Source organism: Craterilacuibacter sp. RT1T (assembly GCF_023502145.1).
Taxonomy (GTDB): Bacteria; Pseudomonadota; Gammaproteobacteria; order Burkholderiales; family Chromobacteriaceae; genus Craterilacuibacter.
Genome location: NZ_JAMFLI010000014.1, coordinates 1 through 56,623 on the forward strand (window position 1 = coordinate 1; position 56,623 = coordinate 56,623).

The following is a 56,623-nucleotide window of genomic DNA, read 5'->3' on the forward strand; positions in this document are numbered from 1 at the left end:
CTTATAAGGAGCAGCATCATGGGCAAAATCAGGCAGAGTACCAAGGAAGCCAAAAAACCGGCGGCGATGACCGCCAAAGAAAAGAAAGCCGCCAAGGCGATCAAGAAGCATCCCTTGAGTATCGCGCCGATCATTCCGCGTTAAACCGCATACCGTCGCCACGAGCGGCTCTTGCCTGTTGAAGCCATGCCTGCCCGTAAACATACGGCTGCCGGCATGGCTTCTGTCTTTTATGCGGCTTTGTCAACGGTGCTTTATTGGCCGAATCTGCTTACACTCACGCCCTTATTATCTGGAGCGGGTGCATGGAAACCAAATGGCTGCAGGATTTTTTGGTACTGGCCGAGGTGCGGCATTTTTCGCGTGCGGCTGCCCTGCGCCATATTACCCAGCCGGCCTTTGGTCGCCATATCCAGGCGCTGGAGCAGGCCGTCGGGCAGCAGCTGGTGGATCGCAGCACGACGCCTATCAGCCTGACTGCTGCCGGCCGGCAGTTTCATAGTCTGGCGCGCTCGCTGGTGATGCAGCTGGAGCAGGGGCTGGATGCACTGAACGGGGCCGATCCTGCTCTGCTTCACCCCATCCGTATCGCCTCGCCGCATGCACTGGCTTCACCCCTGCTGCTGGATTTGATTTCCCCGCCGGATGCGGCACCGTCCGGTGACGGTTTTGCCGTCGATATCATGCGGGTCGATGAAGCCGAGGCTGCGCTGACCGAGGGGCGGTGTGATTTTGTACTGGCATTTGATGTGCTGGCATTGCTCAAGCCGCCTTATCGCAGCCTGTTGCTGGGCAGCGGCGAATTTCTGCTGGTGTCGGCACCCGGTGCCGATGGCCTGGCGGCTTTCAATCCCCGCGAACAACAGGTTCCCTATCTGCGCTACAGCGCCGATGCCTATAGCGCCCGCTTGTTGCACCGGCATAATGTCGATGCAGCGCTCAGCCTGCGGCCGGTATTTGAAACCTCGATGTGCCAGCTGCTGGCCGAGATGGCGCTGCGCGGCGAGGGGGTGGCCTGGTTGCCGGACGTGCTGATTCGGCCCCAGCTTGCTGCCGGCACGCTGTGTCCCGTCGTGCCGGAATACCTGCATGTGCCGTATCAGGTACGGCTGTATCGCCAGCAAGGTCGTCTGGCCGCTGCGGCCGAAACTTTCTGGCAGCATCTGGAAACCCGCCTGACCGGTGGCTGGCGTTTGCTGACGCCATGGCATGAGGGCTCAGGCGAGGGCATCTGACAGATAGTCGATAAAAACACGACATTTGGGTGGCAGCCGCCGGTTGGGTAAATTCATCAGCCAGACCGTGCCCTGATAGGGACCGATAAACGCCCATTGCGGCAATATGGTCTGCGCGGCGCCGGATTGTAGTGCTTTATGCGCAATAAAGGATGGCAGGCAGGTAATGCCCATCCCGTCCAGCATGGCCTCCAGCCTGACTTCGCTGTGATTGCAGGCATAAGGCCCTGTTATGGCCACGCTGACTTCCTCTTCGCCCTTGCGTAGCGTCCAGCTATTGTCGCCGGGCGTCTCGGCCAGCAGCAGGCAGGCGTGTTTGGCCAGTTCCCGTGGGTGTTTGGGGTGTCCATGCTCAGCCAGATACGCCGTCGAGGCACACAGTTGTTGCCTGACCTGCATCAAGGGCCGCGCGACCATCGCTTCGGGTGGCGTCTCACTGATCAGCAACATCAGATCAATTTCATCCTTGACCGGGTGCGGGCTGGCATCCTGCAGGAGTAGTTGCAGCCTGATCTGGGGGAAGCGCTGCAAAAATCCGGCCACCAGCGGGTGAAGTACCCGCCGGCCGAAGGCCTTGGGTGCGCTGACGCGCAGCGTGCCTACGGGCTGGGCTGCGGCTTGCTGTGCCAAGTCGACAGCGGCTTGGGCCGAGGCCAGCATTTCTTTGCACAGTATGTAGATTTCTTTGCCGTGTTCACTCAAGCGCAATTGGCGGGTGGTGCGTTCCAGCAGTCTCATCCCCAATGCCTGTTCCAGGCGGCTGATCATGCGGCTGACGGCCGATGGCGTCAGATTCAGTGTGCGTGCAGCGCCGGAAAAACTGGCGCAATCGACGACGCGCACGAAAACAGCCATGTCGGGCAGGGATTCATTCAGGTGATTGTTGTTCATGGGGCATCAATCCTGTTCCGGAACTGCTGATTATCATGCAAATGGTCGTGGCAGATAATCCCGTTTGAATTTAAATGGGAGGCGGGAATGGCTGAAATCTTGTTGCTGATGTTGGCGCTGGTCTGGGGGACGAGTTATGGCGTCACCAAACAGGCCTTGTTGTGGTTTCCGCTGCTGGGTTTTCTGACCCTCAGATTCGCGTTCACTTTCCTGCTGCTGACGCCTGCGCTTTGGTCTGCACTGAAAAACGACAGGCGTGCCTGTCTGCAGGTGGGCTTGCCACTGGGGGTATTGTTGTGGGCGATCTTTGTATGCGAGACCAAGGGCGTCGCGTTGACCAGTGCTGCCAATGCAGCCTTCCTGATCAGTCTGTGTATTGTGCTGACGCCTTGGCTTGAGTGGATTTTTACGCGGCGCAGGCCGGATGCCTCCATGCTGCTGGCGGCACTGGTTTGCTGCCTGGGCACATTTCTGCTGGTCGGTGGCGGGCTGGGGTTCGGCGCCGGGGATGCGTGGATGCTGGCAGCTGCCATCTTGCGTGCACTGATGGTCTGCCTCAGCCAGCGCCTGCTGTCTGGTAGTCGTTTGTCTTCGCTGGCGGCGACCGGTTTGCAGACCGGTGTCGCCGCCAGCTTGTGCGCCTTGCTGTGGTGGTGGCAGGGCCAGCCTTTGCCGGCCTTGCCGGTTAATCCTGGGTTCTGGCTGGCACTGGCTTATCTGGTCCTGTTTTGTACTTTGTTTGCCTTCTTTGTCCAGAATTGGGCTGCGCGCTGCTGTAGCCCATCCCGGGTGGTGGTGCTGACAGGAAGCGAGCCTTTGTTCGGTGCCTTGTTTGCCAGCGCCGTGCTGGGTGAAACCCTGTCGCTTCAGGGCGCTATCGGGGGCGGATTGATTTTTCTGGCTACGCTGTGGGTGTCACTGGCAGGCAAAGCAGGTGCCAAGCCAGACAGCCGCCCCAAGCCTGCTGTGGCTGAGGTTTAGCCATGCTTTCGCCTCAGGCTTGCGGTGCGGGTGTCGGGCCGGGCGGGGGTGATGCCGATCCGGCATGGCCATACCGTTTTTGGCACTTCACATCGCCTGCCTGATCCGGACAATTGCTTGGGTCGTCCATCCTCACCGCAGATCATGAATCCTTCCTTGCTGACGCTGGCCGATTTTTACCGGGCCTTTCCCAAAGTCGAACTGCACTACCATCTGCTAGGCGGTGTGCGTCTGGCGACCATGCTGGATCTGGCGCACAAATATGGTGTCGCCCTGAGCGAGCGCGAAGCCAAGTGTTATTACCGCGCCCATCAGGCCGAAACCGGCGAAAGCCGGGGCGGTATTGATGCGCTGACTCTGCTGTATCGCCTGATGCGCGAGCCTGCCGACTATGTGCGGGTATTGCGCGAGGTGGCCGCCGATGCCCATGCCTGCGGTGTGCGCTACCTGGAAACTTTCTGGAACCCGTCCGATACCGAGCTGGCTTACGAGGTGGTGACGGCGGCGTTGCTGTCGGCGATCGAGCAGGTTCGGGCTGAATTGGGGCTGGTGATCCGCCTGATTCCGTCCATCAACCGTGAAAAATCGCCGGAAGAAGCGGTGGCGATGGTCGAGGCCATGCTTGCCCATCCGCATCCGGGTGTGCCGGGTATCGGCATTGATTACCGGGAAGGCAATGCGCCGGTCGAGCAGTTCTGGAAAGCCTATCGTCTGGCGCGACAAGGCGGGCTGAAGCTGACCGCCCATTGTTCCGAATTCGGCCTGCACTGGCGCAATGTCGAAACCGGCGTCGAGTTGATCGGGCTGGACCGCATCGATCACGGCTACACCATTGTCGACAATCCCGCGCTGGCGGCGCGCTATGCCGCCTCGGGCATCCCCTTTACCGTGATTCCTTCCAATACCTTTTATTACCGCCAGTGGCCGGATGTGCGCCAGTGGCGCGAGCTGCATCCTATCCGCCAGATGGCCAGACTGGGCCTGTCGATTATTCCGGGTACCGACGACTGGCACATTCATGATACCGATGCCGCCAATTGCTACCGGGTGATGGTGGAGGAGTTCGGTTTCGATCTGGACAGCCTGCGCCATATGCTGGCGCTGGGCGTGCGTGCCAGCTGGATGAATGAGGCGGACAAGACCGCGTGCGCATCCGCGTGGCTGGCCGAGTTTGATGCGCTGCGTGCCCGCCTGCAGGCCGAGCCCGTCATTCCGGCCGAACAGCTGATCCGTTACCGCCCGCGGGCCACCTACCCAACACAAGGAGAGGGCGCATGAACGCCACCCGTCAACGCATCGCACGCTGGTTCGATTTTGCCGAAAACGCGACCGGCTTTCGTCAGGAAATCATCGCCGGGCTGACTACCTTTGCCACCATGGCGTATATGGTGGCGGTAGTGCCGGGTATGCTGGCCAAGGGCGGGCTGCCATTCGATGCGGCGCTGACCGTGACCATCCTGATGACGGTGATCACCACGCTGGCGATGGGCATCTATACCAACCGTCCCTTTGTGCTGGGGCCGGGTCTGGGCAGCGTGGCGATCTTCTCGTTTACCCTGCTGGGCAGCGGCGTGCCGCTGCCGGTCGCCAATGGCATCGTCCTGATCAGCGGCGTGCTGTTTATGCTGGTTTCCTTCCTTGGCGTACGTGACTTTGTGGTGCGGGTGATTCCGCACGGGGTTAAGGTCTCGGTCGGGGTCGGCATCGGCCTGTTTATTGCGCTGTTGGGTTTCAAACAGGCCGGCATTATCGTGGCCGATGCCAGAAAGAACGTGCTGGTGTTCGGCGACCTGCTGGCGCCGCCTACGCTATTGGCTATCGCCGGCTTTTTTCTGGTGCTGTGGCTGACTACGCGCAAAGTACGCGGCGGCATTATTCTCGCCATTGCGCTGATTACCGCGCTGGCCATCCCGCTGGGTCTGGCGCGCGTACCGGAGAGCCTGATTTCGCTGCCGGCTAACTTCAGCGCACTGGCTTTCGATATGGATGTGATGGCGGCGTTGAGTCCGGCCTATCTGCCCTTTTTGCTGGCCTTTTTCATTCCCGACTTTTTCTCGACCTTGGGCACCTTGCTCGGGGTGGGGGCGCAGGCGGGCTATCTGGACAAGAATGGCAACCTGCCGGGCATAGACCGCAACTTCCATGTCGACTCCTGTGCCACCACCCTGGGCGCATTTTTCTCCTGCCCGGTGCTGACCACCTATGTCGAGAGTTCGGCCGGGGTGCAGGCGGGCGGGCGTACCGGCTTTACCGCAGTGGTGACGGCGCTGTGCTTTGCGCTGACGCTGTTTGTCGCGCCGCTGGCCGGCATGATCCCGGCGGCGGCTACCGCGCCGGTGCTGATGTTCATCGGCATCAGCATGATGGGGTCGATTCGCAAGGTCGATTTCGATGATGTCACCGAATACCTGCCGGCCTTTGTCTGCGTCGCCATCAGCATCTTCAGCTTCAATGCCGGCAACGGTATCGCGGCGGCCATGTTGGTGTATGCCTTCCTGAAAGTGGCCGCCGGGCGCTGGCGCGAGGATCACTGGTCGGTGTATCTGATTGCGCTGTTGATGATTTACTACTTTTATATCGTGGCGCAGCATTAACTGCCGCTGGCCGGCAGCCGGTACCGGCTAGGCCGGCTGCTGCTGCCAGCGTGCGCGCAGGTTGTCGTACAGCCAGTTAAATGCCAGCGCATACACCAGAAAAAATAGCGCCGTGCCCGCGTCAAGCAAGAAGGCCTGCCACAGGCTGCACTTCATCAGCCAGGCCACCAGCGGCACCGAGACCAGCAGCAGGCCGGCTTCGAAGCTGATGCTGTGCACAATGCGTATAGGCAGCTTGCGCGTGATGCGATCGCCCGGCACCAGTCGGTCGAAGACATAGTTGAAGGCAATATTCCACGCCATCGCGGTGAGCGAGACCGAGATCATCACCACGCTCATCAGACTGTGGTTTTCGCCCATGATCCAGCTGGTCGCAGGGATCAGCATGGCCAGCGCAATGACTTCGAACAGGCAGGCATGCAGGCAGCGCTCCCAACTTTTCATGCTTTCAGTGCCTGTGCGTGAAAGGCCAGATGTTCATCGATAAAGCTGGCGATAAAGAAATAGCTATGGTCGTAGCCTGCTTGCCGGCGCAGCGTCAACGGGTAGTCGGCATGGCCGGCGGCCGTCAGCAGGGCATCCGGGTGGAGCTGGCTGTCGAGAAAGGCGTCGGCTTCTCCCTGGTCGATCAGTAGCGGCAGGCGCTCGCTTGCCTGTGCCATCAGTTCGCACCCATCCCATGCCCGCCAGTTGTCCTGATCGGTACCCAGATAGGCGCTAAAGGCCTTGATGCCCCACGGGCAGTCCATGGGGTGGCAGATGGGGGCGAAGGCCGATACCGAACGGTAGTGGCCGGGGTTGCGTAGCGCGCAAACCAGCGCGCCATGCCCGCCCATTGAGTGGCCGCTGATGGATTTCCTTTCACTTAGCTTGAAGTGGCTGGATATCAGTGCCGGCAACTCGTGCACCACATAGTCGTGCATGCGGTAGTGCGATTGCCAGGGCAGGGCGCTGGCATTGAGGTAAAAGCCGGCACCTTGCCCCAGATCCCAGGCGCCATCATCCGCCACCTGATCACCGCGCGGGCTGGTGTCGGGGCAGACGATAGCGAGGCCAAGTTGGGCGGCCATGCGCTGGGCGCCGGCCTTTTGCACGAAGTTTTCATCATTACAGGTCAGGCCGGACAGCCAGTACAGCACCGGCGTGTGGGGGCCGGCATCTGGCGGCAAATAGATGGAAAATGTCATCTCGCAGTCCAGCGTGCTTGACGGGTAACGCCAGCGTTGCTGGCTGCCGCCAAAGCAGCGTTGGTCGGCGAGTTTTTTTAGTTGGGTATTCATCTCTATCCTGGATGGCATCAGAAATGGATCACCGAGCGTATGCTCTTGCCCTCGTGCATCAGATCGAAGGCCGTATTGATATCTTCCAGACCCATGGTGTGGGTAATGAAGGTATCCAGCTCGAACTCGCCTTTCAAATAGCGCTCGACATAGTCGGGTAGCTCGCTGCGCCCGCGTACGCCGCCAAAGGCCGAACCGCGCCAGACGCGGCCGGTCACCAGCTGAAACGGGCGGGTGGCGATTTCCTCGCCGGCACCGGCAACCCCGATAATCACCGATTCGCCCCAGCCTTTATGGCAGCACTCCAGCGCCGAGCGCATCACCTTGACGTTGCCTATGCATTCGAACGAGTAGTCGACGCCGCCGTCGGTCAGCTCGACGATCACCTCCTGAATCGGGCGGTCAAAGTCCAGCGGATTGATGATGTCGGTCGCGCCCAGCTGTCTGGCGATCTCGAATTTGGCGGGGTTGACGTCGATGCCGATGATGCGGCTGGCGCCGGCCATGACCGCACCGATCACGGCCGACAGGCCGATGCCGCCCAGCCCGAAGATCGCCACGGTGGCGCCGGCTTCTACCTTGGCGGTATTGAGTACCGCACCCATGCCGGTGGTAACGCCGCAGCCCAGCAGACAGACTTTTTCCAGCGGCGCCGCCTTATTGATTTTGGCGACGGCGATTTCCGGCAAGACGGTGTATTCGGAGAAGGTGGAGGTGCCCATATAGTGGTAGATGGGGCGACCCTTGAACGAGAAGCGGCTGCTACCGTCCGGCATCAGGCCCTTGCCCTGGGTTGCGCGTATCGCCTGGCACAGATTGGTCTTGCCCGAGCGGCAGTATTTGCACTGGCCGCACTCGGGGGTATACAGCGGAATCACATGATCGCCGGGCTTGACCGAGGTGACGCCGGCGCCGATTTCTTCGACGATGGCGCCGCCTTCGTGACCGAGAATGGCCGGGAAAATACCTTCCGGATCCGCACCGGACAGGGTGTAGGCGTCGGTGTGGCATACGCCGCTGGCGACCATGCGCAGCAAGACTTCGCCGGCGCGCGGTCCTTCGACATCGATCAGTTCGATTTCCAGCGGGCGTTGTGCAGCCCAGGCGATGGCGGCGCGTGATTTGAGCATGTGACTTCCCCTGCGTGAAGGTTTAAGCGTCATCATCGTCCGAAAAGAGAGAGTACGCCAGCATTCATAGCTGGGTTTTTGCCGGATTTTTCGCGTTTGGCCGCATCAGGCGCTACACTTGCCAGCCTTGCGGTGCACTTGCCGCGCCAGACATTTGAAACCTGCCTTGAACGCTATGCCGACCCGTCCTTGCGTGCTGTCCATCATCCCGCCGATGACCCAGCTCAATACCCCATACCCGTCTACCGCCTATCTGACCGGCTTTTTGCGCGAGCAGGGTTTTGCCGCCAAACAAGAAGACTTGGCGCTGGCGCTGGTGCTGGCACTTTTTTCACGCCCCGGCCTCGCTGCTTTGCGCGATGCCGCGCAACAGTTGCCGGTCAAAAAACGCAGCGCACAGGTGCGGCATTTTCTTGAGCAGTATGATGCTTACGACGCAACGATTGCACCGGCGCTGGCTTTTTTGCAGGGGTCCGACCCGACCATCGCCCACCGTATTGCCAGCCGCGCTTTTTTGCCGGAGGGGCAGCGTTTTTCGGTGATCGATGCCTATTTCGATCCGGAGGAGCCGGACGCCGATCCGCTGGCCTGGGCCTTCGGTGCGCTCGGCAGCAGTGACCGTGCGCGCCATCTGGCGACGCTGTATCTGGATGATCTGGCCGATGTGTTGCGCGATGCGGCCGATGAACGCTTCGAGTTCGTGCGTTACGCCGAACGTCTGGCCATGAGTCAGCCCACTTTCGAGCCTTTGGCTGCCGCCCTTGCCGCCAAACCGACCCTGGTGGATGCTACCCTGACGTCCCTGGTGACAGAAGCGCTGGCGCGCCATCAGCCGGATGTGGTGCTGCTATCGGTGCCGTTTCCCGGTTCGGTGTATGCCGCATTCCGTATTGCGCAGACCATCAAAGCGGTCAATCCGGCGATTAAGACCGTGCTGGGCGGCGGTTTCGTGAATACCGAACTGCGCGAGCTGAAAGAAACGCGGGTCTTCGATTACTTCGATTTTGTCACGCTGGACGATGGCGAGCGCCCGCTGCTGGCGCTGCTGGACCATATCGCCGGCAAACGTTCGCGCGAGCGTCTGGTGCGCACGTTTGTGCGCGACGAGGGGCGCGTGCGTTATGTGAACTTCCCCGAGCCGGATGTGCCGTTTGCCGAGTCGGGCACGCCGACCTGGGATGGCCTGCCTATCCGCCAGTATCTGAGCCTGCTGGACATGCTCAACCCCATGCACCGGCTGTGGTCGGACGGGCGCTGGAACAAGCTGACGGTGGCGCATGGCTGCTACTGGAAAAAGTGCAGCTTCTGCGATGTCTCGCTCGACTATATCTCGCGCTACGAAACCGCATCGGCCGAGCTGCTGGTCGATCGCATCGAGGCCATCATTGCCGAGACCGGGCAGAGCGGCTTTCATTTTGTCGACGAAGCCGCGCCGCCTAAGATGCTCAAGGCGCTGGCGCTGGAATTGTTGAAACGCAAGGTGGCGATTACCTGGTGGGGCAATATCCGCTTTGAAAAATCGTTCAGCCCCGAGCTCTGCCAGCTGTTGGCGCAAAGCGGTTGCATCGCCGTGTCCGGCGGTCTGGAGGTCGCATCCGACCGCCTGCTCAAACTGATGAAAAAGGGCGTGTCGGTCGATCAGGTCGCGCGGGTGACGCGCGACTTTACCGAGGCCGGGGTGCTGGTGCACGCCTATCTGATGTACGGTTTTCCAACGCAAACGGTACAGGATACAGTCGATGCACTGGAGTATGTGCGCCAGCTATTCGAGGCAGGCTGCATCCAGTCCGGCTTTTTCCATCGCTTTGCCTGTACCGTGCATTCGCCGGTAGGCAAAAATCCGGAAGAATACGGCATCAAGCTGCTGCCGCTGCCTGAAGTCAGTTTTGCCAAGAACGATGTCGGCTTCACCGACCCGACCGGCACCGATCACGCATTAATGGGCGAGGCGCTGACCAAGGCGCTGTACAACTATATGCACGGCATCGGTCTGGATTGGGAAGTGCGGCGCTGGTTTAGCGTACGCGTACCCAAAACCCGCGTGCCGCGCCATTTTGTGGCGCGGGCACTGGGCTGATCTTTCAATCCAGACCCAGCGTGCGGTCCAGACTTAGCCGGCCGCCGCCGCGCCCCAGCAGGTACAGCAGGGCGGCCGCCCAGGTAAGATGGGTGAGCCAGGCATCCGGATAGACAAAAACCTGAATCACCACCGTCATCCCCAGTAAAGCCAAGGCCGACAGCCGGGTGAATAGCCCGAGCAGCAGCATAAGCGGGAACAGGTGCTCGGCATAGGTCGCCAGATGTGCCGCCAAGGGGTAGGGCAGCACAGGCAGTTGGTATTCGTCACGAAATAACAGCAAGGCGGAGTCGCTGACGCTCAGCCAGCCCTCGACCTTGGTGCGGCCGGACAAGAAAAAGGTAGCCGCGATGCCCACACGGGCGGCCAGCGCGATCAACGATGGCGTGATCAGGCGGCTGCTACCTTGGGCAAGATCGCGGTAGCGTGCCTGCCCGCGTTGAATCAGGGTGAGCGGGTTCATGCTGTGCCTTCTGGGTCAGGGTGTGCGCGCGTTCCCGCTCCTCCAGCAGACAGGCAAAAGCGCGCTCAAGTAAGGTGGGGCGCGGTTCGCTGCGCGCCAGTAGCCGTGCATACAAGTCCCATACGGCCTCGCTCACCGGTGTGTCATGCGAGTCTATCAAGAGTGCATCGCCCCACTGCGCATCGGTGCTGTGGCCGGCCAGATGGATTTCGGCAATTGCCGTCACCGGCAGCGCATCAATCCACTCGTCGGCGCTGTAAGCCAGGTTGCGGGCGCCGACATAGACATTATTGATATCGACCAGCAACTGGCAGCCACTACGGGCGCTCAGCATGCTCAGAAACTCGATCTCGCCGATTTCATGTTCCAGTTGCAGATAATGTGCCGGGTGTTCGATGGCGATGGTGCGCCCAAGCGCATCTTGCAGCCTGCCTATATTGGCGCTCAGGCGGGCCAATGAAGCACGGTTGCGTATGATGGGCAGCAGATCAGGCCAGCAATGGCCGCGCCAGGCCGACCATGCCAAGTGTTCGGAGATGAGTGCCGGTTGCACGCGCTCGGCCAGGCTTGCCAGTCGCTTGAGGTGGGCCGGGTCTGGCTCGCTTGCGGCGGCGAGTGACAGCCCGACACCATGCAGTGCAAGCGGGTGGCGCTCGCGTATGCGTTCTAGCCATGCCAGACGCGGGCCGCCATCGGTCATATGGGGCGGATGCTGCCCGCGCCGTATTTTGGGTCAAGCCGCTGTTTGCCTTGTCGTTATTGTTGCCTTCGCTGTTGCTGGCGGTTCGCTTGTCGCGCCCTGCCGCGCGTGTGGGTGGGCTGTTGCCGGTATTGCTGTTGTGGCTGTTTGCCGCTGGCAAAGCTGTGTGCCCAGTATTCTGCTGCTGTCGTTGCCGGCGGGCGGCGGGATGTTGCTGGTGATGCGGCAACTGGCGCCTACGCGCTTGCGTCTGGCTGGCGCGGCCGCTGGTCTGGTGGCCGGCAGTGGCGCGGCGTTGGTCTATACGCTGCATTGCCCTGAGCTGGCCTTGCCCTTTGTGGCGCTATGGTATCTGGGCGGCATGCTGCTGCCCGCCTTGTTGGGTGTCATCATCGGCCCACGCCTGCTGGTGTGGTAGCTTGGGTGTGGGTCGTACTGCAATTAAGGAAACGCTGATTTATCCTGTTGCCCGAAAGCATTAGGGTGGCGTAAGGCGAGAATAGAGCAAGAGCTTGAAGGTGGATGTTCTAGATGGCGAGGCACGCGAGTTTTTCTGAACGTGAGTATATGGCGCAGAGAAAGCAGACTCGACGGGATGGGCTTTTGGCTAAGATCGAAGTCGTGACGCCGTGGCTGAAGCTGGAGCAGACAGTCGCGCCATTTGACACGCGTGCTAGTGGTTGGCGCCTCTCTTTGTTTGGCTTCGCTAATCTGGCGCTGGCGCAACGCTGATTGCTTAATGTGCACATGCATGGCGGGGAAACGGAATATGAAGGAAATGCCTCAGCAATGCAGTGGCAGGCCACAAAATGAGTCTATTTTTTTACCTGTCTTTGCCAATTCACCCCACGGTTGCAGCGCGGGGTGAATTGTTCAGCATTTCCTTCGCCGTCATGCTCGGTAGGTCGTAAACACGTTCTTAAAGCGGATTCTCCGCGAAATAGTGCTCCAGCCGGTTGACGTCGCTGGCAGGACGTGGCTTACGCATATTCTCGTCAATGCCGTTGTAGAGCTGGTCACTCGGGGCCAGATGGAATTTATTGAGGTCAGGATCCATATACGGCAACTGCCCTTTGCGCTGGAAGTATTGGTGCAGCCACAAATTGGCCCGCTGCAAACCAAAACTCTCATTGGCCCAGGCGCTGTCATGGCCACCAAAGTGGTGGCCAAATTCATGGCCGATAATACCGATGTCGGCATTGAAGTAGTGGGAATAGAAAAACCAGGTATCAATACCAAGCACGTCACCGCCCCCCAGGCCGCCCCCCATCGCAGTCACGCCCAGCCGTATCCCGCCACGGTTCATGATTTCATTCCAGTATCGGGTATAGTCCTCGGCCTTGAAAATACCGCCCGGCGCGTCAATATTCCCGGTATTGCCATAAAAATCATGCCCCATGACCTGCTTGTGGTTGAACCAGATGTGCTCATATTCGGGGCTGTTCAGAATGTAGGCGAAATTAGTGATCATGATCACCCACTCGCGCGCATAGAGCGGGTTAATCTTCCGCCAGCTGCTGTCGCTGTCGTTGTACTTCCCGAAGCTGATGTCCCACTTCATTTTGAAGTTGCCCAGCTTTTGCACATGGCTGTCCGTATCGGAAGTCAGGCGTACCTCGAACGAGTCGGAGGGCAGTATTTGGCTGGCATTCAGGCCGCTGAAGCTGACATGGCCCTGTCCATCGGCACGCGGGTAGCGCACGGCGTCGCGCACACTACCATCCAGTTGCAGCTGACTAAATGCCGGTAAGCGATCCAGCCGCCCCAGTACAAACCAAGGCCCGCCATTTTTGAGGCGTGCCTGGATTTGCAAGTCGCTGACCGGCACGGCACTGTAGCTGGAAACATGGAGCGCCTGCTTGTCCGCACGGCCGCTCAGAATGCGGTCAATCCTGAAGCTGCGCAGATCGGGGTTGGTCAAGGTATCCCAGCTCTCGCCATCTTGCAGCATCAGCGTCCGTTTGTCCGCCGCTACCGTGGCTTCCTGATACTCGTTAGCGTTGACCATCTCGCTGCCGCTTTGCATGATGACCTGACGCAAAGGTGCAAGCAGGATATGGCGATCCGACTGGATCATCGCCAGGCGCTCGCCGTCGAAGGCAAGATCACGTGCTTTGCCAATATTTTGTTCGGCGGTAGTGCCCTGCAGATGAATTCGGCGGAACTGTTCATCGGGTGCGGGCAGGATCTGGCTGCCCGAGTCTGGTAGGCGGGCGGGGTTAACGCTGTCGATGCCTCCTCCGGGACGGGCCGCATACAACTTGCCATCCGCGCCATGGTGCAGTCTGTTGCTGATGCCGTTCTGGCTCATGACGGGCTGCACCAGCGTGGTCGATGCCGGCAGGTTAGCCACATCGTAAGCCAAGGTGTCGCCATTGCTGAAATTGGCGAACAGGCGGTCCCCCAGTGCCGTCAACTTGACATCGCAGTAGATACTGCCGCACCCGGGCAAGGACAGGTAGGCATGCTTGACGGCCTTCTTGTGGTTCGCCGGCGTCGCATCACTCTGCTTCCACACCGAAATCCGGCTATGAGTGTCTGCCGCGAAGACATATTGCTCGTTGGCTGCGACGGCAATGGGGTGGACCAGTACTTTGCTGGCATCGCCAGACCAGCTTCCCGTCCCCAGCGACATGACGATGCGGGGCTTGCTCTCATCCAGCTGGTAAATATCGACCCGATTGGAGGATAGCGAGGCCGTATACAGACGGTCCTTGTAGATGGACAAATCCTGCATCCGCTTGATTACTTCGGATGTGCCATCCATGTTAAAGCCGTCGATCCGCTCCAGTTTGCGCTGCTGTGCCAAGTCATAGCGCTCAATCGAAGCAGCCCCTAAATCATTGGCGACATACAGCGTATTGTCGCGCAAGGCGAGGGCCCGGGGCGTGAAGCTCTCCGCAGGCAGGTCGAATGAAGCGGCATCCAGCATTTTCGCCATATCAGGGAAACGAAGGGTGTCGATCTGTACCTGGCTGCCGTCACCACCGCCACCGCCGCCACCACCGCCACCACCGCCAGTCGGTGGCTGATTGACATTGCCGCTCCCCCCTCCACCGCAGGCAACAAGGGCCAGAGTCAACGCCAATAAACTGCACCTAATCATGATATTACGCTCTTAATTCCTGTCTAATTAATGCATTTTAAATAAATAGCGAGTAATTTGCAACGTTCGATTGCAAATTTTGATTATTATCAATATATTTTTATTTAAAATAATAATAAATGTATTGCAAACAATCGGAGCAAGCAGCCTGAATAGCGGCAAGTCCACCCTTGTCTGCACATCGCATCCGCCACTTTGTTGAAATCGACCTTTCCCGGGATGTCGCGCCGGATGCCACGAGGCTGTTGAAGTTTCGCCGGCAGCTGGATACGCATCAGCTGACCGAATTAATCTTCGTTAGCCTGTCTGGCCGAGGAGGGGCTGTTGCAGTGGGTGGGCACCATCGTTGATGCCTCACTGATTACCGTGCCGCTCTCGACTAAGAACCGAGGGGAAAGCGGGATGTGAAGATGCATCAGACAAGGAAATGCCTCACAAAACGCAGTGGCAGACCACAAAATCAGTCAATTTTTCACCAAATGTGGCAAAAAACCGTCGTTGCATTGCGGGGTGAATTGTTTAGCATTGCTTTACGTCTATAAATACCGTTCATGGCTTGGTGTCATCGTGCTTATCGGCGTATTCGTCAGAACGAATGCGTATGCTTTTTAGATTGAAAATGAGACGCACTAGGCTGTAAAGCATTAGAATATAGCGAAATTTAGATAATTGAGGTCGACCATGTCAGTCAATCAACTTCCGCGCTGGAGCTGGATTTTCCCGTCATTGGCCTGTGTGCTACTCGGGATGGCCTTCACCGGCATCAGTGCAAACTGGTTTTTACTTGCCGTGACCGCGTGCTTGGGAGGCGCCGTGTTTGCTGCGGTTCATCATGCCGAGGTGATTGCACACCGCATCGGCGAGCCTTTTGGCACGCTGGTGTTGGCGCTGGCGGTGACCATTATCGAAGTCGCGCTGATTCTGTCCATGATGTTGTCTGGCGCAGAAGGCAAGCTGGAGCTGGCGCGTGATACGGTTTTTTCAGCCATCATGATTATCTGCAACGGTATTGTCGGTTTATGTCTGCTACTGGGCGGTTTGCGCCATGGCGAGCAGGACTATCAACAACAGGGGGTGAGTGCCGCAATGGCGGTATTGACGTCAATGGCGGTGTTGACGCTGGTATTGCCCAACTACGGTCTGAGCGAGCCCGGTCATATGCTGTCATCCAAGCAGCTCGCCTTTACCGGCGTGGTTTCATTGGTGTTGTATGGCGCTTTTGTCTTTGTCCAGACGGTCAGGCATCGCGACTACTTTCTGGATGAAAGTAGCAGTGAGAGCGATCACGAGGCGGTCAGTAATAAGGTGGCCTGGTGCAGTGTCGGTTTGTTGTTGGTTTCTTTGGTCGCAGTGGTTGGCCTGGCGAAAGTACTGTCTCCATCTATCGAGCGTCTGGTGAGTGCGATGGGGGCGCCGCAAGCAGTGGTCGGCATCATTATCGCGGGGATGGTGTTGTTGCCTGAAGCCTTAGCGGCTACGCGTGCGGCACGAGCCAACCGTCTGCAGACCAGTTTGAACCTGGCGTTAGGCTCGGGGCTGGCTTCCATTGGACTGACCATTCCGGCCGTTGCGTTTATCTTTGTCGTGACAGGCCAGCCCTTGGTTCTGGGCTTGGAAATGAAGGAAACCGTGCTGTTGGGACTGACGTTGCTGGTGGGCTCCATGAGCCTGGCGACGGGTAAGACCACTATTTTGCAGGGCGTTGTGCATCTGGTGCTGTTTGCCACGTTTCTGTTTTTTGCCATTTCGCCGTAAGTGCAGGGCATCGGTGCTGTGCCGGTTTCAGCTTCAGTGGCTGCTAAGCTAGCTGTTGGTAAGGCATGGCTAGCCGCTGTTAGCCTTTGTTTGAATGATTGGGGATGATATGCAATTGCGTACGCTGTTATTGCTGGTGGTGGCGGGCTTGATCGCCGTTTTTGTGGCGCTGAACTGGGCGGTGGTGACCGCGCCCAGCACGCTGTCGCTGGGCTTTATGGATATTCAGGCTTCGCTGGGTGTGGTGATGCTGGGTCTGATGGTGTTGCTTGCCGTGCTGTTTCTGGTCTACATCGTTTATCTGCAAGGTACGGTATTGATCGATGGCCGCCGGCACGCACGCGAGTTGCAAGCCAATCGCGAGCTGGCCGACAAAGCCGAGGCCTCGCGTTTTAGCGAGCTGCGCAGCTATCTCGAAGCCGAGCTGGCCAAGCTGGCCGAGCAGAATACAGCGCTCAAGGCCGAGCTTGGCCAGCGCATCGAAGAATCAGGCAATGGCCTTTCTGCCTGTATCGGCGAGCTGGAAGACAGGCTGGAGCGCAAAACGCCGCCGGCCAGTCGTTAAACCGCTTCCAGCGGTACGGCGCAGCTGCCGCAAATCAGGACCACTTCCTTGGAAATCCACGCGCTGGCGCCGCATTGCGGACAGGCCAGACGCGAGCGATTGCTCGGGCGCGGTGGTGGCGGCGCTACAATGGGCAGGGGCTTGCCCTCTGCCTCGGCCGCTTCCATCGGCGCTTCGTTCAGCGCGGCGGCCGGCTCTGGGCGATAGGGCTCGATATCGTTCATGCCGTCCGGTGGCGGCGGTGCATTTTCGTTGAAACTCACCATGCTGCGTGCCAGTACCCGCTCGGGTGGTTCGGGCGCGTGCCTGTCGTATACCGGCAAGACAAAGCCTTCGTCCAGCAAGGCCTGACATGCCTTGGCAAACGGTCCGCCCTCGATAATGTAGTGGCTGACGCGCGAGCCGGATTCTTCGCCGCCGGGCGCACCGGTGGTGCTGGGCATCAGGCCGATTTCCTTCATCTTCTCGGCCCATTCGCGGTTGTGGTGGTTGGATGGTGTGACCGCACCGGCATTTTCCTGCCAGTGATGCACCATCTCGTGCGCGAGGGTAGAGAGTACGGTCTCAACCGGGCGCAGGGCGAAATAACCGGGATTAAGCGCCAACTCGTCCAGCGAAGCGCCATCGCGGCTGACAAAGCGCGCATGCTGGTGATGGCCGTAACGCGTGCGCTGTGCCCTGAGCGTGATCAGGCAGGGCGGCAGTGCGCCGGCAAACAGCGTGCGGTTGAAGTGGTCGAACGCGTCCTGTAGCGCGCCGTAAAGTTCAAGGCTGGGCGTGGTGGAGCTGGCCATGCGGGTTTTCCTTTCATCCATGGGCAAAGGGTCCCGCTGGTGTCGGGAGCAGGGGCGGTATTGTCGACGTAGCCATCGGCTTTGTCCATGCCGGCATCTGTCTGGCCCGCCTGTTTGCCGTCTACATGTTAATAAGTGTGAAGCTGGCGGCGTATACCAACATTCTGCAACAAAGCGCAGCCTATGCCATGGCAATTACCTGCGCCGGCATGATCTAATGAAAGCATCCAGTCTCAATGAAAGCCGATCATGCTCAAGCGCCCGCTGAGCTTTATCCTTCTCGTGTCCTTCGTGCTGTATGCCGCATGCAGCGTGTGGGCGCACGGCTGGCCTGCCGATTATTGGGCATGGCGTTCGCAATTGCGCCTGCAAAGTGGTGTGATGCTGCTGGCGGTCATGGCCGGCTCCATGCTGCTGGCCATGCGTCCGCTGTGGCTGGAGCGCGCGATGGGCGGGCTGGATAAGCTCTATGCCCAGCACAAGCGCTTCGGCATCGCCTCGGGCCTGCTACTGGGCGCGCACTGGCTGATCGAGCTGTCTCCCAAGCTGTTTGTGGCCATGCAATGGGCAGAGCCCAAAATCCGCCGTGCCGATGGCGGCGGGGCGCGTGACCCCTTGGTCAGTCTGGCCAAGGATATGGGGGAGTGGGCGGCTTGGCTGATGCTGGGCATGGTGCTGCTGGCGCTGTTGCAGGCCCTGCCTTATCGCATCTGGCACCCATCGCACAAGCTGTTTGCACCGATAGCCCTGGCGGGGGGGGGTCACGGCCTGATGCTGGCCGACAAGGCCTTGTGGCTGACCCCGGCAGGTGCTTTGCTGGCGCTGTTGCTGCTGTTTACCACGCTGAGCGCGCTGTGGTCGCTGTTTGGCCGCATCGGCCGTTCGCGCCGCCACAAGGGCCAGATCACGGCCGTACACGCCTTGCCCGGCCAGTCGCTGGAAGTGTTGTGCAGCGTTGCCGATTGGCCCGGGCACCGCGCCGGCCAGTTTGCACTGGTGAGTTTTGACGCAAGCGAAGGCGCGCACCCGTTCACTATTGCCAGCGCCGAACGCGATGGAGGCGAGTTGCGCTTCATCATCAAGGCGCTGGGGGATTACACCGCCACTCTGCCATCCATTCTGAAAGTTGGGGATGGCATCGAGGTGGAAGGGCCGTATGGCTGCTTTGATCACGCCGGCAGCACGCGTCAGGCCTGGGTCGCCGGCGGCATCGGCATCACCCCGTTTCTGGCATGGCTGGAGGCACGCTCCCAGACCGGCGACGAGGCGCAAGTCGATTTCTATTACTGCGTCAGAAATAGCGCCGAAGCTGCTGCGCTGGATGAGGTGCGCGCCGCCTGCCTGCGTTCAGGCGTGACCCTGCACCTGATCGAGAGCGATCAGGGGGCGCGGCTGGATGTGGCGATGCTGCCCGAGGTCGATGCGGTGTGGTTTTGCGGGCCGGCAGGCATGGGAGACGCCTTGGCGCGTGGTCTGGCGGCACGGCCGCATGCGCCGGCCTTCCATCGCGAAGCTTTCAGTATGCGTTGATTTTTTGGGGGGGGCAGGTAGGCGTTAAGGACTTCAGTGTGGAGTCCGCTGTGCGGACGTGTTTTTTACTTGCCGCTTGCGCTGACCGAGCGCGGCAAGCGTAGCGGCGCGAGGGAATACGAACGGGCAGGGGCTTGTGGCGACAAGCCCCTTGCATCCCAAACGCCCCCGAAGTCTCGCGAAACCCCGGCGCAAAAGGCGCTGGCCAACTCGCGATTTGCTACTGTCAAATCGCTCGAACAAAGGCCAGCTTAAGACCTCGCCAGCGCCTTTTTCACCGGCGCGAGCCTAACGGGGAAGGGTGGCTGGCGTATGAGCTGGCGGCATGGCCAATAGCAAATCATCAACCCAATTTGCATGTTATCATCCGCTGCGTCGCCTGCTGGTCTTACCTAGCGCCGGTCGCGCAGTGCCGCCAGTCAGTGTCGCGCCGGGGGCCCTGAAGCCAGCCCATTAACCAAACGTTAGGCGTCATATGAACCCACCGCAGCGCCTCTCAGCACTTGAAATTGCCGAGCACCAGCTACTCACCGCACTCCAAATGTGGTCAGTCGGCGACTACATCAGTTGCATCACGCTTGCGGGTGCTGCTGAAGAGATCTTGGGTAAGCGGATGCGCAAGCTCGGGTTCGAGCCATCGTTCGAAAATCTCAAGGAGGCAATCGTCAAGCTGGCAAAGCACTTTGGTGACACCTTGTCGAATACAGACAAGTTGGTTGGCGACCTGATGAACCGTACTCGCAATGAACTTAAGCATTATGCTGGCGACGAGGCTCTTGAGTTCGACCTGAAGTCGGACGCCGAAGAGATGTTGGAGCGCGCAATCTCCAACTACACAAGTCTCACTGGCAAGTTTCCTGATCAGATGCTGAAGTTTTGGTCTTCGACGCAGTGACGCTTAACTCATCGCTCAAACGGACCCGCAACGGCATGCCGTCGTGGGCCGGTTAGCTTCAACGTTAGAGCCCGAGGAAATGATGAGGGATATTCCAACGCCAGACTTCGATGACCCCAAGGAAGTCTATGCCTTCTTTGGTTTGGCTATGTACAACGCCAATCTTGTAGAGGCGAGCCTGATTAATCTGGCGGTGGCTCTCAACCTAGACAAATCCAAGGTCATTACGCAAGAGATTTTTGAGGCAGCGTTTGGGGAAATGGAGGCTAAGACGCTGGGACAATTGCTCAAGGCAACTCAGAAGTTGGCTGCTATCCCTCCGGGATTAGAACCGATTTTGAAGAGTGCTCTTGATAAGAGAAACTTCTTGGCTCATGGTTTCTTTCGAGCGAACGCCGAAGAATTAATTCATGAGGCCGGGAAGAGGGCAATGATTAAGGAGCTAAGCTCAATGATCGAGCTGTTCCTGCTGGCCGACGAGTTGCTTACACCCGTATATATGGCCCTTTGGGAAAAGTACGGAGTGACTGAAGAGTTCATTCAAAAAGAGTTAGAGCGTTCTTATGCGGAGGCAGAAAAGCGGGATGGTGGGCTCTAACAATTCGCAGCCGGCGTGACGGCCCTGACGGGCCGCGGCCTGAACTCAAACGTTAGAGAGTCCGTGCATGGCCACTCCTCTGTGCCCCCATACGCAATGGGGGCTTCGCCTTATGCCTACCTATGGCATCCATGTGCAACGTCAACACCCGCTAGAACGACGAGCCGGGCAGGGCGAGGAATGCGATCTCTTCTGCGCTTGATGTGCGTCCCAGTATCGCGTTGCGGTGCGGAAAGCGGCCGAAGCGGGTGATTACTGCCTGATGGCGTAGCGCGTAGTCGGCAAAGGGTTCGAATACGGCGTGCTGTGCAGTGGGCACCGTATCGGCCAGTGCGCGAAATAGCTGCACACTGTGCGCCTGATGTGCTGGATCTTCTGCATGTTCCAGCGGCAGGTAGAAGAAGACGCGCTCTATCGGCCGGAGCGCCCGGTCTTGCCCTGCGGCCAAGCCTTGCCGGCACAAGGCCAGTGCGATGTCGTCAAAAGCGAAGGCGTCGGCTGTGCCGCGATAGCTATTGCGCGGGATCTGGTCGGTGAGCAGGATCAGCGCCAGCATGCCTTTGGGCGTGGCGCGCCAACTGTCCAGTTCTCCCGCCCGTGCAGCCGGCAGCAGCGGTGCGAAGCGCTGGCGTATGGCCGCGTCGGTGTCCGGATTCTTGCCCCACCACAGCGCGGCGTGAGTGCTGGCGGTCTGGGCGTCGTCGTCTGATTTGCCAAACCAGAATGCGAGCAGGCTGTTTTGGGTTTCCATCATGACCTTTCGTGCGTGTGGGCGGGGAGTATGGCTTTCCTTGTCAGGATGGCAGGCCAGAAGCTGGATGGGCAAGCCGGGTTTCGCCCGCTTCGCGGGCTCCTACACGAAACATGCGGTTGACGGATGGGGCTGCCCTTACGGCTGCGTCTCTCTCCATGCCCATCACGCCCGCGCCGGTTTCAGGGCGTGGTCAGCCCCAGCCTTGCCATGCGCGAGATCAGCGTGGTGCGCGGCAGGCCCAGATCGCGGGCGGTGGCTGCGAGCTTGTTGTCGTTGGCGGCCAGCGCCTGGGTGATGATGTGGCACTCCTGTGCCGCCAGACGCGCCTTGAGCGGGCCGCTGCCTGCCGGCGCCGTATCCGGGGGCAGGGCGGGAACGGCGGCAGATGCGCTGTCTTGCATCAGCGCGATGGTGCTTAGCGTGCTGCCGCTTTTGTCCAGCAGCAGGCTGCGGCGGATCACGTTTTCCAGCTCGCGCACATTGCCAGGCCAAGCCTGGGCTTCCAGCGTGGCGATGGCCGCCTCCGACAAGGTGGTGATGGCCGGGTTGAGGCTGGCTGCGTGCTTGTCGACAAAGCGGCGGGCGAGCAGGGCGATGTCGCCACGGCGTTCGCGTAGCGGCGGGATGAAGATGTAGCCGACGTTGAGGCGGTAATACAGGTCTTCGCGCAGGCGGCCGGCGGCGATGGCATCCAGCGGGCGCTGGTTGAGCGCCGCGATCAGGCGCACATTGGCGCGCAGTGGTTGCTGGCTGCCCAGCGGCTGGAAGCTGCCGTCCTGTAGTACGCGCAGCAGCTTACTTTGCAGCGCGATCGGCATGGAGTTGATTTCATCCAGAAACAGCGTGCCGCCATCGGCCAGCGCAAACAGCCCCTTCTTGTTTTCAGCTCCGGTAAATGCGCCACGGGTGGTGCCGAACAGGGTACTTTCCAGCAGGTTTTCCGGTATAGCCGCACAGTTCAGGCACAGCATGGGCGCGCGTGCGCGCGGGCTTTTGGCATGGGCGCGGCGCGCGAACAGCTCCTTGCCTGTGCCGGTTTCACCGTAGATCAGTACCGGCAGTTCGCTGTGGCCATAGATGTCGATGGCGTCGATCTGCAGGCGCAACCGTGCGTCGTGGCCGACGATATCAGGCACCGGGCTGGGGTCGTTGTTGTCCGAGGGCTGGTTGTCTACGGTACGGCCTATCTCGATGGCACCGATCACGTCGCCGCTGCGGCCGAACAGCGGCATGGCCGAATGCAGGTAGTGCAACTGGCGCCCGTCGCTGCCGTGATAGGCCTGATAGTGGTCGACAAAGCGGCTGTGCTGCGACAGGCAGCGCAGCAAGGTGCTGTCTTCTGTTTTCAGCCACGGGCTGACATCGAGGATGTGGCGGCCGAGGATATTGGCCGGGTCCACGCCATCCATGCGCGCGCTGGCGCGGTTGTAATACACGAAGTGGCCACGGTGGTCGACCATGGTGACAGGCTGGTTCAGGGTGTCGAGCAGCTCTTTCATGCTCAGCACCAGCCACTGGATCTCTTCCATTGCGCTTCCTTGTCGGGTTTTCGACACATTGCGGCCAGACCTTGCCATTGCAGCTGCAGGCGTCTGTCCGTTTTTCGACGTCTGTCGATTTTACGACATATTCATCGCGTTGTGCTCTGGTTTATGGTTATGAGATGCCATTTTTGGGGTGGTTTCATGGCGTTTTGTCGCAGATTTGGGGTGAAAAATTGCAAATTGCCGGCAATGGTTGGCACGCTTCTCGCTAAAGCCTGGGTGTGAACGATTTTTAGCTAACACCTACTTTTATCTTGAGGACTCACACCATGTTCAAACACATCATCGCCCGCACCCCTTGCCGCGCCCTGGTTGACGGCCTGTCTGCTTCTGACCTTGGCAAGCCTATCTACGAGAAGGCGATCGAGCAGCACAACGCCTATATCCGCGCGCTGCAGACCTGCGGCGTCGATATCACCATCCTGCCGCCGGCTGAAGAGTTTCCGGACTCGGTGTTCGTTGAAGATCCGGCACTGTGCACCCCGCATTGCGGTATCGTGACCCGCCCGGGCGCCGACAGCCGCCGTGGTGAGGCCGAACTGATGGCACCTATCCTGGCCCGCTTCTACAAGAATGTGGAGCGCATCGTCGAGCCGGGCACGCTGGACGCCGGCGACGTGATGATGGTCGGCAACCACTACTACATCGGCAATTCGGCCCGCACCAACGAAGAGGGCGCGCGCCAGCTGATCGCCATTCTGGAAAAGTACGGCATGACCGGCTCCATCGTCACCATGGACGAGGTGCTGCACCTGAAGACCGGCCTCGCCTATCTGGAAAACAACAATCTGATGTGCGCCGGCGAGTTCCTGACCAAGCCTGAATTCCAGAAGTACAACATTATCGAGTTGCCGGAAGACGAGATCTACGCCGCTAACTGCATCTGGGTCAACGGCAAGGTGATCATGCCTTCCGGTTACCCTAAGACTGCCGCCAAGATCGCCGCGCTCGGTTACGAGGTGATCGAGGTGGATACCTCGGAATACCGCAAGGTGGATGGCGGGGTGAGCTGCATGTCGCTGCGCTTCTGAGTTCTGGCTATTGAGCTAGCAGGCAGCCGCCGCGCACTTGCGTCGCGGCTGTTTTTTCAGTGACCAAGAAAGAATCCCTATGTCTCAAACACAAGACAAGAAATTGGGCGTGGTGGCGATGACGGCGCTGGTGGTGGGTGCCATTGTCGGCAGCGGTATTTTCAGTTTGCCGCAAAATATGGCCGAAGGCGCGGGAGCCGGAGCCATTCTGATTGCCTGGGTGATCACCTTTATCGGCATGCTGGCGTTAACGCGCATTTTCCAGTGGTTGTCGACCAACCGCCCCGATATCGGGGATGGCGTATACGGCTATGCACGCACTGGCTTTGGCGACTATATGGGCTTTAATGCCGCCTGGGGCTACTGGATCTCGGTATGGGTGGGCAATGTCGGCTATCTGGTGGTGATGTTTAGTGCGCTGGGTTCTTTTCATGCGCTGGGTTTCTTTGGCGAGGGCAGTACGCTGCCGGCGCTCGCGTGCGGCCTGATCGTGCTGTGGACGCTGCATGTGTTCGTGCTGCGCGGCGTGCAGTCAGCCGCCTTTCTCAATATGGTGGTGACCATCGCCAAGATCGTGCCGCTCGGGCTCTTTATCCTGTGCGTGGCACTGGCGTTCAGGGTCGATGTGTTCCAGATCGACTTCTGGGGTAGCGCAGAGCTTGGCAGTGTGGCTGATCAGGTGAAAAACACCATGCTGTACACAGTGTGGGTGTTCCTCGGCATCGAGTGCGCCACCGTTTACGCCAGCCGCGCCAAGAATATGGCGGTCGTCAGCCGCGCCACCATTCTCGGTTTTCTGATCACTATCTTGCTCTTGATCTGTGTGTCGGTGTTGTCGTTGGGCGTCGTGTCGCAGCCTGAGCTTGCACAGATGAAGAACCCGTCGATGGCTGCGGTACTGGGGCATGTAGTCGGCCCGTGGGGCGGGATGCTGATCAATATCGGTCTGGTGATGTCGGTCGGCGGCGCACTCTTGGCCTGGACCATGATCTCCAGCGAAATGCTGTATCTGGCTGCACGCGGCGACAACAACACGGCACCCAAGGCGTTCGGCAGGCTCAACAAGAACGGCACGCCGGCCAATGCGCTGTGGCTGACCAATAGCCTGATTTCGCTGGTGCTGGTGATCAACCATCTGAACGATGCCGGTTACAACATCCTGATCCAGCTGGCCTCGTCCATGGCACTGATCCCCTACCTGCTGTGCGCGGCTTTCGGCCTGCGTCTGGCACTCAAGGCCGAGGTCAAGTCGGCTACGCTAGTCGGGCTGACTGCGCTGGGTACGGTGTACGGTATGTGGCTGATCTACGCCGGCGGCCTGAGCTTTTTGCTGCTGTCCATGATTCTGTATGCGCTGGGCCTGCCGTTTTACCTCAAGGCCAAGCATGAGCGAGGCGAGAAATTCTTCACGCATCCGCTGGAGGGCATGCTGGGCTTGCTGGTGCTGGCCTTGGCCATTGCCGCGCTGTATATGGTGTCGCAAGGGACGCTGAGCCTGTAACAACCGGTTCACGGGCACTCTTGCCAGGCGTAGACGTAAAAAAGCCAGCCCTTAATCCGGCTGGCTTTTTTGGGTCAAGCGTTGCTTGACACAGCGCTCAATCAGGCGCGCTTCTTGAACTCGTTGGTACGGGTGTCGATTTCGATCTTGTCGCCGGTGTTGACGAAAGCCGGAACCGGGATCTCGAAGGTGGTACCTGCCAGACGGGCTGGCTTCAGGACTTTACCCGAGGTATCGCCGCGTACGGCAGGCTCGGTGTATTCCACTTCGCGTACAACCGTCGTCGGCAGTTCAACCGAGATGGCTTTGCCGTCGTAGAAAGTGACCTGGCAAACGTCTTCCATGCCGTCAACGATGTAGTTCAGGGTGTCGCCCAGGTTGTCGGCTTCGACTTCGTACTGGTTGAATTCGGTGTCCATAAACACATACATCGGGTCAGCGAAGTAGGTGTAGGTGCAGTCCTTGCGGTCCAGAACCACCACGTCGAACTTGTCGTCGGCGCGGTAAACGGTTTCGCTACCTGCGCCGGTCAGCAGGTTCTTCATCTTCATCTTGACGACGGAGGCGTTACGGCCCGACTTGGTGTATTCGGCCTTTTGCACAACCATCGGCTCGCTGCCGACCATAAAGACGTTACCTGCGCGGAGTTCCTGTGCGGTTTTCATGACTAAACATTCCCAAAGCTTGAATTGATTTCGGGGAATGCTTTCCCCAAGAGGGCGCTATTGTAGCTGTTTTTCAATCATTTGCACCAGCCTAGCGGCAAGTGCACTGCGCCCCAGTGCCTGTTGTGGCCAGATGCGGGCATGCCTTGCCAGTTCAGGCAGATATTCCTGCAAAGCCGCCCACGCATTCGCCATGCCTATGCCGCGATTCCAGCTATGGGCGCTGTGGGTCAGTGCCTGCCTCGCCGCAGGGGACAGGCTGTGGCTGTAGCGTTGCAAAAAGGCATCGAGCTTGACGATATGGGCGTCTTCATCCTGCGGGTAGATATGCCACAAGAAGGGGCGTGCTGCCCATTGGGCGCGCATAAAGCTGTCTTCGCCGCGCACGATATTAAAGTCGCACGACCATAACAGCTGGTCGTATTCGCTTTGTTCGCTAAACGGCAGCACATGCACCGTAAGCGAGCCCAGGCTGAGCGTTTCGCCGGCCATGAGCGTGTCGCGCCCGAACAGGCGGGCGACATCGGCGATGACCCGCCCGTGCGGCACCATCACCCGCACCGCTTGTGTGCCATGGGCGCAGGCTTGCAGCCAGTCGCCGACGGCAGGGCTTTCATAGGTAAACAGACTGATGATCAATTCGTCTGGCTGGCGCGGTGCAAGACCCAGGCGGTGCCAGTAGGCTTGCTGTCCGGCAAGATCGGCCTGCCAGGCATCGCGCCTGGCAAACAGGCCGGCCTCGCAGATCAGGCCGCCGCTTTGTTCGCTAAAGCCGGGAAAGAAAAACCACTTGGTCAGCGCCAGACGCGGATGGGGCGAGGGCAGGGCGTGGCAGCCTTCAATCCAGTCTTCGGCCGACAGATACTCGAGATTGACCCAGACCGGCTTGCGGCTGCGTGCCGCCATCGCGGTGATATAGGGCTCGGGCAGGGTGCAGCCAAAGGCTTCGATCACAATATCGGCAGCCTGGACCTGATGGGGAAAAGCGCGCGGCCAGTGGCGGATTTCGACGCCTTCCAGCATCTGCTGCGCTAGGGTCGCATCCAGCATGGGTTCGATACGGGCGAAGCTTTGCATATCGTCGACCCATAGCCGCACCGTCTGCTCGTACTCATGTGCAATCTGGTGCGCCAGACGCCAGGCGATGCCGATATCGCCGTAGTTGTCGATCACATTGCAGAACACGTCCCACTGCTGGCGCTTCATCTGCCGCCCTCCTGCAAAAGGCCGCCATGGTAGCGCCAGCGGGTGCAAGGGGAAAGAGGAACCTGCGCAATATCCTGTGCCCGGTTCTTATTGCATGTGATGGCCGATGGGGGGCGTTTGCAATTTGCAGGCTCAAAGATAATTCTTATGGCATTATTGGCATCAGGGTTGTTGAGTGCCCGCCAGGTCTGCAAGGGAGAAAAATAATGCAAAACGTATTGGATCTATATCGGCAAAAGCAGCTTGGTGCAGCGGATGCACTGGGTTGGGTGAAGGATGGCGACAGTATTGTCGTGCCGACGGCAGCGAGTGAGCCGCCTGAGTTATTGACTGCTCTTGGTGAGGCGCGGCGCAAGTTCAGGGGGGTGAAGGTCTACCAGTTGCTGGGCTTGGGCGATTATGGCTACTTCGACCCGGAAACTACCGACCATGTGCGCCATGTGGCCTACTTTTTGAGTGGAACCACCCGCAAGCCTTGCCAAGAGGGGTGGGCGGATCTGGTGCCCAACCATTTTTCCGAAATTCCGCGCATGATCAAGCGAGGCGAATTGCCGGCCGATGTGCTGTTCGCGCTGGCGTCGCCTATGGATGAGCATGGCTATTTCTCCCTGAGTCTGGGAGCGGATTATGCGATGGCCGCTGCCCTTAGCGCCCGCGCCATCGTGTTGGAAGTCAACCCGAATGTCCCTTTTGCCTATGGCGAGTGTCATGTACACATCTCGCAGGTGGCCGCGGTGGTGGAGAGCAATCTGCCGCTGCGCGAAGTGAAAATGGCGGAAATCGGCGAGGTACAAAAGGCCATTGGTGCGCATGTGGCCGGACTGATCAACGATGGTGATACGCTGCAGATTGGCTTTGGCGGCATTCCCGATGCGGTGGTGACCCAGCTGACGCATAAGCGTGATCTGGGTATACACACCGAGATGATAGGCGACGGCATTATTTCCCTGTGGGAGAGCGGTGCCATTACCTGTCGCAAGAAAAACTTTATGCCGGGCAAGATGATTGCGACGTTCGCGCTGGGTAGCCAGCGTCTGTACCGGGCGATGCACCACAATCTGATGCTGGAGATGCGGCCGTCCGACTTCGTCAACGACCCGGCTATCGCCGGCATGAATGATAATCTGGTGGCGATTAACGGCACCTTACAGCTGGATTTTGCCGGCCAGTGCGGCTCGGAAAGTCTGGGTTACAAGCCGTTTTCCAGTACCGGCGGCCAGACCGATTTTATCCGTGCCGCCAACCGCTCTAAAGGAGGGCGCGGCATTATCGTGACGCCGTCTACTGCCAAGAACGACACGATTTCGCGCATCGTACCGACGCTGGCCGAGGGGACTTTTGTTTCGTGCAGCAAGAATGATGTGAACTATGTGGTGACCGAGTACGGTGTTGCGCAGTTGCGCGGTAAAAACCTCAGGCAGCGCGCGCAGGAACTGATCGCGATCGCCCACCCCAATTTCCGCGCCGAGCTGACCGAGGAAGCCAGAAAGATGAAGCTGCTGTAAGTGCTTCAGCCAGCGGCTGAGTTCTATACAAGGGCTGGCATGCGCCAGCCCTTGTTTTTACTTTTACACGTGCAGCAAGAGGAAGCGGCGCTCCCACGGGCTGATTACATCAAAATACTCGCGGTATTCGGCCTCTTTAATCGCGCAATAGGTATCGATAAAGTGGCGGCCAAACACTTCGGCCAAAGGTTCGCAGGCGCGCAGCAGATCGGCCGCATCGTCCAGATGGCGCGGCAGCTGATGCGGCTGCTCGTAAGCGCTGCCGGTCAGCGGCTCGGACGGCTTGAGCTTCTCTTGCATGCCCAGATAACCGCAGGCCAGGCTGGCGGCGATCGCGAGGTAAGGGTTGACGTCGACACCGGCCAGACGGTTCTCCACGCGCCGCGCCTCGGGACTGGAGTGCGGAACGCGCAGGCCGCAGGTGCGGTTGTCAAAGCCCCAGCTCAGGTTGATCGGTGCCGAGGTATAGCGCGACAGGCGGCGATAGGAGTTTACATACGGGGCGAAAAACGGCATCGCCGGTGGCAGATAGGTCTGCAGGCCGCCGATAAAGTGGTAGAACGCCTCCGATGGCGTGCCATCGCTATTGGAAAAAATATTCTGTCCGGTCTTGATGTCGACCACGCTCTGGTGGATGTGCATCGCGCTGCCGGGCTGGCCCTGCATCGGCTTGGCCATAAAGGTGGCGTACATATTGTGGCGGATGGCCACCTCGCGCACGGTGCGCTTGAATAAAAAGGCCTGGTCAGCCAGCGCCAGCGGGTCGCCATGGTCGAGGTTGATCTCCATCTGGGCGGTGCCCATCTCGTGGATCAGCGTATCGAGCTGAATGCCCTGAGCTTCGCACCAGTCATACATCACATCGAAGATGTCTTCATATTCGTTGACCGCATCAATCGAAAAGCTCTGGCGCCCGGCTTCGGTGCGGCGGGTGCGGCCGACCGGCGCGGTAAGCGGGATGTCTTCATCCGGTTGGATTTCAACCAGATAAAACTCCATTTCCGGCGCGACCACGGCCTTGAGGCCGGCGTCTTCATAGAGCTTGAGGATGCGTTTTAATACATTGCGCGGCGCCAGTTCGGCCGGCGTGCCGTCAAAATTCAGGCAGTCATGAATGATCTGCGCGGTTGGCTCTTTTTCCCACGGTACCGGACGCACACTGCTGGCATCGGCCAGCAGACGCATATCGGGGTCGGATACGGCGGTAAAGTCTTGCTCGGGGTAGTCGCCGGTGACGGTCATCGACAGCACGGCTTCAGGCAGGCGCAAGCCTTCGGCGGGGTTGTACTTGTGGCGCGGCACGATCTTGCCGCGGGCCAACCCGGTCATGTCCGGGATCAGGCATTCGATTTCGGTGATGTGATTGTCGTCCAACCACTGGTTGATTTGTTCGGCGTGATGCATGGCAAGTCCTTGGGTGTATTAAGGGTGAGCGCCGGAGCTGGTGGCGCGGCGGGCAAAATTGACCAGTGCGCCTTTGCGCTGGGCCAGAATCAGAAAAGCGCGCCTATCGTTTAAATCGTCGATACTGGCGAGGGCAAGGTTGGCCTTGGGGTCAGGCCATGGGACATGGGGCATAAGCGGCTCCGTTTGGGCTGTGCGGTGCACAGCTGTTTAAAATGCTCAACACGCATCCTATGACTAATGCGTGAATTTGGCAGGAAAAACTGCAGCGCAGGCCAAGAGTGTGGCATCTGTGCCATCATTGACAACACGACACGATAACGAATCCAAGAACTTCATGAATCAAGCTGCTCCCGAACAGATAGCCAAGCCGGCCAGACGCTGGCGTGGTCTGCGATTACTGGCCATTACCTTGCTGGCGTTGATGGCGCTGCTGTGGGGGGGCTTGTACGCGCTGGCGCCACGCCTGTTGCAAAAAGGCGCGGCCGATTGGGCGCAGGGGATAGGTTACAAGCTGCAGCTGGGTCAGGTGGATATTGCCCCGTGGGCCATGCGGGCCGAACTGGGGGACATCGCGCTAAGCGACAGTCAGGGCGCACCGCTGTTTGCGGCCAAGCGCCTGCTGATTAATGCCGAACTCTGGGCACTTTTGGCCGGACGCTGGCAAGTGTCCGAGCTGAGCCTGGAGGCGCCCAAGTTGACCTTGGCGCGCGATGCAGCCGGGGTGTGGAACTGGGCGCGTCTGGTCGATGCGGCGGCTAGCCAGGATGCGCAGGCCAAGCGTAGCGACGACAGTCTGCCTGCTGTTCTGATCGAGGCGCTGCGCATCAAGCAAGGGGTGGTTGTGCTGAACGATGCGGGCACGCCGGGCGGCAGGGCGGCGCTGACTCCGTTTGATCTGGCGCTGCATGATTTATCCACCCTGAGCGGGCGCGATGGGCAATTGCAGCTGAATGCCCGCCTGAACGACGGGGCGCGCCTTAGCTGGCAAGGCCGGGTGGGGCTGTCTCCTCTGGCGTCACAGGGCGAGCTTGCGCTGCACGGCTTGCAACTGGCCAGCGTTTGGCCGTGGCTTGCGCCGCATCTGCATTTGGCCGCTGCGCAAGGCAGCCTCTCGCTGAATACGCGCTACCGTTTTGCCATGCCGGGCAGTCAGCCTGAGCTGGTGTTGCCGCATCTTGCGCTGCAAGGCCGCGATCTGGCTTTTAAGGCACCGGGCAGCGGCAACCCGCTTTTGCTCAAGACGCTGGACGTGGCGGGTGCCAGCTTTGTGCTGGAGGGCATGCGCGCCCGTGTGCAGGGCGTGACACTGGATGGCCTGAACTTTCATGGCCTGCGCAATGCGCAAGGCGTGCTTGACTGGCAGGCGGCCTTGCCGGCGCCGGATTCGGGCGGGGTCAAGCCCGCCGCAGCGGCTCCCGGTTTAAGCCTGTCACTGGATAAATTACGGCTTAAAAATGCACAGTTCCAGCTGGATGACGCAGGCTTTACCCAGCCTTTGCGGGTATCGGGGCAGTTGCCCGAGGCGTCGGCACGGATGCGGCTGGATAGCGCCGGTGCGCTGCGCGTCGATCAGGTGCAGGGGCAGTTGGCGGCTTTGGCACTGCAAAGCGGGGAAGCACGCTGGTTGCAGCTCTCTGCGCTTGCCCTGCAGGGGCTGAATGTGGACACCGCGGCGCGCAAGCTGGACGCCGGCACGCTAAGTTTGGCCGGCTTGCAGCTGGACGTCGTACAGCGGCGCGACGGGCAGATCAATATTGCGCATTATTTGCAGCAGCGTCCGGGTTTGCCCAAACCCAAGGCGGCGCCTGCCAGCGGCCATGCCTGGCAGACGCATTTGCCGCAGCTGACGCTGGCCGACAGCAGTGTGCGCTGGCGCGACGAGGCCATGGCGACGCCGCTGACACTGGCGCTCACCGGTCTTGCCGGCACGGTTACGCCGGAAGAGGAGGCGCTGGCCGTCGCGCTGAATGGCCGCGTGCAAGGCGGGCAGCTTGATTTGAATGGACGCGCCAGCTTAGAGAATGACAGCGGTCAGGCCAGACTGGCGCTTAAGGGGCTGCCGTTACAAGCGCTTGCGCCTTATGCCTTGGCCGGCACGCCGCTACGCCTGCGCTCGGGCACGCTGTCGGCGGCGCTGGATGCACGCTGGCAAGGGGCAAACTGGTCGGTGCGCGGCCAGGGCGATATTGCACGGCTAGCGGTCATGGAGCCGGGCCAGACCCGGCCTTTACTCGCCTGGCAGCGTCTGCAAATACAGGGCTTGCAGGCGGATGCCAAGCGTGTGCGCATTGCCGAAATCCGCCTGAACAAGCCGGTGGCACGCTTCTTACTGGATGAAAAGCGCAGCAGCAATATAGAAAAACTGTTTGCCGGCAAGACGGCGACGGCCAAGCCTGCCGCCGCCAAACAAGGTCCGGGCTATGCCGTGGATATCGCCAGCGTGCGCGTGATTCAGGGGGAGCTTGATTTTGCCGATCAGGGCATGCAGCCTGCTTTTGCCACGCGCATGCATGACTTGAACGGTTCGGTACTGGGGCTCTCCAGTCGCGCCGGCCGCCGTGCCGCACTGTCTTTTAATGGCGAAGTCGACCGCTACGGCGATGTGCGCATCAAGGGCTCGTTGGCGCCGCAGGCGGTGACCGATGACCTCGATATTGCGCTGGCGTTTCGCAATATTCCGATACACAGCCTGAACCCGTACTCGATGAGTTTTGCCGGCTGGCAGGTAGACGATGGCCGCTTGAGTCTGGATGTGAATTACCGCCTCGATCAGCGCGCACTGAAAGCCGACAACCGCGTGGTCATAGACAGCCTCAAGCTGGGGCAGGAGTTGCCCGGCTATAAAGGCACGCGTTTGCCGCTGCGTTTGGCGGTCGCGTTGCTGGAGGATGGCGATGGGCGTATCGATCTGAATCTGCCTATCAGTGGCAGTCTGGATGACCCCGAGTTCAGTGTCGGCCATTTGGTTTGGCAGGCCGTGAAAAATGTGATTACCAAGGTTGCCACCGCGCCGTTTCGCGCGTTGGGTGCCTTGCTGGGCGGCGAGGGCTTTGACGCGGTGTATGCCGTGCCGGGCGAAGCGGCGGTGTCTCCCCCCGAGCGTGAAAAGCTGGATCAGCTGGCGGTGCTGCTGCAAAAGCGTCCGCAGCTGAAGCTGGAAATCGCCGGGCGCTATGCCGAGGCTGACCGCCAGGCGCTGGCGCGCTCCAAGATAGACCGCGCCATTTTGGCCGCGGCCCGCTTCCAGCTCTTGCCGGGCGAGCCCTTGCCGTTGCCGGACATGGGTGACCCTGCGATGCAGGATGCGGTGAAGTCGGTGTACGTCGACAAGATAGGGCGCATCAAGCTGATACAGCGCCTGTTGGCACTGCCGGACAATGATGCGCGCTACCGTGCTTTGCGCGAAGAAATGATTGCGGCAACGCCGGTAAGCGATGCCGAACTGATTGCGCTGGCGCAGGCGCGCGCGGCAGCGGCGCGCGCCATTATGCTGGACGTGGATGCCGCACTTGCCGGGCGTATGACTTTGGGTGCACCGGACAAGGCCGGTTCAGACGCCAATGGTGTCGAGCTGGGTATCAAGCTGGATACGGCGGGGGCGTAAAGCCTGGGCAGCCATCAATTGGGGCATCGCCCAAATAACACGATTTCCGGTGCATGCCGGGCAAGGAGGCCGTATGGCTGTCGAGATAGAACGCAAATTTCTGGTAACGGGCGATTTTCGCACTGCAGCCCATGCGCAGCAGCGCATTACCCAAGGCTATTTGTCATCGGTGCCCGAGCGCACCGTACGCGTACGCATAAAGGGCGAGCAGGGTTTTATTACCGTCAAAGGCATAGGCAATGCCTCCGGTGCCAGCCGTTACGAATGGGAGCGGGAAATTCCGCGTGCCGAAGCCGAGGCTTTGCTGGCCTTGTGCGAGCCGGGCGTGATCGACAAAACGCGCCATCTGGTCACGGCTGGCGTCCATACTTTTGAAGTTGACGAATTCTTCGGCGACAACCAGGGGCTGATTGTCGCCGAGATCGAACTGGATCATGAAGACGAAGCCTTCCTGCGTCCTGCATGGCTGGGCGCGGAAGTCACGGGCGAGGCGCGCTATTACAATTCGGCGCTGATGCAGCACCCGTTCAAAAGCTGGTAAGACCTCAGATCGTGAACCGGTTCTCAGGCTTTCAAGCCTTGCGCCCATACGCGGTAAGCGTGTTCGGCCAGACGGTTGGAGGCCAGCACCCTTTGTGTGGCATTGCCCTTGAGTTCGAGTGCTTCTTGCACCCCGGGCTTGCCCAAGTGCGGTGTCAGCTCATCCTCGCATTCACTCCAGTGTTCCAGCATATGGCTGGTCATCTCGATATGGAACTGCATGCCCAGATGGATGCCGTGGCTGAAAGCCTGGTGCGGGCAGTGGGCGCTGGACATCAATAGCTGTGCACCGCTAGGCAGGGTGAAGTTTTCGCTATGCCAGTGGAACACTTCGACGCCGTCGGCTGCGCCAAACCAATGTGCGCCGGCGGGTTCATGGCTGGACAGCGGATGCCAGCCGATTTCGCTGCCGCCGGGGTTGTCGGTGATTTCACCGCCCAGCACTTCAGCCAGCAGTTGTCCGCCCAGACAGTGGCCGATCACCGGTATCTCCAGTTTGACCGCCTCGGCAATCAGCCTTTTTTCCGCCTCGACAAAGGGCAGGCGGTCACGCACGCTCATCGGCCCGCCCATGACCACCAAGCCTGCATAGTCGCGGCAGCTTTCCGGCAGCGCCTGACCTTCATAACCCTGGAACAGGCGGGTTTTCAGGTGGACGCGTTCGGCGAATTCGGCAAAATAACCGGGACCTTCACCCGGGTAGTGCTGGAAAATGGCGACCGGTTTCATGTTTTCCCCTTGGTGAAACAAGCAAAAAATAGGCGATGCCCAGCTAGGCGCGGGTGTTTATCGCATGCGATGGCACGCTATTCATGCATCAGCACCCATCCTGGCCAGGCTCGCCGGCCCTTGCGGCAAGTGGCAAGTGGCAAGTGGCAAGTGGCAAGTCAGAAGCGTCGGCACAGCGGACTTAGCACCCTGCGCTCATTTGCAACCACTCGCCACCGAAGATGCGCCAAAAAAATGCCGCCCCGAAGGGCGGCAATGGTGTTATTCGATTTTCAGCGGAATGAACAGCGTGTTGTCCATGCGCCGTACCAGTAGCGCAATATTGCCGCGCGCGGCATTCAGTTCGCGCTCGAAGCCTTTGACCGTGCCGACCTCGTTCTGGTTGATGCCGATGATCACATCACCCGACATCAGGCCGGAGCGCGCCGCGATGCCTTTTACTTTTTGCACCAGCAAGCCGCCTTTGACGCCCAGCTCTTTTTTCTGCTCGGGCGTAAGCTCGGTCACGATCAGCCCTATCTTGTCGAAGTTGAACGGCTGAACTTCGCCTGACGGAGCCGAGGCCGCCTCATTCGGCTCGGGGCTGAGCTCGGCCAGTTTAGCGGTGACGACCTGCTCCTTGCCCTTGCGCCATAGCGTGAGTTTCACCTCGGTGCCCGGCTGCATGGCGCCAACCAGAATAGGCAGGTCGCGCGAGCTGTCCACCACCTTGTCGTTGAGCTTGATAATGATGTCGCCCAGCTGCACACCAGCTTTGGCTGCGGCACCATCGGGTTCGACCCGCACCACCAGCGCGCCATGCGGCCGATCCAGGCCGAAGGATTGCGCCAACTCCTGCGTCAACTCCTGGATATGGATGCCCAGCTGACCGCGGCTGACCTTGCCCTTGGTCTTGAGCTGCTCGACCACATCCATCGCGATATCGATCGGAATGGCGAAGGAGATGCCCATAAAGCCGCCGGAACGGCTATAGATCTGCGAGTTGATGCCGACCACTTCGCCCTTCAGGTTGAACAGCGGGCCGCCGGAGTTGCCCGGGTTGATGGCGACATCAGTCTGGATAAACGGCACATAGCTCTCATCCGGCAGGCTGCGGCCCTTGGCCGAGACGATGCCGGCGGTCACGGTGTTTTCAAAACCGAATGGTGCGCCGATGGCGGCCACCCATTCGCCGACCTTGAGCTCGGCCGGGTTGCCTATCTTGACCGCCGACAGACCCGTTACGTCTATCTTGAGTACGGCCACGTCGGTGCGCTTGTCCAGACCCACCAGCTTGGCCTTGACCTCGCGCCGGTCGGTCAGCATGACCTTGATCTGGCTGCCGCCGGACACCACATGGGCATTGGTCAGGATGTAGCCATCGTCGCTGATGATAAAGCCGGAGCCAAAGGACACGCCTTCATCTGGCGGATTGTCCTGCTGGTCGGGCGGCACAAAGCGTTTGAAGAATTCGTAGAACGGATCGTCTTCCGGAATGCCGCCGGGCAACTGGCTCTGGCGCGGGCTGGCCAGATTGTCGCTGCCACGGGTGGCCTGAATATTGACTACCGACGGGCCATCGCGCTCGACCAGCAAGGTGAAGTCGGGCAGCAGCATCTGCACACGGCCGTCTTGTGCCGGCACCGCGACTTTGGAAATAGGCTGCTCGCCCTTGATCAGCTGGCTGATCTTGTCGCAGCCGGTGAGGGTGGACAGTGCAAACAGGGTGATGGCGAAGGCGCGTAGGCTGATATTCACAACAAATCCTTTACAGTGGCAGCGGTAGATGCCGCCAGCCCCATTTACATGCAGCGCGGGGCCATGATTTCAAGTGCTGCATTGCTTAATCATAACGGTTTTGCCCGGTATTCGCAGAGCTCGCGAATAATGCAGCGTCCACATTCGGGTTTTCTCGCCTTGCAGGTGTAGCGTCCGAGCAGGATTAGCCAGTGATGGGCATCCTGACGGAACTCGGGTGGCGTGAAGCGCAAGAGCTTGTCTTCCACCTCGCGTACATCCTTGCCCGGCGCGAGGCCGGTGCGGTTGGCGACGCGAAAAATATGGGTGTCGACGGCAATGGTCGGCACGCCAAAGGCGGTGTTGAGCACCACATTGGCCGTTTTGCGTCCGACACCGGGCAGGCTTTCCAGTGCTTCGCGCGTCGTTGGCACTTCGCCACCGTATTTTTCCAGCAGCAAGCGGCAGGTGGCGATGGTATTGCGCGCCTTGGTGCGGTACAGCCCTATGGTCTGGATCGCCTCGGCCAGACGCGCTTCGCCCAACGTGAGCATGGCTTGCGGTGTCGGTGCGATCGGGAACAGGCGTCGTGTCGCCTTGTTGACGCCCACATCGGTCGCCTGTGCCGACAGCAGCACGGCGATCAAGAGCTGGAACGGGCTGCCGTACTCAAGCTCGGTGGTCGGGTGCGGGTTATCGTGCTGCAGGGTCTGGTAAATGGCGCGGCGTTTGGCAGGATTCATCAGGCATTGACCGTTTCATTGTCTGTCGCCGCCGGGCGGCTGCTGCGTTGGCGCGCACGGGCGTCCAGATAGTTTTTACCGGCAATCAGCAAGGCCAGGCCGAAAAAAGCGCCCGGTGGCAGCAGCGCCAGTAAAAACTGGTAATTGAAAGTCGGCGGCACCACATGCAGCACCAGCGCGTGGCCGATATCGCCCAGCACCAGTTCGGCACCAGAAAACAGGGTGCCGCGTCCGATCAGCTCGCGCATGCCGCCCAGAATGCCCAGTACGCCAGTCAGCCCCAGCCCCATCATCAGCCCGTCCAGTGCGGCCTCGGGCACCGTATTGCGCGAGGCATAGGCCTCGGCGCGCGCCATCACAATGCAGTTGGTGGTAATGAGCGGAATGAAAATCCCCAGCACCAGGTACAGGCTGTGCATCCAGGCATTCATCGCCAGATCGACGCAGGTGACCAGCGCCGCGATCAGCATGATGAATACCGGATTGCGGATTTCATTGGGTATGGTATGGCGAAAGGTGGCCACTGCCGCGCCGGACACCGTGGTGACCAGGGTCGTGGCCAGCCCCAGCGAAACACCATTGACCACGCTGGTGCTGACCGCCAGCACCGGGCATAGGCCCAATAGCTGCACGACACCGGCGTTCTGTTTCCACAGTCCGTTATGGATAATGTCACGCCAAGGCCTGGCATCCGTGTTTGCTTGCATTGCGCTTTCCTTTACGGTTGGGCCAGAAATTGGCGGCGGTTGGCGTCAAACAGTGTGACCACACGCCCGACGGCGGCGCTGACGGCGCGTGCCGAGATGGTGGCACCACTCATATAGTCGAAGTCGCCACCGTCCTTGCTGACTTTCCAGCGCGCTTCTATGCCCTTGCCGCTGAACTGTTCGCTCCAGCGGCTTTTGGCGTGGTCGATATAGTCGCCCAGCCCCGGGGTTTCCTTGTGCGCGATCACGCGCACGCCGCTGACTTGACCGTTCGCCAGAATGCCGACCAAAAGGCGGATCTTGCCGCCATAACCATTGGGCGCCACGCTTTCAAATACCAGACCCACCGGCTTGCCATCCTGGCGTGCGATAAAGGCCGTGGCGTTGTCAGGCAGGCCCAGCGTCTGGCGCTGGGCCGGATTCAGCGCCACCGGGTCGGCAATCAGGTCGTTGTTAAAACTGCCCTCGGGCAGGGTTTGTGCCATCAGGCGGGTGCGCGCCGCATCTTCATTGGCACGCACCGTGTCATGGGTGAGCGCATAGGTCAGTGCCAGTATGGCGGTGGTGACCAAGGCAAAGACCAGCAGGGTCAGGGCGCTGCGTCTGGCTTGGCGGGCGGCGTTAAGCATGCTGGTCTGCCTTTTTTGCGCGCTTGCGTTTGCCAAAGGCCGGCGGGCGGGTGAGCTGGTCGATCAGGGGGACGGCGATATTCATTAGCAGCACGGCAAAGGCCGCCGCATCAGGGTAGCCGCCGAACACGCGGATCACATAGATCAGCAGGCCGACACCAAAGCCGAAGATCAGCTGGCCACGGGCGCTGGTCGGGCCGGAGACCGGATCGGTCACGATGAAAAAGGCGGCCAGCAAGGTCGCGCCGGCCACCAGATGGAACAGCGGGTCGACATAATGCGCCGGCTGCCATAGCCACAAGGGCACGGCCAGTGTGGTGAGACCCGCGAGCATCGCCAGCGGCGCCTGATAACGGATGACGCGCTGCTGCAGCAAAAACAGGCCGCCAGCCAGATAGGCCAGCGCCACCCATTCACTGCCGACGCCGGCAATATGGCCGAACATGGGCGCCTCTTTCAGGCTGGCGATATCGCTGCCACCCAGCAATAGCTGGGTTTTTAAATAGTCCAGCGGGGTGGCCATGGAAATGGCGTCCAGACTCAGCCCGGCAGGCAGCTCGCGGCTGAAAATCCACGCCAGTTGTGCGCTGCTGTCCAGCGGGCCATGCGGCATGCCCCAGTGCGCCATCTGCGCCGGAAACGACACCATGGCCACGGCAAAGCCGACCATGGCCGGGTTGAACGGGTTATTGCCCAGCCCGCCATAGAGTTGCTTGCCCACCACGATGGCAAACAGCGTGGCCACCACGATCAGCCACCATGCGCCCAGCGCCGGCATGGACAGCGCCAATAGCCAGGCCGTGAGCAGGGCGCTGCCATCCTTGAGAAAGGGGGCAATGGCTAGGCCGCGCAGACGCAGCATGGCCGCTTCGGCCAGCAAGGCGGTGGCGCTGGCCAAGGTCAGCTGCACCAGCAGCGCGATGCCGTAAAACCAGACGCTGACGGCAATGGCCGGCAGCAAGGCCAGTAGCACCTTGAGCATGATGACGGACACGGTGGTCGGCCGTGCGATATAGGGAGCGTGCATCTTAGTGGTCGCCTTTCTGTGCCGCATCGCGCTCGGCTTTTTTAGCCGCTGCGCGCGCCATGGCCGCTTCAATCGCAGCGCGTTTTTCTGCATCCATGACGGGTTTGGGCGCGGGAGCGGAGCTTGCGCCTGCGGCGCTATCGCTGCTGCCTTTCGCATCCGCTGCTGCGCTTTGGGCGGCTTTTTTAGCCGCTGCGCGCGCCATGGCCGCTTCAATTGCGGCGCGTTTGTCCGCATCCATGACGGGTTTGGGCGCAGGTGCCGGGCTCACGCCTGCGGCGCTATCGCTGCTGCCTTTCGCATCCGCTTCTGCGCTTTGGGCCGCTTTGCGCGCGGCGGCGCGTGCCATCGCCGCTTCAATGGCCGCGCGTTTGGCTTCATCGCCCGGCGCCGCTGCATGACTGACGGCAGACTCGCGTGCCGCCTTGTTGGCGGCGGCGCGTGCCATGGCCGCTTCAATGGCTGCGCGTTTGGCGTCGTCGCTTAATGGCGTTTTGGCCGGTGTGCTCCCCCCTTCGGCTTTTTTCTCGGCGGCGCGCGCCATGGCCGCGCGGATGGCGGCCGCCTTGTCCGGGTCGGGTGCGGCGCTGCGCTCGGGAGCGGGCGTGGCGCGTGCGGCCAGACGCTGTGCTTTTTCCGCCTTGTCGCGTTCCAGACGCAACTGGCGGAAGTCGTGGCGCATGCGGGCGCGGTCGGCTGCCTTCTTTTCGCGTTCGGCCGCCCAGATCTCATCCTTGGCGAATTTGTAAAAATCCACCAGCGGCAACTGACTGGGGCAGACATAGCTGCAGGCACCGCATTCTATGCAGTCGAACAGGTCGGCTTCCTGAGCGCGGCCCATATCCTTGGCCTTGGCGAACCAGTAAAGATCCATAGGCTGCAACTCGGCCGGGCAGACCTTGGCGCATTCGCCGCAGCGTATGCAGGGCATCGCCTGCGGGCGCGGCGGAAACAGCGCGCGGCTCTTGGCAATCAGGCAATTGCTGGCCTTGCTGACACCGGCGTTTAGGCCGGGCAGATCAAAGCCCATCATCGGCCCGCCCATGATCACGCCTTCATTGTCTGCTTGCATGCCGGCCCAGTTAAGCAGATGGGCAAACGGCGTGCCGATGCGTGCCTCGATATTGCCGGGGCGTGCCAGATTGCCGGTCAGGGTGAGGATGCGGCTGACGACCGGTTCGCCATCCACGATGGCGCGTTTGAGCGAATACAAGGTGCCGACGTTGAAACACTGCACGCCCATATCGGTCGCGCGCACGCCATGCGGTACTTTCTTGCCGGTTAGCAGACGTATCAGTTGCTTGGCGCCGCCGGACGGGTACAGGGTGGGAATGGCGAGCACTTCAAAACCGCTGCCGGCGCAGGCTGCGCGCATGGCGGCGATGGCTTCGGGCTTGTTGTCCTCGATGCCGATCAGCACCGCGCGCGGGCGCATCAAGTGTGCGGCGATGCGGATGCCGTCGACGATCTCGGCGGCGCGTTCGCGCATCAGCCTGTCGTCACAACTGATAAACGGCTCGCACTCGGCACCGTTGACGATGAGTTGCTCCAGCGTCGTCACGCCCAGCTTGAGGCTGGTGGGGAACACGGCACCGCCCTGGCCGACCACGCCCATATCGCGCAAAAAGGTGCGGATTTCGTCGTTGCCGGCTTCTTGCCAGTTTGGCAGCGGGCTAGGCGCGCTCCAATGATCCAGCCCGTCGCTGTCGATGACGATGCAGTCCTGCAACAGGCCGGAGGGGTGGGCCACGGCGTGCGGGCCGATGGCGCGGATCAGGCCGGAAGTGGGCGCATGTACCGCAGCCGAGATGCGTCCGTCGGCTTCGCCTATGCGCTGACCGGCCAGTACCCGCTCGCCGATGCTGACGCAGGCCTTGGCCGGGTTGCCCAAGTGCTGGGACAGCGGCACGACCAGCTGCGCCGGCAAAGGCGGGGTCGCGATCGGCGTGCCATTGGACAGCGTCTTGAATTCGGGCGGATGGATGCCGCCGTGAAAGCGGGAGAGCGTGCTCATGCCTTTACCACCTTGATCGGAATCACTGGATACGACCATTTCCAGTTGGCCACCGTGGTGCCAACCGGCACCATCTGTATGCAGTCGACCGGGCAGGGCGGCAGGCACAGCTCGCAGCCGGTGCATTCGCTGGCAATAATGGTGTGCATCTGCTTGGCCGCGCCGACGATGGCGTCGACCGGGCAGGCCTGTATGCACAAGGTGCAGCCTATGCAGGTGGTTTCGTCTATCAGTGCCACCGATTTGGGTTTGACTTCAATCGCGCCCTCGTCAAACGGTTTGAAGTCCACGCCCAGTAGCTCGGCCAGCTTGCGGATGCCGTCTTCGCCGCCGGGCGGGCACTGGTTGATATCGGCTTCGCCGCCGGCAATGGCTTCGGCGTAGGGGCGGCAGCCGGGGAAGCTGCACTGGCCGCATTGTGTCTGCGGCAGGATGGCGTCGATCTTGTCGACCAGCGGGTCGGCCTCGACGCGAAAACGCACCGAGGCAAAACCGAGAATCGCGCCAAGCAAGATGGCGAGGGCCGCCATGATTGCCAGCGCAGTCAGAAAACCGCTCATGCTTTACTTTCTTATTTGACCAGGCCGGAAAAGCCCATAAAAGCCAGGCTCATCAGCCCCGCCGAGATAAAGGCAATGGCCGAACCCTTGAAGGGCGCCGGCACATCCGCGCCTTCCAGCCGCTCGCGCATGGCGCCGAACAGAATCAGGATCAGGGAAAAACCGACCGCGCTGCCAAAGCCGAAAACCAGCGACTCGGCAAAGTTGTGGTGTTCTTGCGCATTCAAGAGCGGCACACCCAGCACCGCGCAGTTGGTGGTAATCAGCGGCAGATAGATGCCCAGCACCTGATACAGCATGGGGCTGGTCTTGTGGATCACCATCTCGGTGAACTGCACGATGGCGGCGATGACCACGATAAAGGACAGGGTGCGCAGATATTCTAGCCCCAGAGCGATGAGCAATTCGTTGATCAGATGGCTGGTGCCGGAGGCTAGCGTCAGCACAAAAGCCGTGGCTGCGCCCATGCCGATGGCGGCATCCAGCTTTTTGGAGACGCCCATAAACGGGCACAGGCCCAGTACGCGCACCAACACCACATTGTTCACCAGTACGGTGGCGACGAGGATGAGCAGATAGTGTCCGAAGTCCATGGCAAGGTTCGCGCTCGGGCAAAGGACGAAATTATCCGGTTTTCGCGCGTGAGTCACAAGTTTCATGGACTGATCGCATACGAGCACGGGAGTGGAAGTGGAAGTGGAAGTGGAAGTGGAAGTGGAAGTGGAAGGATGGTCCGGTTCTATGTCTTATTCATTATTAATGATAAAATATTATGAAATTAATAAATTTGATTTGATTGTGTTTTTAAATTGGAGTCATTTTTTTCAAAGATGAGTAAGCGTAAGGTTTGGCCGCAGTTGGGTCTGCTCGGCATGCTGGCGTGTACGCCCCTGACGGCAAGCTACGCGGCAGATAGTCATGATCAGGGCAATTTGCTGGCCGGTTCACTTGAAGACCTGCTCGCCACCGAGGTGGTCGGCGCGAGCAAGAGCCGGCAGCTGATCGCCGAGGCGCCGGCCAATGTCACCATTATTACGGCCGAGGACATCCGCCGTTACGGCTACCGCACGCTGGCGCAGGCCTTGTCGCGCGTGGCCGGGCTGCAGGTTTCGGTCGGCTATCAGACGGCGAGCGTCGCCTCGCGCGGCAGCAGCGCCAACCAATTCTACGACTGGAACAGTCGGCTGTTGCTGATGATTGATGGCCACCGCATGAATGACGGGCTGTTTGATCAGGCGCTACTCTCCTACGACAGCATCGTCGACCTGCAGACGGTCGAACGCATCGAATTCATCAAGGGGCCAGGGGCGGCTATGTACGGCGGTAACGCCTTGTTCGGCGTGGTCAACGTGATCACCAAGCGCGGCAAGGCGGTCGACGGGGCCGAGCTGTGGGCGCGCGGCTCTCGCGGCGAAGGTTCGGCCGGCGGGCTTGCCGGCGGGGTGCTGCCCGGCGGCCAACAGTGGCTGTTTTCGGCTTCGCGCGAACAGCAGCCTCGGCTATCCACCCAGGTACTAGGTAATGTGCAGCCTGGTCTCGGCCTGTTTGACAACCATTATTCGGCTGGGCAAAGCAAGGACAGTTTGTTTGCCAAGCTCGACGGCGCCAACTACTCGCTGGTCGCGGCGGCGTCGCGATGGCAGCTGGACGTGGCTCGCTTGCAGAGGCCGCACTTTGCCATGCCTGAACATGCCCTTAATGCCACCCAAGAGGGCGAGCAGTACCTGCTCGGCGGGCAGGGCAGGTGGGCGCTGGGCGAGCAGACCGAGCTGACCGCGCTGTTCAACGTGGCCCGCCACCGCATCCGCATGGATCAGAGGGGTGGTTTTCTACATCCCGCCGCCCCGCAGATGCGTGCATCCATGCGTGACGGCAACACCTGGAACGGTGCCGAGCTGAGGCTGACAAGTGAGGCCTTCGCCGGCCAGCGCTGGGTGGGCGGGCTCGAGTGGCGCAAGGATCATCCACGCGCGCGGCACGAACAATGGGTGGTTTCCGACGGCTTTCAGCTTGAAACCTCAGGGCAGGGCGGGCGCAGCAGTATCGGCGTATACGTGCAGGACGAGCTCACCTTGGCCGACAACTGGTTGCTGACGCTCGGCGGCCGCGTCGACAAGGTCAGCCACTACGGCGCGCAAGCGTCACCACGGGCAGCGCTGATCTACACCCCGTCCGCGTCGACCACCGTCAAGCTGATGCATGGCGAGGCATTTCGCTCGCCTAACCAGTACGAGTATGACGACACCTTCCTGGTCAACGGGAACCCGGGGCCTTACGCCGGCCAGCGCCCCGGATTGGAGAAAGCGAGCAACGACGAACTGCTGATCGAATACCGCAGCGGTTTTTTCAGCGGCACGGCATCGGTTTACCACAGCCGCATCCGCGACATGATCACCTTCTTGCCCCTATGGGAAGACCCTAGCCAGTGGCACACCGAGAACCTGGGCCCAGTAACCACCCGCGGCGTGGAGCTGTCTGCCACCTGGCGCGATCCGCAAGGCGCGGGCGCTTACGCCAGCGTCAGTCAGCAACGCAGCCGCGACCAAGCGGGCCGGTGGCCGGGCAACACGGCCGAGTGGACTGCGAGTGCCGGCGTCGACGCGCGCTGGTTCGGCAAGCGGCTGGAGGCAGCGCTGGAGTGGCAGGCGATGTCGGCGCGCCGCACGATGGACCAGACAGCACCGCGCCTGCCCGGTTACTGCGTAGCTAACCTGAATGTGCTGGCTCGACCGTGGAGCAAGCAGATCGAGTTGAACTTGCAGGTGCTCAACCTGTTCGACCGCGACTTCCTTTTGCCAGCCATGGGCAGCGCGCTGGGTGCGCGCGGGCGTGAAGCCTGGCTGGGGCTGCGCTACACGCTGTGAGAAGGATCCGATCCAACCGTCTGCCCATCGGAAGGGCTGCAAGTATTGAGGTTTTGCCGTGTACCTGAAACCCCACCTGAGTGCAATGTTGTCCATGTTGCTGGTGCCTGTGGCTGGCGCTACCGACCTGGCCGGACAGTCGCTCGAAGACCTGCTCGCGACCGAGGTGGTCGGCGCAAGCAAGAGCCGGCAGCTGATCGCCGAGGCGCCGGCCAACGTTACCGTGATTACCGCCGAGGAGATCCGCCGCTATGGTTACCGGACGATTGCGGACGCGCTGGTGCGGGTGCCGGGCGTGTTCGTCGGGCATGTGTCGAGCGGTTCGACGTTGGCCCTGCGTGGCAGCAGCGCCAACCAGCGGCTCGACTGGGGCGCTCGCATCCTGCTGATGGTTGATGGACACCGCGTCAATGACGGCATGTACGACCAGGCCCTGCTGGGTTACGACAGCTTGGTCGATATCGAGGCGGTCGAGCGCATCGAATTCATCAAGGGGCCGGGCTCGACGCTGTACGGCGGCAATGCTTTGTACGGCGTGGTCAACGTGATCACCCGCCGCGGGCGGGCGACCGAAGGCGGGACGGTATGGTCGCAGGCGACGCCGGGCGCAGTTTCCTTGGGTGCTACGCTGGGTTGGAGCTCGCCGGGAGGTGCCGAATGGCGATTGTCGGGCGCTCGTCGGGGTAACCCAGCGCGGGACAGCCGGATCGACGGTCAATGGTGGGACGGGGTTGGGCGCGCCAGCAACCTCGAGGACTTTTCCGAATATAACGAGCAAGTGTCGTTGACGATGGATGCCGGTCAATACCGGCTGGTGGCGCTGGCGTCGCGCAGGCACCGGGATTCGCATGGCACCTTGCTGGCCGAGTCGGATGGCGATAGTTATCCCTATTCAACCACCGGCTCCAGCCGGCAATACTTGCTGGGTGGCTCGGGGCGCTGGGCGCTGGGTGAGCAGAGTGAGTTGGCCGCGCTGTTTAGTGTCGGCGAGGGATCCCGTGCGTATGTAGAAAAAAGTGAAACGTTGCCATGGCAACCGGATGAAGGTGAACTCCTGCCGGGCCACCAGCCTATTTTGATGCCATGGCGGGTATCGTCACGCTGGAGCGGCGGTGAGCTCCGCTTGACCAGCGAAGCATTCGATCGGCAGCGCCTAAGTGTAGGAGTAGAGTGGCGGCGCGATTTCTGGCGCGATTACAGTGACCGCTACTGGGAAAACGGGGTGGAGTTTTATCCCAGGGCATCTAGTTCGGCGCGCGACAGCGTCGGGGTATATCTGCAGGATGAGGTCGCACTGGCCGAAAGCTGGGCGCTGACGGTAGGGGGGCGTCTGGACAAGGTGACAGGCTATGCACGCGAATTATCGCCCAGGCTTGCGCTGGTCTGGGCGCCAAGTGCTTCTAGCACGGTCAAGCTGATCCACGCCGAGGCTTTCCGTCCGCCGAACGCCTATGAATACGACTCGACCCTGAGCGAGGGCGGCCAAGCGTTGCCTATGCCGAAGCCTGGGCTGGAGCGGGTCAAGAGCAATGAGTTGTTGTTCGAGTACCGGCAAGGCATGTTTTCCGGCAGTGCTGCACTGTTTGCAAACCGCAACGAAGGCATGATCACCGCGTTAGATGGCTTGTCTTCGTTCAACCAGGCGCCGGTGAAAACGCGCGGTATCGAACTTGCCGCCAGCTGGCGGTCCGCGTCGGGGGTGGGCGGCTACGCCAACCTTGCTAGGCAGAAGAGCCGGGACGCGGCGGGTAGCCAGCCCTCCACCACGCCCGAGTGGGTGGCCAGCGCAGGGCTTGACGCGCAGACGGAGGATGGGCGCTATCAGGGCGCGATCGAGTGGCAGGCGGTTTCGGCCAGGCACTCCGTTGTCACGGTCGAACGCGCGGGGGGCTTTGGCGTCGCCAATATGTATTTGACTGCCCGGCCATGGCTCAAGGGCCCTGAATTTAGCCTGCAAGTATTGAACCTGACCGGACGGGATTACCAGCGCTTGTCGCAAGATACGCTGGAGGATGCATCTGGCCGTACCGTTTGGTTGGGGGTCCGCTATACGCCATGACAAGGATAGGTTTAGCGCTGGTCACGTGCTGTGTACTGGCGGGTCCGGCTTGGGCCGGGGATGCCGGGCACAAGGCCGTGTTCGTGCAGAAACTGCTCGACTTCGTGCAGTGGCCTGAGGATGCCGGCACGTCCCGGCGGCTGTGCGCGGCAGTGCCTGACGAGGACTGGCCGGCATTTCGCGCGCTGGACGGGCAGGGTGGGCTCAAGGTGGTGCGTCTTGCGCGCGACGGTGCACTCGGCGGCTGCCAGGTGGTGTACCTGGGTCAGATGCCGGTAGCCGAGTTTACCCAGTGGGTGCGGCGCATCGAGCGCGAGCCGGTATTGAGCGTGTGCGAGAACTGGCGCTGCGCGCGTGACGGAGCCATGGTCGGGTTGGGAATGGAAAACAGCCGGCTATATTTCGAAGCCAACAGCGGGGCGATCAGTCGCGCCGGTCTGCGTGTCGGTGCCCGCCTGCTCAGGCTGGCGCGCACCGTGTATTGAGGAGGGCTTGTGCGTCAGCTCCGTGTTTACCGGCATCTGAGCGTCAGTGGCAAGCTGCAGCTGATTGGCCTGGTGTCGCTGGTGTTTAGTATTGTCTTGTCGACGGCGTGGTTGCTAGTCAATGACTACCGGATGTCGAACGCGCTGGTGCGCCAAGCGATCGAGACCGAGGCGCGCATTGTCGCCGACAACGTTGCCGTGCCCTTGCACTTTGACGACCAAGAGGCTGCGGCAGAAACGCTCGCGGCGCTGCGTGCATCGCCAGCCGTAACTCGGGCGCAACTGCTGTTGCCTGGGGGGCGCTTGTTTGCCGAGTATCACTCGGAGACTCATGCTGCCACCTCCGATAGTCATTCGCGGATCGATGCCCCCGTTCGACTGAAGGCGCGCGCGCTGGGTGTACTTCGCATCGACTACGACGTTTCCAGCTTTGCGGCGCAATGGCTGCAGAAAGCGGCGGTCGCCGTCGCGGTCGCGCTGCTGGCCATACTGGGTGCATTTTTCATGATGCGCCGTCTGCTATGCGACATCGTCGCGCCGATTTCCCAACTCAGCTCGCTGATGGAAAAGGTGGCGCTCAGCCAGGACTATTCGCTACGCGCTCAGGTGCTGTGCGACGATGAACTCGGGCAATTGGCCCGCCGTCTCGACGAAATGCTAACGACCATCGGTGCCTACCGCGAAGCGGAGTTGCGCCGCGCCGAACAACAGCTCAGTCAGAGCGAGGAGCGCTACAACAAGTTGGTCGAGAGCGTGCCGGTGGGGGTCGTGCAATTCGATGAGACCGGCCGACTGGTGTTTGCCAACCGCATGTTCAGGCAGATGGTGGGCGAGGCCGAACACGGAACGCTCGATTTCGTTCATCCGCATAGCCGGCGCGAAGCCGGACGCATGCTTGAGGCCGTGCTGGACGGCTGCCACGAGCACGCGCTCGAGGTTCGCCTTAATGACCGGGACGATGCCGAGGTGTGGGTGTCGGTCGAGGCGAGCCCCCTGTATGTGTCCGATGGCCGGGCCGGTGGTGCCGTGGCGACCCTGCTCGACGTGACCGAGCGCCGACAAAGGGACGCCGATTTGAGGTTGGCGGCCAGCGTGTTCGAGGCCTCGCACGAGGCGATTGTGATTACCGATGCGCAAGGGCTGATTATTTCGACCAACCGCGCCTTTAGCCGGATCACCGAGTACAGCGCTAACGAGGTGCTGGGACGTAAACCATCGCTGTTGAGCGCCGGTTCTACCCCGCCCGAGGTTTATATCGAGATGTGGCAACAGTTGTGTCAGGCCGGCGTCTGGAATGGCGAGTTGCTTAACCGGCGAAAGAGCGGGGCGACTTACCCGTCCTGGGTGTCTATTGCGACCGTTAGTGATACGGCTGGTCAAACCTGTAACTACATCAGCTTGTCGCGCGATATCACCGGCATCAAAGAAGAAAACCAGCGCATTCAGCATCTGGCGCATTACGATGGCCTGACCGGTCTGCCCAATCGCACCTTGTTCTATGACCGTGCGCGGGTTGCGCTTGCGCGTGCCCAGCGCGACGGCTTGGGTTTTGCCGTGCTGTTTGTCGATCTGGATCGCTTTAAGTGGGTGAATGATACCTTGGGGCACGCCGTTGGTGATGCCTTGCTGCGGGAAGTGGCCCGCAGGCTGGAGGCCGGAGTGCGCGCCAGTGATACGGTATCGCGTTTTGGTGGCGACGAGTTTGTGTTGCTGCTCTCTGCCGTGCAGGCCGAAGAAGCTGCCGCAATAGCCAACAAACTCTTGACCGAAGTGGGCGGGGAAGCCCTATGCGGCGGGCACGTTTTGCATATTACGCCGAGTATCGGCCTGTCTTTGTGGTCGTTGCAGACGCAGGACCTGGATAGCCTGATCCGCGAGGCGGATGAGGCGATGTATCTGGCCAAACGCGGTGGCCGCAATCAGGTTTGCATCTACAGGGATGGTGTGCAGGCTTAGGCTCGCCGCCAGCCTCTCCAGCCAGGATAGCGGCGGCAACGGGGTATGCCCGCCTGCGCCGCCCGGATAAGCATCAGCGCGCGGGCGACAGACCCTGCTGTGAGTGCTTGATGACGGGTTCTTTTTTACCGATCATCTGCGCCGATGAGGACGGCGCACTGAAATGGGCGGCCTTGCCCAGAAATGCGAAGCAACTCTCCAGCCGTGCCTTTTCATTGGCCGACAACTGTGCGGCGTAATTGAGTGCCAGCATGGTTTGTTGTTCTACCTCTTTCTGCCAGACAATCTTGCCTTTCAGGCGCAAAGGCTGCTGATTGCGGTAGTCATCCAGATTGGCAAACGGGGTCATGATTTCCAGTTGTACATCGCCATCAGGCTGTATCAGCGGTGTGGGAAGACGCAGCTTCATGCCGGACAGCGACAGGTCGGTGCTGATGCATTCCAGTTGCTGCTGGCGATGGTTAAGCTTGACCAGTAGTTTGTTGTCGGCCCGAGGCTTGGCGCGCTGCTCGCTGACCGGCAGTAGCGCTTCCGGCTCGCGTTCAAACTCGAAGCTGGCCAGCAGATCGCGCAATTTTTGGGTGACCTCGTACAAGTCGTGGCTGATCAAGCCGGTGGTGTGTACGCGTGCCGTACTTTGTTCCAGCGTGTCGTACAGGCCGGACAGGCGCATTTGCTGACGCAAGACGCACTCGTTTTGCTGATCGACCACATGGTGAATTTGGTGGGCAACCTGACGTGTGTCTTCGGCGCTTTGGGCGATGGCATCTATCGTTGCCAGCGTATTGGCTGACTGTGCCAACCCGCTTTGCGTGCTGCTGGCAATCGCATTGATGGCATGGCCACTCTCGGCCAGTAAAGTGGAAAAACGCTGGATGATGGCCATGATGTCATTGGTGGCGCTGGCGGTACGCTGAGCTAGATTGCGTACTTCATCGGCGACAACGGCAAAGCCACGCCCGGATTCGCCTGCGCGCGCAGCCTCGATGGCCGCATTGAGCGACAGAATATTGGTTTGCTCGGTGATATGGCGGATCACATCTACGATATTGCCTATCTCTTCGCCGGCTTGCGTGAGGGCTCTGACTTTATCCTCGGCCTCTTGTGTGCGCTCGCCGATTGTGCCCATTTCTGCCTGGCTGTTTTGTACCGCTTTTAGTCCATCTTGTGCGCGTCGCCGGGTTTCTTCGACCTGTGCGATCGCCTGATCGGACAATAGCTTCACTTCGCTGACGGCCGTTTGCACGGCCGTGGATGCGTCGTTCACCTCCCGCGCCTGTTCCGATTGGATGCGGTTGACGCCGACGATGTCGCTACTGATTTCGGATATCTGGTAGGAGGAGACGGCAATTTGCTGGCTGGCCTGATGGATATTGCGCAAATGCTGGGCCAGTTGCCTGACCATCTGCTCCAGGCTGCCCAGTATGCTATCGCTGTCGCCGCGCGTGTTTTCATGCGTTTGCAGGCGTCCATTTGCCACGGCGCGTACCAGTTGCTGGGCCATCGCCGGTTCGCCACCCATGATGGAAAACAGGCGTTTTCCCAGACGGATATTGCCGCCCAGTAGCAGCAGCAGGGCTAGCAGCGAGACACCACAGCTGGTGTAAATCAAATCGCGTATGCTGGCATCCGCTTGTGCGGTGTCCGCCGCGACTTTGGCGTCCAGCCTGCTGGCCAGTTGATCTAGCGTGCCGGCCAGACGAGCGGCGGCGGCATCAAATCCGGTTTCCGGCTGCTTCATTATGACATTGCCGGCTTCCCGCCCACTGTCGATATAAGCATGGGCCATGCGCTCGCCGGTGTTGTACAGCGGATCAATCAGTGCAGAAGCAGCGTGGATTTCGTTGGCGAGCGTCGTTTGTTGCTGGCCCAGTTGCTGCAATAGCGCTTTGGCGCGGTCGCGATGCTGGCGCGCATCGCTAAAATCTGCCACGCCGACGGCGGAAGCATCGGTTAAAAATTGCTGAATCTGGACAACGTGAAAGCGTACATCCTTAAATGCCGCGATGGCGGTGCTGGTCTGGCGGTTGGCCGCCTCGGCTTCATTTAGATGGACGCTTTGTTGCGCCACCAGCAAAGCGCCCGCCAGAATGACGGCAGCAATCAACAGGGTTTGTCGCAAGAGCAAAGTACGCAGGGAAAATATGGACTGGCTTTCGGGATTTGAATGGGCTGTTTAGCCGCGGATTTTCTGGATCAGGCTGAAGCTCGCCAGTGTCAGTGCTCCAGCGATAATGCCGACCAGCGCATTAAGCAGGGTAGGCAGCATGAAAAACAGTTGCCCCTGCTGTTCGATTGCATGGTGTAAGGGGGTAATGCCGTGTACCAGAATGCCGCCGCCGACCAGGAACATGGCGATGGTGCCGACCACGGTCAGCGTTTTCATCAGCCAAGGGGCGGTCGCCAAAATGGCGCGCCCCAGGCTGCGCAGGCCAGGGCTTGGGCGTTGTAGCAGCCATAGTCCGCCATCATCCAGCTTGACGATGGCCGCTACCAGTCCGTATACCCCGATCGTCATCACCACTGCAATGGCGGCAAGCACCGCCAGTTGCTGGCTGAAGCTTGCGCCGGCCACGGTACCCAGCGAGATCACCACAATTTCGGCCGACAGGATAAAGTCGGTACGGATGGCCCCCTTGATCTTGTCCTTCTCCACCGCCAGCAAATCGGTGTCGGGTTGCGCCAGCGCAGCGGTAAGTTCAGCGGCGTGGCTTTGTTCTTCGGCCGGGTGCAGCATTTTGTGCGCCAGCTTTTCCACGCCTTCAAAGCAGAGAAACAGCCCGCCCAGCATTAAGAGCGGCGTGATGGCCCACGGTGCGAGCGCGCTGATGGCCAGCGCCAGCGGCACCAGAATCAGTTTGTTGATGAACGAGCCTTTGGCTACCGCCCACACTACCGGCAGCTCGCGCCGGGCATCTACGCCGGACACTTGCTGTGCATTCAGGGCCAGATCGTCGCCCAGTACCCCGGCGGTTTTTTTGGCGGCGACCTTGGTCATCAGCGCGACATCGTCGAGGATGCTGGCGATATCATCGAGCAGGATCAGTAGGCTGCTGGCCATGAGGTACTCCGCACGGAGAAATAAAGCGCCATTTTAGCTGGCCACACCTGCTTTTGCTATTTGTTTGTCATTTAGCGGTGCGCCATAAAAAATACCCGCACCGAAAGGGTGCGGGTAGAGTCAGACCTCTGACAAAAAGGCGTTTACAGACCTTGCTGCAATTGCTCAAGGATCTGCGGGTTTTCCAGTGTCGAGACGTCCTGGGTGATTTCCTCGCCCTTGGCAATGGAGCGCAGCAGGCGGCGCATAATCTTGCCGGAACGGGTCTTGGGCAGGTTTTCACCGAAGCGGATATCGTCCGGCTGCGCGATCTTGCCGATTTCGTGCGCCACCCAGCTCTTGAGTTCGGCCGCCAGTTTCTTGGCTTCTTCGCCTTCCGGACGGGCGCCCTTGAGGACGACGAAGGCGACTACGGCTTCGCCCTTTACGTCGTGTGGCTTGCCGACGACGGCGGCTTCAGCGACCAGCGGGTTGGCGACCAGTGCCGATTCGATTTCCATGGTGCCCAGGCGGTGACCGGAGACATTCAGTACGTCGTCGATGCGGCCCATGATCCAGAAATAACCATTTTCGTCACGGTTAGCCGAGTCGCCGGCGAGGTAGTACTGGCCGTTGAACTCTTCCGGGAAGTAGGTCTTCTTGAAGCGATCCGGGTCATTCCAGATGGTGCGCACCAGGCTAGGGAAGGGCTTCTTGATGACCAGAAAGCCGCCGCGGCCCGGCTCAACCTGGGCGCCGGACTCGTCGACGATGTCGGCGATAATGCCTGGCAAAGGCAGGGTGCACGAGCCTGGCTTGGTCGGCACTGCGCCTGGCAGTGGCGCAATCATGGCCGAGCCGGTTTCGGTCTGCCACCAGGTGTCAACGATAGGGCAGCGGCCACCGCCGACCACTTCGTAGTACCACATCCACGCTTCCGGATTGATCGGCTCGCCCACGGTGCCCAAGAGGCGCAGGCTGGACAGGTCGTACTGCTTGGGCAGATCGCCGCCGAGCTTGATCAGCGAACGGATCGCGGTGGGTGCGGTATAGAAGGTGGTGACCTTGTGTTTTTCGATCATGCGCCAGAAGCGGCCTGCATCCGGGTAGGTCGGGATGCCTTCGAAAATGATCTGGGTTGCGCCATTGGCCAGCGGGCCGTAGCAGACATAGGAGTGGCCGGTGATCCAGCCCACATCGGCGGTGCACCAGAATACGTCGTTCGGCTTGTAGTCGAATACCCAGCGGAAGCTGTTGGCGGCGCCCAGAAGATAGCCGGCACTGCTGTGCTGGATGCCTTTAGGTTTGCCGGTCGAGCCGGAGGTATAAAGGATGAACAGCGGCTCTTCGGCATTCATCCATTCAGGTTCGCAATGCTCGCTCTGGCCTTCGGTCAGCTTGTGCCACCAGATATCGCGGCCTTCAACCCAGTTGGCGCCGCTATTGGTGCGCTGGTAGACGATGACATTGCGTACGGTCTCGCAGCCTTCCATGGTCAGTGCTTCGTCGACGGTGGCTTTGAGCGGAACGGTCTTGCCGCCGCGCAGGCCTTCGTTGGCGGTAATCACGGCGACGGCACCGGCATCCTGAATACGGTCGCGTACGGCACCGGCGGAGAAGCCGCCGAATACCACCGAGTGGATGGCGCCGATACGGGCGCAAGCCTGCATCGCGACGATGGCTTCAACCACCATCGGCATATAGATGACGACGCGGTCGCCTTTTTTGATGCCTTGCGCCTTGAGACCGTTGGCGAACTGGCAGACACGCTGATACAGCTCGGCGTAGGTCAGACGGGTGACTTCACCGTCGTCGGCTTCGAAAATAATGGCGATCTTGTTGGCGTTCAGCGGCAGATGGCGGTCGATGCAGTTGTGCGAGACGTTCATTACTCCATCGTCGAACCACTTGTAAAACGGCGCCTGGCTATCATCCAGAACGCGCGAAAACGGTTTTTTCCAGCTGATGACTTCACGCGCCAGGTCGCCCCAGAACGACAGGTAATGGTCGTCGGCTTCTTCGCACAGGACATTGTAAGCTTCCATCCCCGAGATGGTGGCCTTGCGGCGGAAGTCGTCCGATGGATCAAAGCTGCGGGTTTCTTTGAGGATAGATTCGAGGGCGGACATGGGTGAATTCCTTTTCAACTTGGGTGTATTTCAAGCCGCACCCTAGTGAAGGGTGCGGCCAGTCAAACGCGTTAAGGCTTAGTGCTTGGAGGCACCGCTGGCACCGATACCGGTCATGGCACGGACAAACTGTGCACCGAAGCGGGCTTTTTCTTCTGCGGCCTGTTTGGAGCTGTCGGTGACAGAGAACAACCAGGTAAAGAAGAAGGACATGGTCATCGAGAAGATGGCCGGGTTCTTGTACGGGAAGATGGCAGCTTCATGCTTCATGACATCTACCCATACTGCTGGGCCGAGGATAATCAGCACGACGGCGCTGATCAGACCGATACTGCCGCCAAGGACAGCGCCGCGAGTGGTCAGACCCTTCCAGAACATGGACAGGAACAGCACCGGGAAGTTGGCCGAAGCGGCGATGGAGAAGGCCAGGCCCACCATAAAGGCGATGTTTTGCTTCTCGAACAGGATGCCCAGCAGCATGGCGATCACGGCCAGTGCAATGGTGGTCATCTTGGAGACGCGCATTTCGTCTTTTTCGTTGGCTTTGCCCTTCTTGATTACCGAGGCGTAGATGTCATGCGATACCGCCGAAGCGCCGGACAGGGTCAGGCCTGCAACCACCGCCAGAATGGTGGCGAAAGCGACAGCCGAGATAAAGCCCAGGAACAGGTTGCCACCGACCACTTCGGACAGGTGGATGGCTGCCATATTGTTGCCGCCGATCAGCTGGGTCACTTCCTTGCCGTTCTTCATCACGGTTTCCATCATGCCTGGCTGGTTCAGTACCAGGAAGATCGCGCCAAAGCCGATGATGAAGGTCAGGATGTAGAAGTAGCCGATAAAGCCGGTGGCGTAGAACACCGATTTGCGGGCTTCTTTGGCATCAGATACGGTGAAGAAGCGCATCAGGATGTGTGGCAGGCCGGCAGTACCGAACATCAGGGCCAGACCCAGCGAGATTGCATCAATCGGGTTGGAAACCAGGCCGCCCGGCTCCATGATCGCCAAGCCCTTGTCGTGCGCGTCGACGGCCATTTCGAACATGTGGTTCAGGCTGAAGTCGGCCTTGCCCAGCACCATGAAGGCCATGAACGAGGCGCCGGAGAGCAGCATGATAGCCTTGATGATCTGTACCCAGGTGGTGGCCAGCATGCCGCCGAACAGCACATACAGCATCATCAGAATGCCAACCAGGATCACTGCCGAGCCATAGCTCATACCGAACAAGAGCTGGATCAGCTTGCCTGCGCCCACCATTTGCGCGATCAGATAGATCGCCACCACCACCAGCGTGCCGGTTGCAGCAAACAGGCGTACCGGTGTTTGCGCCAGACGGTAGGAGGCGACGTCGGCAAACGTGAATTTACCCAGGTTACGCAGACGCTCGGCGACCAGGAACAGGATGATCGGCCAGCCGACCAGAAAACCCATGGAGTAGATCAGGCCGTCGTAGCCCTTTTCGTACACCATGGCGGAAATACCCAGAAAGGAGGCGGCCGACATATAGTCGCCGGCAATGGCCAGGCCGTTCTGGAAACCGGTAATGCCGCCGCCGGCGGTGTAAAAGTCGGAAGCGGACTTGGTCTGGCGTGCGGCCCAGTAGGTCACACCAAG

Annotated in this window: 50 protein-coding genes and 1 pseudogene (1 of these 51 cut by a window edge); 24 read left to right on the top strand and 27 right to left on the bottom strand. The window is 60.3% G+C overall.

The window, feature by feature from the left end; translation table 11 throughout:
* Positions 1-18: 18 nt before the first annotated feature.
* Together M3P88_RS15975 and M3P88_RS14685 are read left to right on the top strand one after the other, a co-directional pair.
* Entirely contained in the window at positions 19-144 is a 126-nt protein-coding gene (locus M3P88_RS15975; protein WP_268890998.1) for a hypothetical protein, read from the top strand.
* A 161-nt stretch (positions 145-305) separates the two neighbouring features.
* Positions 306-1,235, top strand: a complete 930-nt coding sequence (locus M3P88_RS14685) for a LysR substrate-binding domain-containing protein (RefSeq protein ID WP_249616741.1) — start codon at positions 306-308, stop codon at positions 1,233-1,235.
* Here M3P88_RS14685 and M3P88_RS14690 read toward each other — a convergent pair.
* Positions 1,218-2,126: a LysR family transcriptional regulator gene (locus tag M3P88_RS14690; RefSeq protein ID WP_249616742.1), complete on the bottom strand. Its 909-nt coding sequence runs from the start codon at positions 2,124-2,126 to the stop codon at positions 1,218-1,220. The genes M3P88_RS14685 and M3P88_RS14690 overlap by 18 nt on opposite strands.
* Before the next feature lie 87 nt (positions 2,127-2,213).
* Here M3P88_RS14690 and M3P88_RS14695 point away from each other — a divergent pair, with 87 nt between their 5' ends.
* The 3 genes from M3P88_RS14695 (at position 2,214) to M3P88_RS14705 (ending at position 5,701) form a co-directional block, all read left to right on the top strand.
* Positions 2,214-3,107, top strand: a complete 894-nt coding sequence (locus M3P88_RS14695) for a DMT family transporter (protein ID WP_249616743.1) — start codon at positions 2,214-2,216, stop codon at positions 3,105-3,107.
* Positions 3,108-3,251: 144 nt separating this feature from the next.
* Entirely contained in the window at positions 3,252-4,385 is a 1,134-nt protein-coding gene (locus M3P88_RS14700) for an adenosine deaminase family protein (protein ID WP_249616744.1), read from the top strand.
* A complete protein-coding gene (locus tag M3P88_RS14705; protein ID WP_249616745.1) occupies positions 4,382-5,701 on the top strand; it encodes an NCS2 family permease in 1,320 nt (439 codons plus the stop codon). The genes M3P88_RS14700 and M3P88_RS14705 overlap by 4 nt, the downstream gene beginning before the upstream one ends.
* Before the next feature lie 27 nt (positions 5,702-5,728).
* On the opposite strand, the gene M3P88_RS14710 is transcribed toward M3P88_RS14705, so the two are convergent.
* The 3 genes from M3P88_RS14710 to M3P88_RS14720 are packed head-to-tail and all read right to left on the bottom strand — an operon-like array spanning position 5,729 to position 8,144.
* On the bottom strand, positions 5,729-6,145 hold the full coding sequence (locus tag M3P88_RS14710) for a PACE efflux transporter (RefSeq protein ID WP_249616746.1): 417 nt from the start codon (positions 6,143-6,145) through the stop codon (positions 5,729-5,731).
* A complete protein-coding gene (gene fghA / locus M3P88_RS14715) occupies positions 6,142-6,981 on the bottom strand; it encodes an S-formylglutathione hydrolase (RefSeq protein WP_249616747.1) in 840 nt (279 codons plus the stop codon). Before fghA ends, M3P88_RS14710 begins: the two co-directional genes overlap by 4 nt.
* Positions 6,982-6,998: 17 nt before the next feature.
* Entirely contained in the window at positions 6,999-8,144 is a 1,146-nt protein-coding gene (locus M3P88_RS14720; RefSeq protein ID WP_249616748.1) for an S-(hydroxymethyl)glutathione dehydrogenase/class III alcohol dehydrogenase, read from the bottom strand.
* A 142-nt stretch (positions 8,145-8,286) separates the two neighbouring features.
* Here M3P88_RS14720 and M3P88_RS14725 point away from each other — a divergent pair, with 142 nt between their 5' ends.
* The gene (locus M3P88_RS14725) at positions 8,287-10,188 is read left to right on the top strand and encodes a B12-binding domain-containing radical SAM protein (protein ID WP_249616793.1); all 1,902 of its coding nucleotides are present in this window, start codon (positions 8,287-8,289) and stop codon (positions 10,186-10,188) included.
* A gap of 4 nt (positions 10,189-10,192) precedes the next feature.
* Here the strand turns inward: M3P88_RS14725 and M3P88_RS14730 are convergent, their stop codons facing one another.
* A complete protein-coding gene (locus tag M3P88_RS14730; RefSeq protein WP_249616749.1) occupies positions 10,193-10,651 on the bottom strand; it encodes a DoxX family protein in 459 nt (152 codons plus the stop codon).
* Complete coding sequence (locus M3P88_RS14735) at positions 10,590-11,351, bottom strand: MbnB/TglH/ChrH family RiPP precursor modification enzyme (RefSeq protein ID WP_249616750.1); 762 nt, start codon at positions 11,349-11,351, stop codon at positions 10,590-10,592. Before M3P88_RS14735 ends, M3P88_RS14730 begins: the two co-directional genes overlap by 62 nt.
* On the opposite strand from M3P88_RS14735, the gene M3P88_RS14740 reads away from it, so the two are divergent.
* Both M3P88_RS14740 and M3P88_RS15980 read left to right on the top strand, forming a co-directional pair.
* Positions 11,311-11,769 carry an NrsF family protein gene (locus M3P88_RS14740; protein ID WP_249616751.1) on the top strand — a complete coding sequence of 153 codons (459 nt, stop codon included), beginning with the start codon at positions 11,311-11,313 and terminating at the stop codon, positions 11,767-11,769. The two genes, M3P88_RS14735 and M3P88_RS14740, sit on opposite strands and share 41 nt — an antisense overlap.
* A 185-nt stretch (positions 11,770-11,954) precedes the next feature.
* Positions 11,955-12,083 (top strand): hypothetical protein, encoded by a 129-nt coding sequence (locus M3P88_RS15980; RefSeq protein WP_283773234.1) that lies wholly within the window; start codon positions 11,955-11,957, stop codon positions 12,081-12,083.
* A 187-nt stretch (positions 12,084-12,270) separates the two neighbouring features.
* Here M3P88_RS15980 and M3P88_RS14745 read toward each other — a convergent pair whose 3' ends face one another.
* The gene (locus tag M3P88_RS14745) at positions 12,271-14,457 is read right to left on the bottom strand and encodes a YncE family protein (protein ID WP_249616752.1); all 2,187 of its coding nucleotides are present in this window, start codon (positions 14,455-14,457) and stop codon (positions 12,271-12,273) included.
* Between the two features lie 185 nt (positions 14,458-14,642).
* Here M3P88_RS14745 and M3P88_RS14750 point away from each other — a divergent pair.
* From M3P88_RS14750 to M3P88_RS14760, 3 genes and pseudogenes are all read left to right on the top strand, one after another.
* A pseudogene (locus M3P88_RS14750) lies at positions 14,643-14,885 on the top strand (IS5/IS1182 family transposase); the annotation flags it as partial.
* Between the two features lie 253 nt (positions 14,886-15,138).
* Positions 15,139-16,212, top strand: coding sequence for a calcium:cation antiporter (locus M3P88_RS14755; protein ID WP_249616753.1), 1,074 nt, complete (start codon positions 15,139-15,141; stop codon positions 16,210-16,212).
* Between the two features lie 109 nt (positions 16,213-16,321).
* Positions 16,322-16,777 (top strand): hypothetical protein, encoded by a 456-nt coding sequence (locus tag M3P88_RS14760; RefSeq protein ID WP_249616754.1) that lies wholly within the window; start codon positions 16,322-16,324, stop codon positions 16,775-16,777.
* Here the strand turns inward: M3P88_RS14760 and M3P88_RS14765 are convergent.
* A complete protein-coding gene (locus tag M3P88_RS14765) occupies positions 16,774-17,571 on the bottom strand; it encodes a SprT-like domain-containing protein (RefSeq protein WP_249616755.1) in 798 nt (265 codons plus the stop codon). The genes M3P88_RS14760 and M3P88_RS14765 overlap by 4 nt on opposite strands.
* Before the next feature lie 249 nt (positions 17,572-17,820).
* On the opposite strand from M3P88_RS14765, the gene M3P88_RS14770 reads away from it, so the two are divergent.
* From M3P88_RS14770 to M3P88_RS14780, 3 genes are all read left to right on the top strand, one after another.
* Entirely contained in the window at positions 17,821-19,101 is a 1,281-nt protein-coding gene (locus M3P88_RS14770) for a ferredoxin reductase family protein (RefSeq protein ID WP_249616756.1), read from the top strand.
* A gap of 475 nt (positions 19,102-19,576) precedes the next feature.
* Complete coding sequence (locus M3P88_RS14775; RefSeq protein ID WP_249616757.1) at positions 19,577-19,996, top strand: hypothetical protein; 420 nt, start codon at positions 19,577-19,579, stop codon at positions 19,994-19,996.
* A gap of 79 nt (positions 19,997-20,075) precedes the next feature.
* The gene (locus M3P88_RS14780) at positions 20,076-20,594 is read left to right on the top strand and encodes a hypothetical protein (RefSeq protein WP_249616758.1); all 519 of its coding nucleotides are present in this window, start codon (positions 20,076-20,078) and stop codon (positions 20,592-20,594) included.
* Between the two features lie 151 nt (positions 20,595-20,745).
* On the opposite strand, the gene M3P88_RS14785 is transcribed toward M3P88_RS14780, so the two are convergent.
* On the bottom strand, positions 20,746-21,348 hold the full coding sequence (locus M3P88_RS14785; protein ID WP_249616759.1) for a DUF924 family protein: 603 nt from the start codon (positions 21,346-21,348) through the stop codon (positions 20,746-20,748).
* Positions 21,349-21,527: 179 nt separating this feature from the next.
* Positions 21,528-22,877, bottom strand: coding sequence for a sigma-54 interaction domain-containing protein (locus M3P88_RS14790; RefSeq protein ID WP_249616760.1), 1,350 nt, complete (start codon positions 22,875-22,877; stop codon positions 21,528-21,530).
* A 284-nt stretch (positions 22,878-23,161) separates the two neighbouring features.
* On the opposite strand from M3P88_RS14790, the gene ddaH reads away from it, so the two are divergent.
* On the top strand, positions 23,162-23,923 hold the full coding sequence (gene ddaH, locus M3P88_RS14795; protein WP_249616761.1) for a dimethylargininase: 762 nt from the start codon (positions 23,162-23,164) through the stop codon (positions 23,921-23,923).
* Between the two features lie 79 nt (positions 23,924-24,002).
* Positions 24,003-25,424, top strand: coding sequence for a basic amino acid/polyamine antiporter (locus tag M3P88_RS14800; protein WP_249616762.1), 1,422 nt, complete (start codon positions 24,003-24,005; stop codon positions 25,422-25,424).
* A gap of 101 nt (positions 25,425-25,525) precedes the next feature.
* Here the strand turns inward: M3P88_RS14800 and efp are convergent, their stop codons facing one another.
* Both efp and earP read right to left on the bottom strand, forming a co-directional pair.
* Complete coding sequence (gene efp / locus M3P88_RS14805; protein ID WP_124734448.1) at positions 25,526-26,089, bottom strand: elongation factor P; 564 nt, start codon at positions 26,087-26,089, stop codon at positions 25,526-25,528.
* Between the two features lie 57 nt (positions 26,090-26,146).
* Positions 26,147-27,295 carry an elongation factor P maturation arginine rhamnosyltransferase EarP gene (earP, locus tag M3P88_RS14810; protein ID WP_249616763.1) on the bottom strand — a complete coding sequence of 383 codons (1,149 nt, stop codon included), beginning with the start codon at positions 27,293-27,295 and terminating at the stop codon, positions 26,147-26,149.
* Between the two features lie 206 nt (positions 27,296-27,501).
* Between earP and M3P88_RS14815 the strand changes: the two genes are divergently transcribed.
* Complete coding sequence (locus M3P88_RS14815) at positions 27,502-28,800, top strand: acetyl-CoA hydrolase/transferase family protein (RefSeq protein WP_249616764.1); 1,299 nt, start codon at positions 27,502-27,504, stop codon at positions 28,798-28,800.
* Between the two features lie 63 nt (positions 28,801-28,863).
* Here M3P88_RS14815 and M3P88_RS14820 read toward each other — a convergent pair whose 3' ends face one another.
* Both M3P88_RS14820 and M3P88_RS14825 read right to left on the bottom strand, forming a co-directional pair.
* Entirely contained in the window at positions 28,864-30,204 is a 1,341-nt protein-coding gene (locus M3P88_RS14820; RefSeq protein ID WP_249616765.1) for a glutamine synthetase family protein, read from the bottom strand.
* Between the two features lie 18 nt (positions 30,205-30,222).
* Entirely contained in the window at positions 30,223-30,378 is a 156-nt protein-coding gene (locus M3P88_RS14825) for a hypothetical protein (protein ID WP_249616766.1), read from the bottom strand.
* Positions 30,379-30,541: 163 nt separating this feature from the next.
* Between M3P88_RS14825 and M3P88_RS14830 the strand changes: the two genes are divergently transcribed.
* Positions 30,542-33,811: a DUF748 domain-containing protein gene (locus M3P88_RS14830; RefSeq protein ID WP_249616767.1), complete on the top strand. Its 3,270-nt coding sequence runs from the start codon at positions 30,542-30,544 to the stop codon at positions 33,809-33,811.
* A gap of 73 nt (positions 33,812-33,884) precedes the next feature.
* Positions 33,885-34,352, top strand: coding sequence for a CYTH domain-containing protein (locus M3P88_RS14835; protein WP_249616768.1), 468 nt, complete (start codon positions 33,885-33,887; stop codon positions 34,350-34,352).
* A gap of 23 nt (positions 34,353-34,375) precedes the next feature.
* On the opposite strand, the gene M3P88_RS14840 is transcribed toward M3P88_RS14835, so the two are convergent.
* The 9 genes from M3P88_RS14840 to rsxA form a co-directional block, all read right to left on the bottom strand.
* Positions 34,376-35,080: a type 1 glutamine amidotransferase gene (locus M3P88_RS14840; protein WP_249616769.1), complete on the bottom strand. Its 705-nt coding sequence runs from the start codon at positions 35,078-35,080 to the stop codon at positions 34,376-34,378.
* A 261-nt stretch (positions 35,081-35,341) separates the two neighbouring features.
* Entirely contained in the window at positions 35,342-36,817 is a 1,476-nt protein-coding gene (locus M3P88_RS14845; RefSeq protein WP_249616770.1) for a DegQ family serine endoprotease, read from the bottom strand.
* A gap of 89 nt (positions 36,818-36,906) precedes the next feature.
* A complete protein-coding gene (gene nth / locus M3P88_RS14850; RefSeq protein WP_249616771.1) occupies positions 36,907-37,539 on the bottom strand; it encodes an endonuclease III in 633 nt (210 codons plus the stop codon).
* Complete coding sequence (locus M3P88_RS14855) at positions 37,539-38,246, bottom strand: electron transport complex subunit E (protein ID WP_249616772.1); 708 nt, start codon at positions 38,244-38,246, stop codon at positions 37,539-37,541. Before M3P88_RS14855 ends, nth begins: the two co-directional genes overlap by 1 nt.
* An 11-nt stretch (positions 38,247-38,257) precedes the next feature.
* Positions 38,258-38,875 carry an electron transport complex subunit RsxG gene (rsxG, locus tag M3P88_RS14860; RefSeq protein ID WP_249616773.1) on the bottom strand — a complete coding sequence of 206 codons (618 nt, stop codon included), beginning with the start codon at positions 38,873-38,875 and terminating at the stop codon, positions 38,258-38,260.
* The gene (locus tag M3P88_RS14865) at positions 38,868-39,902 is read right to left on the bottom strand and encodes an RnfABCDGE type electron transport complex subunit D (RefSeq protein WP_249616774.1); all 1,035 of its coding nucleotides are present in this window, start codon (positions 39,900-39,902) and stop codon (positions 38,868-38,870) included. Before M3P88_RS14865 ends, rsxG begins: the two co-directional genes overlap by 8 nt.
* A gap of 1 nt (position 39,903) precedes the next feature.
* Positions 39,904-41,916, bottom strand: a complete 2,013-nt coding sequence (gene rsxC, locus M3P88_RS14870; RefSeq protein ID WP_249616775.1) for an electron transport complex subunit RsxC — start codon at positions 41,914-41,916, stop codon at positions 39,904-39,906.
* The gene (rsxB, locus tag M3P88_RS14875) at positions 41,913-42,476 is read right to left on the bottom strand and encodes an electron transport complex subunit RsxB (RefSeq protein WP_249616776.1); all 564 of its coding nucleotides are present in this window, start codon (positions 42,474-42,476) and stop codon (positions 41,913-41,915) included. Before rsxB ends, rsxC begins: the two co-directional genes overlap by 4 nt.
* 11 nt (positions 42,477-42,487) lie before the next feature.
* Positions 42,488-43,069 carry an electron transport complex subunit RsxA gene (rsxA, locus tag M3P88_RS14880; protein WP_249616777.1) on the bottom strand — a complete coding sequence of 194 codons (582 nt, stop codon included), beginning with the start codon at positions 43,067-43,069 and terminating at the stop codon, positions 42,488-42,490.
* A 97-nt stretch (positions 43,070-43,166) separates the two neighbouring features.
* On the opposite strand from rsxA, the gene M3P88_RS14885 reads away from it, so the two are divergent.
* The 5 genes from M3P88_RS14885 (at position 43,167) to M3P88_RS14905 (ending at position 49,840) form a co-directional block, all read left to right on the top strand.
* Entirely contained in the window at positions 43,167-43,310 is a 144-nt protein-coding gene (locus M3P88_RS14885; RefSeq protein ID WP_249616778.1) for a hypothetical protein, read from the top strand.
* Positions 43,307-45,340 carry a TonB-dependent receptor plug domain-containing protein gene (locus M3P88_RS14890; RefSeq protein ID WP_249616779.1) on the top strand — a complete coding sequence of 678 codons (2,034 nt, stop codon included), beginning with the start codon at positions 43,307-43,309 and terminating at the stop codon, positions 45,338-45,340. The genes M3P88_RS14885 and M3P88_RS14890 overlap by 4 nt, the downstream gene beginning before the upstream one ends.
* A 58-nt stretch (positions 45,341-45,398) precedes the next feature.
* On the top strand, positions 45,399-47,399 hold the full coding sequence (locus M3P88_RS14895) for a TonB-dependent receptor plug domain-containing protein (RefSeq protein ID WP_249616780.1): 2,001 nt from the start codon (positions 45,399-45,401) through the stop codon (positions 47,397-47,399).
* A gap of 83 nt (positions 47,400-47,482) precedes the next feature.
* A complete protein-coding gene (locus M3P88_RS14900) occupies positions 47,483-47,884 on the top strand; it encodes a YfiR family protein (protein WP_249616781.1) in 402 nt (133 codons plus the stop codon).
* A gap of 9 nt (positions 47,885-47,893) precedes the next feature.
* Positions 47,894-49,840 carry a diguanylate cyclase domain-containing protein gene (locus M3P88_RS14905; RefSeq protein ID WP_249616782.1) on the top strand — a complete coding sequence of 649 codons (1,947 nt, stop codon included), beginning with the start codon at positions 47,894-47,896 and terminating at the stop codon, positions 49,838-49,840.
* Positions 49,841-49,913: 73 nt separating this feature from the next.
* On the opposite strand, the gene M3P88_RS14910 is transcribed toward M3P88_RS14905, so the two are convergent.
* The 4 genes from M3P88_RS14910 to M3P88_RS14925 form a co-directional block, all read right to left on the bottom strand.
* Positions 49,914-51,962 (bottom strand): methyl-accepting chemotaxis protein, encoded by a 2,049-nt coding sequence (locus tag M3P88_RS14910; protein WP_249616783.1) that lies wholly within the window; start codon positions 51,960-51,962, stop codon positions 49,914-49,916.
* Positions 51,963-52,016: 54 nt separating this feature from the next.
* A complete protein-coding gene (locus tag M3P88_RS14915; RefSeq protein WP_249616784.1) occupies positions 52,017-52,901 on the bottom strand; it encodes a DUF808 domain-containing protein in 885 nt (294 codons plus the stop codon).
* A 143-nt stretch (positions 52,902-53,044) separates the two neighbouring features.
* On the bottom strand, positions 53,045-55,009 hold the full coding sequence (gene acs / locus M3P88_RS14920; protein WP_249616785.1) for an acetate--CoA ligase: 1,965 nt from the start codon (positions 55,007-55,009) through the stop codon (positions 53,045-53,047).
* A 78-nt stretch (positions 55,010-55,087) separates the two neighbouring features.
* On the bottom strand, positions 55,088-56,623 hold the 3' portion of the coding sequence (locus M3P88_RS14925) for a cation acetate symporter (protein WP_249616786.1). It continues 150 nt past the right edge of the window; 1,536 of the gene's 1,686 nt are visible here — the last part of the coding sequence; its start codon lies beyond the right edge, outside the window; the stop codon is at positions 55,088-55,090.

Excerpts from the sequence above, each read along its gene's own strand:
- M3P88_RS15975 (WP_268890998.1), top strand. The coding sequence starts at position 19 with ATGGGCAAAATCAGGCAGAGTACCAAGGAAGCCAAAAAACCGGCGGCG.
- M3P88_RS14685 (WP_249616741.1), top strand. The coding sequence starts at position 306 with ATGGAAACCAAATGGCTGCAGGATTTTTTGGTACTGGCCGAGGTGCGG.
- M3P88_RS14690 (WP_249616742.1), bottom strand. The coding sequence starts at position 2,126 with ATGAACAACAATCACCTGAATGAATCCCTGCCCGACATGGCTGTTTTC.
- M3P88_RS14695 (WP_249616743.1), top strand. The coding sequence starts at position 2,214 with ATGGCTGAAATCTTGTTGCTGATGTTGGCGCTGGTCTGGGGGACGAGT.
- M3P88_RS14700 (WP_249616744.1), top strand. The coding sequence starts at position 3,252 with ATGAATCCTTCCTTGCTGACGCTGGCCGATTTTTACCGGGCCTTTCCC.
- M3P88_RS14705 (WP_249616745.1), top strand. The coding sequence starts at position 4,382 with ATGAACGCCACCCGTCAACGCATCGCACGCTGGTTCGATTTTGCCGAA.
- M3P88_RS14710 (WP_249616746.1), bottom strand. The coding sequence starts at position 6,145 with ATGAAAAGTTGGGAGCGCTGCCTGCATGCCTGCCTGTTCGAAGTCATT.
- fghA (WP_249616747.1), bottom strand. The coding sequence starts at position 6,981 with ATGAATACCCAACTAAAAAAACTCGCCGACCAACGCTGCTTTGGCGGC.
- M3P88_RS14720 (WP_249616748.1), bottom strand. The coding sequence starts at position 8,144 with ATGACGCTTAAACCTTCACGCAGGGGAAGTCACATGCTCAAATCACGC.
- M3P88_RS14725 (WP_249616793.1), top strand. The coding sequence starts at position 8,287 with ATGCCGACCCGTCCTTGCGTGCTGTCCATCATCCCGCCGATGACCCAG.
- M3P88_RS14730 (WP_249616749.1), bottom strand. The coding sequence starts at position 10,651 with ATGAACCCGCTCACCCTGATTCAACGCGGGCAGGCACGCTACCGCGAT.
- M3P88_RS14740 (WP_249616751.1), top strand. The coding sequence starts at position 11,311 with ATGCGTTCTAGCCATGCCAGACGCGGGCCGCCATCGGTCATATGGGGC.
- M3P88_RS14735 (WP_249616750.1), bottom strand. The coding sequence starts at position 11,351 with ATGACCGATGGCGGCCCGCGTCTGGCATGGCTAGAACGCATACGCGAG.
- M3P88_RS14745 (WP_249616752.1), bottom strand. The coding sequence starts at position 14,457 with ATGATTAGGTGCAGTTTATTGGCGTTGACTCTGGCCCTTGTTGCCTGC.
- M3P88_RS14755 (WP_249616753.1), top strand. The coding sequence starts at position 15,139 with ATGTCAGTCAATCAACTTCCGCGCTGGAGCTGGATTTTCCCGTCATTG.
- M3P88_RS14760 (WP_249616754.1), top strand. The coding sequence starts at position 16,322 with ATGCAATTGCGTACGCTGTTATTGCTGGTGGTGGCGGGCTTGATCGCC.
- M3P88_RS14765 (WP_249616755.1), bottom strand. The coding sequence starts at position 17,571 with ATGGCCAGCTCCACCACGCCCAGCCTTGAACTTTACGGCGCGCTACAG.
- M3P88_RS14770 (WP_249616756.1), top strand. The coding sequence starts at position 17,821 with ATGCTCAAGCGCCCGCTGAGCTTTATCCTTCTCGTGTCCTTCGTGCTG.
- M3P88_RS14775 (WP_249616757.1), top strand. The coding sequence starts at position 19,577 with ATGAACCCACCGCAGCGCCTCTCAGCACTTGAAATTGCCGAGCACCAG.
- M3P88_RS14780 (WP_249616758.1), top strand. The coding sequence starts at position 20,076 with ATGATGAGGGATATTCCAACGCCAGACTTCGATGACCCCAAGGAAGTC.
- M3P88_RS14785 (WP_249616759.1), bottom strand. The coding sequence starts at position 21,348 with ATGATGGAAACCCAAAACAGCCTGCTCGCATTCTGGTTTGGCAAATCA.
- M3P88_RS14790 (WP_249616760.1), bottom strand. The coding sequence starts at position 22,877 with ATGGAAGAGATCCAGTGGCTGGTGCTGAGCATGAAAGAGCTGCTCGAC.
- ddaH (WP_249616761.1), top strand. The coding sequence starts at position 23,162 with ATGTTCAAACACATCATCGCCCGCACCCCTTGCCGCGCCCTGGTTGAC.
- M3P88_RS14800 (WP_249616762.1), top strand. The coding sequence starts at position 24,003 with ATGTCTCAAACACAAGACAAGAAATTGGGCGTGGTGGCGATGACGGCG.
- efp (WP_124734448.1), bottom strand. The coding sequence starts at position 26,089 with ATGAAAACCGCACAGGAACTCCGCGCAGGTAACGTCTTTATGGTCGGC.
- earP (WP_249616763.1), bottom strand. The coding sequence starts at position 27,295 with ATGAAGCGCCAGCAGTGGGACGTGTTCTGCAATGTGATCGACAACTAC.
- M3P88_RS14815 (WP_249616764.1), top strand. The coding sequence starts at position 27,502 with ATGCAAAACGTATTGGATCTATATCGGCAAAAGCAGCTTGGTGCAGCG.
- M3P88_RS14820 (WP_249616765.1), bottom strand. The coding sequence starts at position 30,204 with ATGCATCACGCCGAACAAATCAACCAGTGGTTGGACGACAATCACATC.
- M3P88_RS14825 (WP_249616766.1), bottom strand. The coding sequence starts at position 30,378 with ATGCCCCATGTCCCATGGCCTGACCCCAAGGCCAACCTTGCCCTCGCC.
- M3P88_RS14830 (WP_249616767.1), top strand. The coding sequence starts at position 30,542 with ATGAATCAAGCTGCTCCCGAACAGATAGCCAAGCCGGCCAGACGCTGG.
- M3P88_RS14835 (WP_249616768.1), top strand. The coding sequence starts at position 33,885 with ATGGCTGTCGAGATAGAACGCAAATTTCTGGTAACGGGCGATTTTCGC.
- M3P88_RS14840 (WP_249616769.1), bottom strand. The coding sequence starts at position 35,080 with ATGAAACCGGTCGCCATTTTCCAGCACTACCCGGGTGAAGGTCCCGGT.
- nth (WP_249616771.1), bottom strand. The coding sequence starts at position 37,539 with ATGAATCCTGCCAAACGCCGCGCCATTTACCAGACCCTGCAGCACGAT.
- M3P88_RS14855 (WP_249616772.1), bottom strand. The coding sequence starts at position 38,246 with ATGCAAGCAAACACGGATGCCAGGCCTTGGCGTGACATTATCCATAAC.
- rsxG (WP_249616773.1), bottom strand. The coding sequence starts at position 38,875 with ATGCTTAACGCCGCCCGCCAAGCCAGACGCAGCGCCCTGACCCTGCTG.
- M3P88_RS14865 (WP_249616774.1), bottom strand. The coding sequence starts at position 39,902 with ATGCACGCTCCCTATATCGCACGGCCGACCACCGTGTCCGTCATCATG.
- rsxC (WP_249616775.1), bottom strand. The coding sequence starts at position 41,916 with ATGAGCACGCTCTCCCGCTTTCACGGCGGCATCCATCCGCCCGAATTC.
- rsxB (WP_249616776.1), bottom strand. The coding sequence starts at position 42,476 with ATGAGCGGTTTTCTGACTGCGCTGGCAATCATGGCGGCCCTCGCCATC.
- rsxA (WP_249616777.1), bottom strand. The coding sequence starts at position 43,069 with ATGGACTTCGGACACTATCTGCTCATCCTCGTCGCCACCGTACTGGTG.
- M3P88_RS14890 (WP_249616779.1), top strand. The coding sequence starts at position 43,307 with ATGAGTAAGCGTAAGGTTTGGCCGCAGTTGGGTCTGCTCGGCATGCTG.
- M3P88_RS14915 (WP_249616784.1), bottom strand. The coding sequence starts at position 52,901 with ATGGCCAGCAGCCTACTGATCCTGCTCGATGATATCGCCAGCATCCTC.
- acs (WP_249616785.1), bottom strand. The coding sequence starts at position 55,009 with ATGTCCGCCCTCGAATCTATCCTCAAAGAAACCCGCAGCTTTGATCCA.